We start from the raw sequence: 56,623 nt of genomic DNA on the forward strand, positions 1-56,623 counted from the left end.
CGATCGCGAAGGCGTTGATGCCCGCGACGATGGGCATCACGATCGCGGCGACGAGCGCGGAGATCAGCGCGAGCATCCCCATCAGCCCGGACCGACGGGGCGTCGTCTCCGGCACGGCGTACGCGCCCGCAGGTGCGGCGTAGCCGCCGACGGGCACCTGGTACGCCCCGGGAGGGGCCGCAGGGTATCCGGGAGCAGGAGCGGACGGGAGAGAGCCGGGCGTTGCCGCATACGCCGGGTGACCGGGGGCAGGAGGTGCGGCCTGACCTGCCGGGTACGCCGGCGGAACCGGATAGGCCGGCGGGACGGAGAACGCGGGCGGCGCGGGGAAGGCCGGAGGAGGTGGGACCGCACCTGCAGGCGCTGCCGGCACCGACGGGACCGACGTCTCGGGCGGCACCTGCGATTCGGAGGGCACGGCACCGGACGGGGGAGGCAGCTGCGGATCAGTCACGCCCCCATCCTAAGGCGAGCGTCAGACGCGCCGGAGCAGACCCACCCGGTCGTACACGTCCGAAAGCGTCGCGTCGGCGACGGCATCGGCGCGGGCGGCGTTCTCGGCCAGGATGCGATCGAGCTCGGCGGGATCGTCGAGCAGCTCGAGGGCGCGGGCGCGCACCGGCTCGAACTCGTTGACGACGACCTCGGCCAGGCCCTTCTTGAAATCGCCGTAACCGCGTCCCGCGTACTCGTCCTCGATCGCGGCGACCTGGCGTCCCGTGAGCGCCGCATAGATCGTGAGCAGGTTGGAGACGCCGGGCTTGCTCTCGCGGTCGAACCGCACGGAGCCCTCGTTGTCGGTCACCGCGCGCATGACCTTCTTCGCCGACTTCGCCGGATCGTCGAGCATCCACAGCACGCCGGCGTCGCTCTCGGCAGACTTCGACATCTTCGACGTCGGGTTCTGCAGGTCGTAGATGCGCGCGGTCTCCTTCTGGATGACGGGCATCGGCACCGTGAAGGTTTCACCGAATCGCGAGTTGAAACGCTCGGCGAGATCGCGCGTGAGCTCGACGTGCTGCTTCTGGTCATCGCCCACCGGCACCACATCGGTCTGGTAGAGCAGGATGTCTGCGGCCATGAGCACCGGGTAGGTGAACAGGCCGACACTGGTCGAGTCCGCACCGTAGCGCGAGGACTTGTCCTTGAACTGCGTCATCCGACCGGCTTCGCCGAAGCCGGTGATGGTGCTGAGAATCCACGCGAGCTCGGCGTGAGCGCGCACATGCGACTGCACGTACAGCGTCGACAGCGAGGGCTCGATGCCGGCGGCGATGTACTGCGCTGCCGTACGACGCGTCTTCTCACGCAGCTCTGCCGGATCTTGGGCGACGGTGATCGCGTGCAGATCGACGACGGAGAAATAGGCGTCGTAGGAACTCTGCAGCTCCCGCCACTGGAGCAGCGCGCCGATGTAGTTGCCGATCTGGAGGGAGTCGGCGGAGGGCTGCATTCCGGAGTAAAGGCGAGGTCTCGTCACGGGATCAATCCTATGGGGTGCGTGCTGTGCCCCTACGATGGGCGCATGGCTTCCGCTTCTCCTCTCCCACGGTCGCGAGGGGATCGGGCCCTCTACGTCGAGATCCTCATCCGCGCGCCCCTGGACGAGGTGTGGGCGCTGACCCAGGACCCGTCCTCGCACGTGCGCTGGGACGCGCGCTTCAGCGACATCGTGCCGCAGCGCACCCGGGCGGACGGCGCACAGGACTTCCGCTACGAACTCGACCTGGGGGTGCACACGATCCGCGGAACCGGCGTCTCGCTCGCCACGAAGCAGAGCCGCACGGGCGAGCGGACCTCTGCGCTCCTGTTCGACACGGACGACGCGCTCTCCCCGCTCGGTGCGGGGCGCGGGTATTGGCGCTACGTACCGACGGATGACGGCGTGCGATTCCTCACCGGCTACGACTACGTCCCGGGCTGGGGCTGGCTCGGGCGGGTGCTGGATCCGCTGATCACGCGGCGCTTCGTCTGGTGGCTCACGGCGCGGAGCTTCGATCGCCTGCGGCTCTGGGCCGAGCAGGGGATCGCGCCCGAGGAGACCAGCGGATGGCGATCGTTGCGCCGAGGTCACCGGCCTCGCGCACGAAACTGCCTCGCCCGGCCTCCGCGGCGCACCGGACACACGATCATGGAGGACGCACCGGAATCTCTGGAGGAGCTCGTATGACCACAGGCGCTGGGATCTTCGAGCGCGCGTTGGGAGCCGATTTCGCGCGACTCCACCCGCAGCTCCAGCGCCGGTTCGGGGTAGGCGTCGACGCCGGCTACGGCTGCGTCGGGCGCGGAGTGATGACCGAGGTGCGTCGCGGTCCGTGGTGGACGCTGCCGTTCCTGCTCATCGGGACGTTCCGGAACATCCTCTTCCCCGAGCGGGGACGGGACGTGCCGTTCCGGATCGACAACCACGCCTACGTCGACGACTTCGGCCGTGAGACCGTGACCTTCGTGCGGACCATGGATGTGCGCCCCGGTCGCCGTCGCCGCTTCGACGCGACCATGATCTACAGCGAGGCCCGGCGGCGAGTGGTCGACTACCTGGGCACCCACCAGCACCTCGCGGTCGACCTCGACCTCGCCGTCACCGATGACGGCGGGCTCCTGCTCACCTCGGGGGCACAGCGCTTCTACGAGGGGCGCGCCGCCTTCCGCTTCCCGATGGTCTTCAGCGGACGGGCGCGGCTTATCGAGCGCTATGACGACGAGCAGGAGTGCTACCTGATCGACCTCGAGATCCACAACGACGTCTTCGGGTTCCTGTTCGGCTATCGGGGTGCGTTCACGTGCGAGTTCGTCGACGGCCCCGCCCCGGAGACCGTGAAGCCGTACCGTGAGGAGGCCAGGGAGTGACCGCGCGTGGAGCGGCCTTCCTCGAAGCGCTGGGGGAGCAGGCGCAGCGGCTTCATCCCGAGATCCTCGCGCAGATGAGCGTCGAGGCGACCAGGGACAGCGCCGAGGGCGTGTTCGCGGTCGCCGGGAGCCGGTTCGGACGCGTCGCCGGTCTCGCCGCGCCCGTCATCGGTCCCGGCCTGCTGGTGACGCGGTTCGCGCGTGACGTGCCGTTCCGGATCGATACCGTGTCAGGCCGATCGCGCGCGGGGCGGGCGACGCTCGACACGGTCCGCGAGTTCCGCTTTCCCGGCGCGACGCAGTATGTGACGGATCGACTCTTCGCGACCGGTCACCCCGGCATCGTGCAGAACGCCTTGGGCGTGCGAGGGCGGGTGCAGATGCTCGAGCACTGCTCGGTGACCGACGAGGGTGCGTTGCGCATGAGCACTCGTGCCGTCGCACTGCGGCTGGGGCGGTATCGGATCGCGCTCCGCGGCATCCTGCGCATCGAGGTGGAGCTCGTCGACGGCTGGGACGAGGCCCGCCATCGACGCACCATCGACATGCGCGCGACGAGCCCCGTTCTCGGGACGGTCCTGGAGTACCGCGGGTGGTACCGCTATGCGGACCGTACGGCGCCGGACGTCACGGCCTCGGACGCGGGTGGCGTGTCCGACGTGGATCAGTAGCGGTAGTCGACGACGACGGGCGCATGGTCGCTCCAGCGCTGGTCGTAGGCCGCGGCACGCGCGACGTGGTAGCTCTCGACGCGTTCGGCGAGTGCGGGCGTCGCGAGGTGATAGTCGATGCGCCACCCGGAGTCGTTGTCGAACGCCTGTCCTCGCATCGACCACCAGGTGTACGGGCCGTCGATCTCGCCGTGGAACTTCCGGCCGACGTCGATCCAGCCGAGGCCGGTGCCCACGGTGCCGTCGACTCCGGAGACCTCGGCGCCCGCCTCTCCGAGGAATCGGTCGAAATAGGCGCGCTCACGGGGGAGGAAGCCGGCCTTCTTGCGGTTGCCCCGCCAGTTCTTGATGTCGAGCTCACGGTGCCCGACGTTGAGGTCGCCCGTGACGAGCGCGAGGGCGCCGTCGGAGCCGAGCTCGCCCAGGCGCGTCCCGAACGCGTCGAGGAACTTCCACTTCTCGTCCTGCTTCGGGGTGTCGGCCTCGCCGGAGTGCACGTAGGCGCTCACGACGGTGAGCGGGCGATCGCCGATCAGGAAGTCGGCTTCGATCCAGCGACCCTTGGAGTCGAAGTCGTCGGGGCCGAAATCGGTGCGGGAGGCCAGTGCGGGAGTGCGGCTGGCGATGGCGACGCCGGCCCGCCCCTTCGCTGTGGCCTCGTCGTGCACGAAAGACCAGCCGGGGAGTGCGGCCTCGAGGTGCTCGTCCTGCCCGCGGACCTCCTGGAGCGTGAGGATGTCGACGCCGGCACCGTCCAACCAGGAGCTCATCCCGTTGCGAGCCGCCGCTCGGATTCCGTTGACATTGACCGTGGCGATACGCAGATGAGGCATGGTCACAAGCCTAACGAGCGCCGCCGACATCCCGTCCCGGTCGATGCAGCTCCGTGAGCAGGCGCTGGGCCAGCGGGCCGCGCGGGTCGTCGGGTGGGGGAGGAGAGGCCTCGAGGGTCGCGAGCTCCTGCTCCGCGTCGCGCACGGCCCTCTCCGCAGCCCAGGCGCGGTACCACGGCGCACTCTCGCGGGCGGCGTGGGCTTCGCGCACCCGAATGCGCGCCGCCGTCAACAGTGCTTGATACTCGGCCACGCGGCGTTCGGCATCCGTGAGCGTCAACAGAGGCAGATCGCGATCCTGCGCGGCGACCGCGATCCAGGAGGACGCCACCAGCATCACCACCCCGTTCACGCGGAACCACAGCAGGAGCCCGATGAAGATGGCGAACGTGGCGAGCAGCGGGTTGGAGGGCGTGTAGCTCAGCAGGAATCCGGCCCCGTACTGGAGGATGGTCATCGCGCCGCCGCCGAGAAGCGCCCCCGGCCAGATCACGTGCCAGTGCAGTGACGTTCCCGTCAGGAAGCGCACCATCGCCGCCAGTGCCCCGGACATCAGAACGAACGACACCAGCACGGTGCCGATGCGGATGCTGATGTTGATCCCGTCGGAGCCGGAGTCCCACCCCAGCAGGCTGAGGAGCCAGCTCAGCACCGCCGCGCTGGCGGAGCTGAGCAGTGAGCCGACGACGAGAGAGACACCGAAGATCACGGCCGCCAGCAGGTCCCTGGCCTTCAGCAGCACGTAGCTGCGCCGGTCCGGCGGCAGGCCGAAGATGTCCCTGGTCGCTCGACGCGAGAACGTGACCCATCCGATGGCCGTCCAGATCACGGTGCCGAGCGCGATCAGACCGGTCACGCTCAGAAGCCCCGTGGTGTTCACCGCGATCTCCTGCACCTGTGCGGGCGTGAAGACACCGCCTTCAGGGAGGATCACATTGGGGATGTAGCGGTTGATCATGGCGATCAGGCCATCCACCGCCTCCTCGCTGCCACCGAGCCAGAGCCCGGCGATCGCGAAGACGAGATAGATCGCGGCGAAGATCGCGAACAGCGCCTGATAGCTGACGCCCGCAGCGAGGAGGAATCCGTTGTGCTGCAGGAAGTGGCGCCAGACCCGCACAGGGAACAGACCGAGGGTGCGCTGTGTCAGTGCGGTCGCGCGCTCGACGGCCGCATCGAGGCGACCGGACTCGGCCTCGGAGCCATCGGGTTCGGACACCTCCCCACCCTACCCAAGAGGTGGGGGCGAGGAGAGCGGTGGCGGATACGCGAACAGGCGGCCCCGGAAGGGACCGCCTGTTCGCATGCGACTGCAGAAGCGTCGTCAGGGACGTCCGCGCAGCACGGCCTGCTTGACCTCGGCGATGGCCTTGGTGACCTCGATGCCACGGGGGCACGCCTCGGAGCAGTTGAAGGTGGTGCGGCAGCGCCACACGCCTTCCTTGTCGTTGAGGATGTCGAGGCGGACCGCTGCGTTGTCATCGCGGGAGTCGAAGATGAAGCGGTGGGCGTTGACGATCGCGGCCGGGCCGAAGTACTGCCCGTCAGTCCAGAACACGGGGCAGGACGAAGTGCACGCGGCGCACAGGATGCACTTGGTGGTGTCGTCGAAGATCTCGCGGTCGGCGATGGACTGGACGCGCTCCTTGCCCTTCTCCGGCACGGAGCTGGCGACCAGGAACGGCTGCACCTCGCGGTACGACGCGAAGAACGGCTCCATGTCGACGACCAAGTCCTTCTCCAGCGGCAGGCCCTTGATCGCCTCGACGTAGATCGGCTTCGAGATGTCGAGGTCCTTGATCAGCGTCTTGCAGGCGAGGCGGTTGCGGCCGTTGATGCGCATGGCGTCGGAGCCGCAGATGCCGTGCGCGCAGGAGCGACGGAAAGTCAGGGAGCCGTCGACCTCCCACTTGATCTTGTGCAGGGCGTCGAGCACACGGTCGGTGGAGTAGAGCTCCACGTCGTAGTCGACCCAGTGCGGCTCGGCGTCGACCTCCGGGTTGAACCGGCGGATGTTGAACGTGACGACGAAGGACTGGATGCCGGTCTCCTCGGTCGTGTCGGCAGGTGCCTCTGCGATGGCGGTCGACATGCTCAGTACTTCCTCTCCATCGGCGGGTAGTTGAACTCGCCCTGCTCGTTCTTCGTGAAGACGACCGGCTTCCAGTCGAGCTTGATGTGATCGCTCGGCGTGGAGGAGTGCGGGTCACCGGTCAGGTAGGCCATGGTGTGCTTCATGTACTTCTCGTCGTCGCGCTTCGGGAAGTCATCGCGCATGTGTCCGCCGCGGCTCTCCTCGCGGTTCTGCGCGGCGTAGACGACGACCTCGGCGATGTCGAGGAGGAAGCCCAGCTCGACGGCTTCGAGCAGGTCGGTGTTGAACCGCTGGCCCTTGTCGTCGACGTGGACGTTCTTGTAGCGCTCACGCAGTTCGGCGATGACGCCGAGCACGTGCTGGAGGGAATCGTGCGTGCGGAAGACCTGCGCGCCCTTGTCCATCTCGTCCTGCAGGGTCTTGCGGAGCACGGCGATGCGCTCGGTGCCCTGGTTGTTGCGCAGGTCCTCGAGCATGCCAGACACGAATGCCGCCGGGTTCTCGGGGAGCGGCACGAACTCGGCGGTCTTGACGTACTCGACGGCGTTGCGGCCGGCGCGCTTGCCGAAGACGTTGATGTCCAGGAGCGAGTTGGTGCCGAGGCGGTTCGCGCCGTGCACCGAGACGCAGGCGCACTCGCCGGCGGCGTACAGGCCGGGGACGACGGTGGTGTTGTCCGCGAGCACCTCGCCGTCGTTGTTGGTCGGGATGCCGCCCATGGCGTAGTGCGCGGTGGGCATCACGGGCACGGGCTCGACGACCGGGTCGACGCCCAGGTACGTACGGGCGAACTCGGTGATGTCGGGGAGCTTGGTCTCGAGAACCTCAGCGCCCAGGTGCGTGCAGTCCAGCAGCACGTAGTCCTTGTGGGGACCGGCGCCACGGCCGTCGAGGACCTCCTGCACCATGCAGCGCGCGACGATGTCGCGAGGGGCGAGGTCCTTGATGGTCGGGGCGTAGCGCTCCATGAAGCGCTCACCCGAGGCGTTGCGCAGGATCGCGCCCTCTCCTCGTGCGCCCTCGGTGAGGAGGATGCCGAGACCGGCGAGCCCGGTCGGGTGGAACTGGAAGAATTCCAGGTCCTCGAGGGGGAGTCCCTTGCGCCACACGATGCCGACGCCGTCGCCGGTGAGGGTGTGCGCGTTCGAGGTCGTCTTGAAGATCTTGCCGAAACCGCCGGTCGCGAAGATCACGGCCTTGGCCTGGAAGACGTGCAGCTCGCCGGTGGCGAGGTCGTAGGCGACGACGCCCGAGACCTGGGTCTTGCCGTCGGCGTCCTTCACCGTGAGCAGATCCAGGACGTAGAACTCGTTGAAGAAGTTGATGCCGAGCTTGACGCAGTTCTGGAACAGCGTCTGCAGGATCATGTGGCCGGTGCGGTCGGCGGCGTAGCAGGCGCGGCGGACCGGGGTCTTGCCGTGCTCTGCGGTGTGCCCGCCGAAGCGGCGCTGGTCGATCTTGCCCTCGGGCGTGCGGTTGAAGGGGAGGCCCATGTTCTCGAGGTCGATGACCGCGTCGATGGCCTCCTTCGCGAGGATCTCGGCCGCGTCCTGGTCGACGAGGTAGTCGCCGCCCTTGACGGTGTCGAAGGTGTGCCACTCCCAGGAGTCCTCTTCGACGTTCGCGAGGGCCGCCGCCATACCGCCCTGCGCCGCACCGGTGTGCGAGCGCGTGGGGTACAGCTTGGAGATCACGGCGGTCTTCGCCCCGGGACCCGCCTCGATGGCGGCACGCATGCCCGCCCCACCGGCTCCCACGATGACGATGTCGAACTGGTGGTAGTGCACGCCGTCACGGACGACGGAATCCTGCGTCTCGGTAGTCACTTCTCGTATGCCTTCTTCTAGTTCCCGACGATCGCGGCGCATTCGGACCAGAGGACGCTGTCCTCGGTCACACCCAGGCACGGGTCGAACGTGAAGACCACGAGCGTGCCGAGGATGATGAGCAGGCCGGCGGCCAGCCCGAGCGCCCAGACCAGCGCCTTGCGCGCCGTGCTGTTCGTCACGTAGTCGTTCACGATCGTGCGCATGCCGTTGGCGCCGTGGATGAGTGCGAGCCACAGCATCAGCACGTCCCACCACTGCCAGAACGGCGTGGCGAACTTGCCGGCGATGAATGCGAAGTCGAGGGCGTGGATGCCTTCGCCCACCATGAGGTTGACGAAGAGGTGGCCGAAGATCAGCACGACGAGCACGACGCCCGAGACGCGCATGAAGATCCAACCCCACTTCTCGAGGTTGACTCCGCGGCGGCGGCGCACCGGGGCGGCCGCCATGGTCTGTGCAGACATCAGTGTCCCCCTCCGAACCCGGCGAACGCGAGCATCAGGTGGCGGGGCACGAAGCCGGCCATGATGATGCCCCACACCAGCAGGACGCCCCAGAATAGCTGACGCTGATACTTGGCGCCCTTCGACCAGAAGTCGACGGCGATGATGCGCAGGCCGTTCATCGCGTGGAACACGATGCCGGCGACGAGCACGACCTCACCGAGGGCCATGACCGGGTTCTTGTATGTGCCGATGACGGCGTTGTACGCCTCCGGCGACACCCTGATCAGCGCCGTGTCGAGCACGTGCACCAACAGGAAGAAGAAGATGGCGACTCCGGTGATGCGGTGAAGCACCCACGACCACATGCCTTCGCGACCCCGATAGAGGGTGCCGCGTGGGGTCTTGGACGTGGTTTCCGAAATCGACGGTGTCAAGCGGGCGCTTGTGGACACGGTCGTCCTCCCTGGATCGATGTGACTCGGTCGCGTGCACTGCTCTCGTTCAAGTGTGAGCCTGGCGAAGTCTCAGGCACGCCCGATCGCTGTCCATCTTATTCCTGTCAGATCACTGGGAGCGACGAAGGGGAGCCTAAGTCTCTCGATGTCGGCTCCTTCTCTGCGGCTAGCCTGGCAGGGTGAGCGCACCCATCAAGGATTTCTACGCAGTCATTCCCGCCGGCGGCATCGGCAGCAGGCTGTGGCCGCTCTCCCGGGCGGACGCACCGAAGTTCCTGCACGACCTGACGGGGTCCGGGCACTCGCTGCTGCGCGACACCTGGGATCGGCTCGTCCCGCTGGCCGGGGCGGACCGGATCGCCGTCGTCACCGGCCGTGCCCATCGCGCGGCCGTCGAGGCGGAGCTGCCCGGCATCCCCGACCTGAACGTCTTCCTGGAGTCCGAGCCGCGCGAGTCGGCGGCGGCGATCGGACTCGCCGCAGCGATCCTGCACCGCCGCAATCCCGACGTGATCATCGGCTCGTTCAGCGCGGACCACGTGATCCGCGGCACGCGCGTGTTCGAGTTCGCGGTGCGCGACGCCGTCGAGGTGGCGCGGGAGGGGTACATCTGCACGATCGGCATCACGCCGACAGAGCCGGCGATCGGTTTCGGCTACATCAAGATGGGGCCCGAGCTCGTGGTCGAAGGCGCGCGCGAGGCCGCCCTCGTCGAGAGCTTCGTGGAGAAGCCCGATCTCGAGACCGCGAAGTCCTACATCGCTGATCGCGGGTACCTCTGGAACGCGGGCATGTTCATCGCCAAGGCCAGCGTGCTGCTGGAGGAGCTGGCCGTGAACGAGCCCGAACTGCACGCCGGTCTGCTCGAGCTCGCCGAAGCGTGGGACGACCGCGATCGTCGAGGACCGGCTGTCGATCGGATCTGGCCGCGCCTGAAGAAGATCGCGATCGACTACGCGGTCGCCGAACCCGCCGCCCGCCGCGGACGCCTCGCCGTCGTCCCCGGCCACTTCGACTGGGACGACGTGGGCGATTTCGCCTCGCTGACCAAGCTCATCACCAACGGTCGCAAGAACGATCTCGCCGTTCTCGGCCCGAACGCGCGCGTTCTCACCGACGGCGCGAGCGGAATCCTCGTCAGCCAGACCTCGCGCGTGATCAGCCTGGTGGGGGTGCAGGACATCGTCGTGGTCGACACCCCCGACGCGCTGCTGGTCACCACCGTGCAGCACGCGCAGCGGGTCAAGGGCGTGGTCGAGTCGCTCAAGCTCACCGGTCGCGGAGACGTGCTCTGAGGCGTGCTCCGATGAGCACGCTCCCACGCTCATCGGCTGTCTTGATTTCAGCTTGGTAACCATTGGCCAGCACATGCGGGGCGGGCGTGCACAAAAGCCGAAACAGTAGGTAACTTTGATCGATCCGCGATGGCCGCGGTTTCGTTGAGGGAGGCATCAGTTGACCATCTCCACCACCAAGAAGCTGCTCGGCGTCACCGTCGCCGCTGGCGTCGTCTTCGCACTCGCCGGTTGCGGCCAGGCACCGACAGACAAGCCCGCCGGCTCCGGCGAGCCGGTCGCCTCCGACTTCCTTCCCTGCCTCGTCTCCGACGCCGGCGGATGGAACGACAAGTCGTTCAACCAGTCCGCCAAGGAGGGCATGGACAGCGCCGCCGAGGAGCTGGACATCAAGCCCCTCGAGTTCGAGTCGGCGAATGACAACGACTACGCGCCGAACCTCGAGACCGCGGTCTCCGAGGGCTGCTCGCTCATCGTCTCGGTCGGCTTCAAGCTGTCCGCCGCCACGGTCGAGTCCGCTCTCGCGAACCCCGACATCGACTACGCGATCATCGACGACTGGGCCGACAACGACTTCGACGGCACCGTCGATGCCCCGAACATCAAGCCCCTCGTCTTCGACACGGCTCAGGCCGCATACCTCGGCGGCTACGCTGCCGCTTCGTGGTCTGCCCAGAGCGGTGTGAACAAGGTCGGCACGTTCGGCGGAATGCAGATCCCGTCGGTCGCCGTGTTCATGGACGGCTACCAGCTCGGTGTCGAGAAGTACAACGAGGACAAGTCCGCAGCGGTCGAGGTCTTCGGCTGGGACGAGGCCACGCAGAAGGGCTCGTTCACGGGCGGCTTCGACGCGAACGACACCGCCAAGCAGACCGCACAGGGTGTGCTCGACCAGGGCGTCGACGTCATCCTCCCGGTCGGCGGCCCCGTCTACCAGAGCGCGGCTGCGGCGATCGCCGACAGCGGCAAGGACACCCTGATGCTCGGTGTCGACAGCGACCTCGCCGTCGCCGACCCCGAGGTGGCCGGCATCACGCTCGTCTCGATCATGAAGGCGATCGACGTCGCCGTGAAGGACGCGACTCTGGCCGCTGCCAAGGGCGAGTTCGACCCGGCTCCGTACGTGGGCACGCTCGAGAACGAGGGCGTCAAGCTCTCCGGCTTCGGTGACTTCGAGTCGAAGCTGCCGGAGGGTCTGACCGACGAGCTCAAGGCTCTGCAGGAGCAGATCATCTCCGGCGACATCAAGGTGGAGTCCCCGAACTCCCCGACCTCCAAGTAATTCCGTCGCAGTTCCCGCACGGGGCGAGTGGTGAGCAGGATGCCACTCGCCCCGTGTCGTGGACGGACGATGATTCTCCTGGACAACTCTTCTGGATAAGGTGCAGATATGAAGCTCGAACTTCGCGGCATCACCAAGCGATTCGGCACCCTCGTTGCCAACGACCACATCGATCTCGTGGTCGAACCGGGTGAGATCCACGCGCTCCTCGGTGAGAACGGCGCAGGCAAGTCCACCCTCATGAACGTGCTCTACGGCCTGTATCAGGCCGACGAGGGCGAGATCCTCCTCGATGATGAGGTGCAGCGCTTCCGCGGTCCCGGTGACGCGATGGCTGCGGGGATCGGCATGGTCCACCAGCACTTCATGCTCGTCCCGGTGTTCACCGTGGCCGAGAACGTGATGCTCGGACACGAACAGACCAAGGCCCTCGGCACGCTCGACATCGCGAAGGCGCGAGAGCACGTGCGATCGGTCGCCGCCCGCTTCGGTTTCGACATCGACCCCGACGCCCTCGTCGGAGACCTTCCCGTCGGCGTGCAGCAGCGCGTCGAGATCATCAAGGCGCTGTCGCGCGATGCGAAGGTGCTCGTGTTCGATGAGCCCACGGCCGTGCTCACGCCGCAGGAGACCGACGAGCTGATGAGCATCATGCGTCAGCTGCGCGACGAGGGCACGGCGATCGTGTTCATCACGCACAAGCTGCGCGAGGTCCGCGAGGTCGCCGACAAGATCACCATCATCCGTCTCGGCCGCGTGGTCGGCGAGGCGTCCCCGACCGCGACCAACGGCGAGCTCGCCTCGCTCATGGTCGGCCGAGCCGTCGAGCTCACCGTGCACAAGGAACCGCCGCGCCTGGGCGAGGGCGGGTTCGAAGTCAAGGGACTGCGCGTGCTGACCCCCACCGGGGCCATCGTCGTCGACGGCGTCGACTTCGCCGTCCGACCGGGAGAGGTGCTCGCGATCGCGGGTGTCCAGGGCAATGGCCAGACCGAGCTCGTGGAGGCCATCGTCGGCCTCGCAGCCCGCGTCGAAGGCAGCATCGAGCTCGACGGCAACGAGCTCGTCGGCAAGAGCGTGCGTGCGATCCTCGACGCCGGTGTCGGCTTCGTGCCGGAAGACCGCACGGAAGACGGCCTGGTGGCCGGTTTCTCCGTCGCGGAGAACCTGATCCTCGACCGTTCGGACGACCCGGCGTTCAGTCGCGCGGGAACACTGCGGCGCTCGGTGCTCGACGAGTTCGCCCGTGCACGCATCAAGGAGTACGACATCCGCACCCAGGGTCCGGAGACGGCCGCAGGAACGCTGTCCGGCGGAAACCAGCAGAAGGTCGTCATCGCCAGGGAGATGAGCCGCGATCTGCGCCTCCTCGTCGCGGCGCAGCCCACCCGTGGTGTCGACGTCGGCTCGATCGAGTTCATCCACAAGCGGATCATCGAGACGCGCGATGCGGGTGTGCCCGTGATCGTCGTCTCCACGGAGCTCGACGAGGTCGCAGCTCTCGCCGATCGGATCGCGGTCATGTACCGCGGCACGATCGTCGGCATCGTCCCCGGCGACACGCCTCGGGAGACGCTCGGACTCATGATGGCCGGAGCGGCCGAAGGGGAGGTGGCCGCGTGAGCGGAGCGACACCCGGCGCAGGAGATGTGACCAAGGGGATCCCGCCGCAGGAGCTCGCCACGAGCACCGGCACGGTCCCGCGCGACCCCTCCGACGTGCCGCCGCCCCCGCGCGGCAACGTCATCCTCAAAGAGATCCTCCGCGGCAATGCGGTCACCACGATCCTCGCGATCGTGCTGGCACTCATCGTCGGCGGCGTCCTGATCGCCTTCACGAACGAAGACGTGCTGGAAGCATCCGTCTACTTCTTCGCGCAGCCCGGTGACACGTTCGCCGCCGCGTGGAACGCCGTCTACAAGGGGTACGAGGCCCTGGTCCGCGGAGCGATCTTCAACGCCCGCGGCGCGGACTTCGCCGCGCAGATCCGACCGCTGACCAACACGCTCGGCTTCGCGGCGCCGCTCATCGCGGCCGGCCTCGGCGTGGCGCTGGCGTTCCGCGTCGGCCTGTTCAACATCGGTGCTCGCGGCCAGATGCTCATCGGTGTGGCCGTCGCCGCGCTGCTGACGTTCTCGCTCGACCTGCCGATCTGGCTGCACATCCCGGTCACGCTCATCGCCGGTATCGCGGGCGGTGCGCTCTGGGGCGCGATCGCGGGACTCATCAAGGCGCGCACGGGTGCGCACGAGGTGATCCTCACGATCATGCTGAACTACATCGCGTACTACCTGCTGCTGTGGATGATCCGCACCCCGGGTCTGCTGCAGAAGCCGGGGACGAACCAGGCGCTCGGATCGGCGACGCCGGAGAGCGCTCAGTTCCCGACGCTGCTCGGACCGCAGTTCCCGTTGCTCGACCTCGGCTTCGTGATCGTGATCGTGGCGACCCTGTTCGTCTGGTGGCTCATCGAGCGCTCGTCGCTCGGCATGCGCATGCGCGCCGTGGGGGAGAACCCGCACGCCGCGCGCGCCGCGGGCATCAGCGTGCAGCGCATCTACGTCTACGCCATGCTCTTCGCCGGCGGCCTCGCCGGTCTCGCGGGCATGAATCAGATCCAGGGCGCGGTCACCACGGGCGTCACCGAGACCATCGATGCCGGGATCGGCTTCGACGCGATCACCGTCGCCCTCCTCGGCCGCAGCCGCGCCTGGGGCACGTTCGCCGCCGGAATCCTGTTCGGCGCGCTCAAGGCAGGGTCCTTCTCCATGCAGGCGCAGGACATCCCGGTCGACATCGTGCTCGTCGTGCAGTCGCTCGTGGTGTTGTTCATCGCCGCGCCGCCGCTGCTGCGCGCGGTGTTCTTCCTCCCGAAGACCGATATCGAGAAGGCGGCCAGGCTCAGAGCCAAGGCCGCGAAGAAGGCGGTGGCGGCATGATGTCCCTCGTGCAGACTCAGGCCGCCGACGGCACTGTCCAGCTGGCGACCGTGAAAGAACGGCACCTCAAGGCGCCGATCGTCCTCGCCGGCGCCACCGTGCTCCTCGCGCTGCTGTTCCTGTTCGTGCCGCGCGACGGCACCAGCACGTTCCGCCTCTCCGACCAGTCCTCGGCGCTCGCGCTGCCGGACGTGGCGCTGCCGACGGCTTCGACCTTCTGGGTCGTGATCGGCATCCTCGTGGTGCTGACGGTGGGGGCGTTCCTTCGGGCATGGACCTACCGCGCGCCCTCGCTGTGGCTGGTGATCGCGTTCAGCGTGCTGGCCGTGTTCGCGTTCCTCGTCTGGGCCGCCGCCGGCGGACTCGTGCCCGTCACGAGCCTGCTGTTCGGTGCGGTCTCGCTCTCGGTGCCCCTGGTCTTCGGAGCTCTCGGCGGCGTCATCGGCGAGCGTGCCGGCGTCGTGAACGTCGCGATCGAGGGGCAGCTGCTCCTGGGCGCGTTCTCCGCGGCGCTCCTGTCGAGCATCACGGGCAACCCGTTCGTCGGTCTCGTCGGCGCCATGATCGGCGGCGTCCTGGTGGCGAGCGTGCTCGCCGCATTCGCGATCAAGTACCTCGTCGAGCAGGTCATTGTCGGTGTCGTGCTCAACGTGCTCGTCACCGGTCTCACCGGCTTCCTCTACGGCGCGCTGCTCGCTCCGAACGAGGCGACGCTGAACAGGCCGGTGCGCTTCCCGCGCGTCGAGATCCCGGTGCTCAGCGACATCCCGATCATCGGACCGGTGCTGTTCAACCAGACGTTCATCGGGTACCTGATGTTCATCACCGTCGGCGTCGTGGCCTGGGGTCTCTACCGCACCCGGTGGGGTCTGCGGCTGCGTGCCGTCGGTGAGCACCCGCAGGCAGCGGACACCGTGGGCATCAAGGTGAACCCGACCCGGTTCTGGAATGTGCTGCTCGCCGGCGCGATCGCGGGCATGGGCGGCGCGTACTTCACCCTCGTCTCGGTCCCGCAGTTCGGAAAGGACATGACGGCCGGGCTCGGCTTCATCGCCCTCGCCGCCGTGATCTTCGGACGCTGGGACCCGATCCGCGCGACGCTCGCGGCGCTGCTGTTCGGTTTCGCCACCAACCTGCAGAACCTGCTGTCGATCCTGAAGACGCCCATCCCTGGTGAGTTCATGCTGATGCTGCCCTACGTGGTGACGCTGCTCGCGGTCGCCGGGTTCGCCGGGCAGATCAAGGCGCCTGCCGCCGACGGCAAGCCCTACATCAAGTCGTAGCCCTGCAGGGAAGAGAGAACATCGCAATGACGGACATCGACTGGGATGAACTGCGCCAGGTCGCAACCGACGCCATGACCAAGGCGTACGCGCCGTACTCGCGCTATCGCGTGGGCGCGGCCGCCCTGGTCGGCGACGGCCGCATCGTGGCCGGCTGCAACGTCGAGAACGCCTCGTACGGCGTGACGCTGTGCGCCGAGTGCGCTCTGGTCGGCGACCTGCACATGTCTGGCGGCGGCCAGCTCGTCGCGTTCGTGTGCGTCAACAACGAGGGGCAGACCATCATGCCGTGCGGACGCTGTCGCCAGCTGCTGTTCGAGCACGCGATGCCCGGGATGCTGCTGGAGACCGTCTCCGGCATCCGCACGATCGACGAGGTGCTGCCCGACGCATTCGGGCCGCGCGACCTGGAGGAAGCACGATGACCGCTGCACAGGCTCAGGGAGCCATCGAACCGTTCGACGCGATCGATGTGATCCGTGCCAAGCGCGACGGCGGTGCCGTGCCGGAGCCCGCGCTTCGCTGGATGGTCGACGCCTACACGCGCGGCTACGTCTCCGACGCGCAGATGGCGTCGTTCGCCATGGCCATCTTCCAGCGCGGCATGGAGCGCGATGAGATCCGTGTGCTGACCGACGCGATGATCGCCTCGGGGGAGCGGATGAGCTTCGCCTCCCTCGGCAAGCGCACCGTCGACAAGCACTCCACCGGCGGCGTCGGCGACAAGATCACTCTGCCGCTCGCGCCTCTGGTCGCCTCGTTCGGCGTGGCCGTGCCGCAGCTGAGCGGTCGTGGACTCGGCCACACCGGTGGCACGCTCGACAAGCTCGAGTCGATCCCCGGATGGCGCGCCGCCCTCAGCAACGAGGAGATGTTCGCGCAGATGCAGGGCGACGTCGGTGCGGTCATCTGCGCGGCCGGTTCCGGGCTCGCCCCCGCGGACAAGAAGCTGTACGCCCTGCGCGACGTCACCGGCACCGTCGAGGCGATCCCGCTGATCGCATCGAGCATCATGTCGAAGAAGATCGCCGAGGGCACGGACGCTCTCGTGCTCGACGTGAAGTTCGGATCGGGCGCGTTCATGCAGGACATCGATCGCGCCCGCGAGCTGGCACGCACGATGGTCGCGCTCGGTACCGACTCGGGTGTCGCGACGACGGCGCTGCTGACTGACATGAATGTGCCGCTCGGGCTCGCGATCGGCAACGCCAACGAGGTCAGGGAGTCCGTCGAGATCCTCGCCGGCGGCGGACCGTCGGATGTGCGGGAGCTGACGATCGCCCTGGCACGCGAGATGCTCGCCCTCGCCGGGCAGCCGGATGCCGACGTGGAGGCCGCCCTCGACGACGGACGCGCGATGGACACCTGGAAGGCGATGATCCGCGCCCAGGACGGCGACCCGGACGCCGCGCTTCCGACGGCTCGCGAGACCCACCAGGTGCTCGCACCGGCCGATGGCATCGTCACGCGCATGGACGCCCTCCCGTTCGGCGTCGCCGCGTGGCGTCTGGGTGCGGGGCGCGCCAGGGCACAGGACCCGGTGATCTTCGAGGCGGGCATCGATCTGCACGCGAAGCCGGGTGACCGCGTCGTCGCCGGCCAGCCGCTCTTCACGCTCTCCGCCGCGGACGACGCCCGATTCGGCAGGGCGCTCGACGCTCTCGAGGGCTCCTGGGCGATCGGAGACGAGGCTCCGGTCACCGGTCCCATCGTCCGCGAGCGCATCACGGCGTGACCTTCGACCGCTAGCCTGAACTGAGCACATCCGCGACCGAGAGGATCACCATGTCGATCGATGCGAACGGCGACGTCACGCTTCAGGGCGTCTCCCTGCGGAGCCTGCCCAAGGTCTCGCTGCACGACCACCTCGACGGCGCGCTGCGGCCCGCCACGATCATCGAGCTCGCGGATGCGATCGGCCTGGAGGTGCCGGAATCCGAGCCGGCTGCTCTCGGGTCGTGGTTCGCGAAGCAGAGCGACTCCGGCTCGCTGGTCGAGTACCTCAAGACGTTCGACCTCACGACCGCGGTGATGCAGACGCAGGAGGGCCTCACCCGGGTGGCGCGCGAGTTCGTGCAAGACCTCGCGGCCGACGGCGTGATCTACGGTGAGGTGCGCTGGGCACCTGAGCAGCATCTGGCTCGCGGCCTCACCCTCGAGCAGACCGTGGAGGCCGTGCAGCAGGGCATCGAGGAAGGCGAGGACGCCGCGGACCGCGCGGGGCGCAGCATCCGTGTCGGCCAGCTGATCACCGCCATGCGACACACCGACCGTGCCCTCGAGATCGCCGAGCTCGCGGTCGATTTCCGCGGCCGCGGCGCCGTAGGCTTCGACATCGCCGGTCCCGAAGACGGCTTCCCGCCGTCGAACCACCGCAAGGCTTTCGACTTCCTCGCCGAGAACTTCTTCCCCGTCACGGTGCATGCGGGAGAGGCGGCAGGCCCCGCCTCCATCCGCTCGGCTCTGCTGGACGGACGCGCACTGCGCCTCGGACACGGTGTGCGCATCGCGGAGGACCTGGATGTCATCACGCAGGAGGGCGACGAGGTGCAGGTGCAGTTCGGCGACCTCGCGCGCTGGGTCCGCGACCGGGAGATCCCGCTCGAGCTCTCGCCGTCGTCGAACCTGCAGACCGGTGCGATCGCCGCGTGGGGCAACACCATGGTGGATCACCCCTTCGACCTGCTGTACCAGCTCGGATTCGCGGTCACCGTGAACGTCGACAACCGCACCATGAGTGCCACCTCTCTCACCCGTGAGCTCGCGCTGCTGGTGGAGGCCTTCGAGTACGATCTCGACGACCTCGAGACGTTCCAGTTCAACGCCGCGGCCGCAGCATTCCTCCCTGTCGAGGAGCGGGAGGAGCTCGTCGAGATGATCGCCGAGGGCTTCGACGCCTGATGATGGCTTCCGGGGGGAAGCGGCGCTCGCGTGCCGCGATCATCATCAGCGCCGCCGTGGCGGTCGTCGTCGTCGGAGGAGCGGCAGCCGCGTTCGTCTGGTTCACCCGCACGCCGGAGAACACGGTCCCGAAGGCGCAGTCCGAGGCGATCGAGCATCCGCTGACGCCGGCGGAGCAGATCGTGGCCGACGCGAACGACCCGCGCGCGTGTGCGGTCACGTTCACGGGCGAAGGTGCTCCTGCGGAGCCGATGCTGCAGTTCCAGGAATCTCTGTATCAGGGACTGCCGATCCCGCAGCTCGACGGCCGGGTCTTCGCCGGCTGGTACTCGAGCGCGGCGGACGCGGGAGCCTTCGCGGTCGCCGCCCGCGTGAACGGCGCCGATCCCGTGGTGTGCGTGGATCAGCAGGTCGAGCTCTTCGCCGCCTGGAAGACGCCGGAGGAGAACGCCGCGGAAGACGTGCGGGTGCCCATCCTCATGTACCACCAGTTCACGGCCAACCCCGAGGGCGAGAAGGGCTGGCTGCGCGGCAACTACGCGTACATCGGAGACTTCGACGCGCAGATGAACCACATCGCGACCACGGGCTTCTACCTGCCGACCTGGGATGAGCTCAGCGCCTTCATCGACGGACGGCTCTCGCTGCCGGCGAAGAGCGTGATCATCACCGACGACGACGCCGATCAGACGTGGTTCGACCTCGCGGTGCCGGTCGTCGACAAGTACAAGGTGCTCTCGACGTCGTTCATGATCACGGCCTATCGGCAGGATCCGGCGCCGTCGATCTACGTGCAGCGCCGCTCGCACACCCACGACATGCACCAGGCCGGCGACAACGGCAAGGGGCGGATGGTCAACTGGAGCGCCGACCAGATCGCAGCCGACCTCACGACCTCGGCCGACATCCTCGGCGTCGGTCAGGTGGTCGCGTACCCCTACGGGCACTACAACGACACGACCAAGCAGGGCGTCGCCCAGGCCGGCTACGAGATGGGGCGCACCATCGAGCCCGGATACGTGAAGATCGGCACGGACAAGCTCGCTCTTCCCGTGGTGCGCATCGACTACGGCATGGGGTTGGACGCGCTGGTCTCCCGCATCGGCTGAGGGGGACCGCACGGCAGGATGGTGTCATGCCTTCCGCCTCCGAATCCGCGTCCGTCTTCATCGTCGGCCCCGCGTCGTGGAACCGTATCGTCGTACTCGATCGGTTGCCGGAACCGGAGCCGCACATGCAGTTCGCCGAGGACACGTGGGAGACGGTCGGCGGGACCAGCGCCGGCAAGGCGCTCAGCCTGACCGCGCTGGGGCGCACGACGCGGCTCCAGGCCATCACCGGGACGGATGCGGAAGGGCGACGCATCCGCGAAGCCCTGCGTGCCTCCGGTGTGCGGACGCGGTGGAGCGACGGCATCACCGAACGGCATCTGAACCTCATGACGCGGGCGGGGGAGCGCGTGTCGCTGTACCTGTCGACGCCGCAGGAGACTCGAGGAGAGCATGACGAGGCGGTGCGCGACGAGATGACGGCGGCCGATGCCGTCGTGCTCGACCTCGCGGCGGAGCCCCTGCGGCTGCTGCCGGTCGCTCGAGCGACCGGCACCCCGATCTGGGTGGACGTGCACGACTACGACGGTATTGCGCCCTTCCACCGGCCGTTCCTCGACGCCGCTCACGCCGTGTTCTGCAATGCGGACCGCCTCGATGACCCGGTCGCGTTCCTGCGCTCACGCATCGCGGCGGGGGCCGGCCTCGCCGTGTGCACCCTGGGCGCCGACGGGGCGGTGGCGATCGACGGGAACGGCGACCTGCACCGGGTTCCGGCTGTGCCCGTGGCGGTCGTCGACACGAACGGCGCCGGTGATGCCTTCCTGGCCGGCGTGCTCGATGCGCGTCTCGACGGAGCGGACCTCACCGCCGCGCTCGAAGCAGGGGCCCGAGCTGCGGCGTCGGTTCTGCGCACACGGCACCTGCATCCGCTGCTCGACCCGATCCTCGGGACGGTGGGGGAATGACCCTCACGGGGCGAGCGGCGCGAGGAAACTCTCGGTCAGACGTGTGACCTCTGCGTGCATCTGCTCGCGAGAGATCGTGGGAGTGCCGTCCCCGTCCTGCGGGCCGTAGTCGCCGAAGGAGGCGTGCGAAGCGCCGTCGATCTCGACCATGTCGGCGTCGGCGGGCAGCTGGTCCCGTGCGTCGGCGATCTTCTCCGGGGTGGACAACCCGTCTTCGCTTCCGGACAGGCTGAGGACGGGGAGCCCGCTCTCGGACAGGTCGTTCGCACAGTAAGAGGCGAACAGCACGAGCGCATCGGCGTCGGCGGCGAGCTGGCAGGCGCGCACGCCACCCAGGGAATGACCGCCGACGCTCCAGACATCGACGTCGGGGACCGCAGCCGTGAAGGCATCGAGGCCGCGCGGATCGAAGAACGCCAGGTTCAGCCAGGGGCGGGTGATCACGACGGTGACCCCGTCCTCTGCGAGCCCCTGCAGGATCGCGGCGTATGCCCAGGGGTCGACCTTCGCTCCGGGGATGAACACCAGTCCCCGCTCCGACGCGCCGTCGGCCGGGGCGAGGACGATGCCCTCGTCCGCGTCGGTCACAGTGATCGCCGGGTTCTCCCGCACGGCCGCGAGCTGTTCCGGCTCCGCAGCCATGACCCCGATCTGCGACCACGCGAGCACGCCGCCGACGGCGAGCACCAGCACGATCGCGACACTCCACAGAACACGCTTCAGGATCCGGCGTCCACGCTTCTTCTGCATGGCTCCACGCTACTGCGCCCGGCGACCCTCCCGGGCGATCGTGGGGTGCGTGCGGAGGTACTCCTCGAAGGCCTGCCTGCTCGTGCGCAGCGGGGTGTAGCCGAACACCCTCTTGAGGTCTCTGTTGGCCAGGACCGGCCGGTACCGCAGGAAGGGGACCTTCTCCGGTCCGTGCTCCGTGAGACGCAGCATCCGCCCGATGCGCAGGGCCCCCGACAGCGCCCACGCCGGGAGGACGAGTTGCGGCTTCCCCAGGCGTTCGGCGATCTCGGGAACGGTCAGGCATCCGTCTCCGGCGACGTTGAAGATGCCCGGTGGGCCGTCGGTCGCCGCGCGCACCATCGCCGCAGCCACGTCGTCCACCCAGATGAAGACGAAGGGCGATGCGGATCCGGCTATCCGGAGTATCCGTCGCCCGTCCCAGAGCGCCGTTATCTGGTTCTGCACCGTCGGCCCGAGAATCGTGCCGATGCGGAACACCACCTGTTGGAGCTCGGGGTGAGCAGCCCGGTACTCCGCGAGCATCTCCTCGACCAGGCGCTTGTGCCGCGCGTACGGGAAGGCGTCGTTGCCGCGCAGAGGCTGATCCTCGTCGATCCACCGGGGATTGTCCGCGTGATAGCCGTAGGCGGCCCCGGAGCTGGAGACCACGATCCGACGGACACCCGCCTCCACGCACGCGGCGAGCACGTTCGCGGACCCGGTGACATCGACGCGGTACTCCTGCTCGACGTCGCGGCCGGGATTGACGATGGCTGCCAGATGCACGACCGTGTCGATCGCGTGCCGTCGCAGGAGCGGGGCGAGGCCGGCTGAGTCCGTCACATCCAGCGTCTCGTCGATGATGCCGTCGCGAGGCGCCCCGTGTCGAAGATCGCCGCAGACGACCAGCGCGACGTCGTCGCGGGCTGCGAGGGCCGCGGCGACATGCGAACCGAGGAACCCGCTTCCTCCCGTGATGAGCACGCGCGGCATCAGGCGGCCTCCGCCTTCGTGCGGCCGCTCGCGTCGCCGGACGAGGAGCCTGTTCGTCTTCTGGTGTGCCGCGCCCAGAGCCCGGCGAGCACGAGGCCGGCGATGATGTCCCAGATTCCCCACCAGCCGGCGACGACGGCCATGCCTCCGAGCCCGTCGAAGAACAGGAACACCAACCCGAGGCCCAGGCCGGCGTTGCGGATGCCGACCTCGAACGTCATGGCCTTGCGCTCGCGGGTGCCGAGCCCGCCGATCACCGCTGTGCCGTAGCCGAGGGCCAGGGCGACAGCGTCGTGCACCGCGACCACGATCAGGATGATGCCGAGGACCTGCACGAACACCGCCCAGTTGCCCACGAGCGCGGCGATGATGAACCCGAGCAGTGCGATGAGGCTGAACCACTTCACGAACGGCTGCACACGGGCGCTGAACCGCGGAGCCCCGGCGCGCAGCAGCAGGCCCAGCGCGAACGGGAGCCCCACGATGAGCAGGACCTCGAGCAGCATGCGCCAGGGATCGACGGCGACGTCGCGCAGCAGCGTGCGCGCCGTCGGGTGCAGTGATCCCCAGAAGGTGATGCTGAGCGGCATCGCGAAGATGTAGATCAGATTCCCGACCGCCGTGAGCGAGACCGAGAGGGCGACATTGCCGCCGGCGCGGTGGGTGAGCACCTGCGAGATGTTCCCGGGTGGGCAGCACGCCACCAGGAGCATGCCCAGCGCCATCGACGGCGGAACGGGAAGCACGAGGGTGAGTGCGAAGGTGGCGATCGGCAGCAGGAGCAGCTGTGCGAGGATCGCGATCACGAACGGTTTCGGATGCTTCGCCACGACACGGAAGTCGCTCGGTGAGGTGTCGAGGGCGATGCCGAACATGATCAGGCCGAGCACGACGTTGAGGATCGTGAGTGTGCCCGGCGTGAAGGACAGGACCACGTCGTCGACGTTCACGCCGACACCTCCAGCGCGCTCTTCTCGCGTCGCACAGCCCCCCGGTAGGCGTCCTTGTTGACGTAGTACGCCATCCGGTCCAGGCCCAGGTAGCGATAGCCGCCGGTCACATCGGGCCAGGGTGCTCCGGTCACCCGCTCGCGGAAACGGGCGGCGCGGGCAGGGTCCTCCTCGACGGCGGAGAGGTAGGCCGCGAGCAGCTCGGCCTGTTCGTAGCGGCCCTGCCAGCCGATGCCGGAGGCTTCGATCATGCCCATCACGTAGAGGCCGTTGAACGATGCGGGGAAGACGTTGAGGAACAGCCGGGGTGAGGCGCCGCGCCAGTGCAGGTGCTCCCTGTCCACGAACGGGTAGTCGAGGGTGTACCCGGTGGCGAGCAGCACCAGGTCGTAGTCGTCGGCGCTGCCGTCGCGGAAGTGCACCGTCGTCCCCTCGAAGCGGGCGATGTCCGGCCGGATGCGCAGGTCGCCTTGCCCGAGGTGATTCAGGATCAGGGTGTTCACGATCGGGTGCGACTCGTAGATGCGGTAGTCGGGCCGGGGGAACCCGAACCGCACGGGGTCACCCGTGAAGGCCCGTAGCACGCGGCTGTCGACCGCCTGCTTGATGCGCGCCGGCAGCGGGCGGCCCTGGTTGAGGGTGTCGCTGGGCCTGCCGAACAGGTAGCGGGGTACGAAGTAGTACCCGCGCCGCACACTCATGTCGATCGAGCTCGCATGGTGCACGGCATCCACCGCGATGTCGCAGCCGGAGTTGCCCGCCCCGATCAGCAGCACGCGCTTGTCCTTCAGCTGCTCTGGCGACTTGTAGGCACTCGTGTGCAGCAGCTCGCCGCTGAACTCCCCGGCGAACGTCGGCACGTTCGGCTCGGCGAGCGTCCCGTTCGCGAGGACGACTCCCGCGTACCAGCGGGTCTCGTTCCCCGTGGGGCCCGCACTGGTCAGGTCCCAGCCGCCGTCGCGCGGCTCGAGGCGGGTGACCCTGGTGTCGAACCGGAACAGCTCGACGAGTCCGAAGTGCTCCGCGTAGTCGTCGAAGTACTCCTTGAGCACCCGGTGACCGGGGTAGTCGACGCGAGAGCGCATCGGGAACTCGGCGAACTCGGTGGTCGTGCGCGAGGAGATGAGGTGTGCGGATTCGTACATCGTGCTGCGGGGGTTGGTGATGTCCCACAGCCCGCCGACGCCGTGCGACGCCTCGTAGCCGTCGACGGTGATCCCGCGTGTGTGCAGCGCACGTGCTGCGGCGAGGCCCGACGGCCCCGCGCCGATCACGGCATATCTGTTCATCTGGCTCCCCGCACATCGTCGTGCTCGAAAAACGCCCCCGCCCACCGATCGTATCGGCAGCGCGGGGGCGTGGATGAGCTGTGGGTCAGGCGATATCGAGGCCGTGCTGCCGGGCGGCGACGGCGTCGCGGACCGAGCGGAACAGCGGATGCTCGGGGTCGAGGCCCGTCGTCCTCGTGGTGAGAGCGTCAGGGTCCTCGGTCCGCAGCAGCTGCTGCAGCTCGACCGACTGCTCGTCGGCCGGGTCGTCGAACTCGAGCGCTGCCGAGACGGCCGCGACCAGAGCCTCAGTGGGCAGGCCGCGCTCTGCGGCCATGGCGGCAGGACCCACGAAGCGCTCGTGCCGGGAGATCTTGCGCAACGGTTGGCGACCGACCCGCTGGACGGTGTCGATGAGCGCGGGGTTGCGGAACCGATCGAGGATTGTCGCACGGTAGCCGGCGAGATCGTCCGGGTCCAAGCCGTGCTCTGCGACCAGCACCGCCGATGTCTCCTCGAGAGCCGCCGAGACGCTCGCCGCGATGGCGGGGTCGGCCAGAGCATCCGAGATGCGTTCGATGCCGGCGCGGGCTCCGAAGTACGCGGTCGCCGCATGCCCTGTGTTCACCGTGAACAGCTTGCGCTCGATGTACGGCGCCAGGTCGTCGACGAAGTGCGCTCCCGGGATGTGGGGCAGGTTCTCCCCGAACGGCCCTGACTCGATCGCCCATTCGAAGTAGGGCTCGACGGTGACATCGACCCCTGCTCCCTCCGGCTGTGCCGGCACGATGCGGTCCACGGCGGTGTTCGCGAAGACCGCTCTGGCCAGGAGTGTGTCGGCATCCGCCCCTGCGGCCGCGGCGATCTCGCGGCGGAGCAGGTCGGTAGCGCCGATCGCGTTCTCGCACGCCATCACCTGCAGCGGCCCGGCGGCGGGGGAGCGCAAGGCGAGCCCCGCGACGATCGACGGAGCCACGAAGCGCAGCACGGTCGGTCCGACCGCGGTCGTGACGATGTCGGCCGATGCGACCTCCTCGGCCACGACGGCGGGGTCCGTCCGGCTGTTCACCGCTCGGAAGCCGGTGACGACGTGATCGGTCCCTCCGGGGCCGGCCTCGTGCACGGTGTACGAGTCGACCGCGTTGATCGCATCGACCAGCGCGTCGGCGACGTCCGAGAACACGACCTCGTACCCGCCCTCGCGCAGCAGCAGACCGACGAATCCGCGCCCGATGTTGCCTGCCCCGAAGTGGACCGCCTTCATCCCTCGTTCACCTCCGAGAGGAGGGCGTAGAGCTCCTCCGAGGTCTGTGCCGCAGAGAGCCGTGCCACATCGTCCTCCTCCGAGAACAGGATCGCGATCCGGGAGAGGATCTCCAGATGCTCGTCGCCCACTCCGGCGATGCCGATCACGAACGTGGCCGGGTCGCCGGCCCAGTCCACACCACCGTCGTAGCGGACGACGGACAGCGCGGAGGCGAGGATCGTGTCCTTCGCATCGTTGGTGCCGTGCGGGATCGCCAGCCCGTTGCCCATGAAGGTCGAGACGGTCTCCTCGCGCTGTCGCATCGCATCGACGTAGGCCGGGGTGACGGCTCCGGCGGCGACGAGGATGTCGGTCGCCTCCTGGAGAGCCTCGTCCCGCGACGCCCCACCGGGGTGGATGCGGACCTGTTCGGGGGTGAGAACGCTCATTCGTTTTCCTTTCGCTGCTGTCGCACCATCTCGACGACCTCTTCGTACTTGGGCGAGTTCATGAAGTTGTCGACCGACACGTGGACCGAGTTCGGCGACTTCGCGGTGGCGCGCTCGGTGAGCTGCTGCTGCGTGATCACCACGTCGGCCGTGCCGTCGAGGTTCGCGATCGCCTGGTTGGTGACCGTGATGTCCTCGATGCCGGCCTTCTTGAGCTTGTTGCGCAGCACGCTGGCGCCCATCGCGGAAGAGCCCATGCCGGCGTCGCAGGCGAACACGATGCGCTCGATCGGCGCGGTCGCGACCGCCGTCGGGCTCGCGGCGGCAGCGGGCTCGGCGGCCGTGCTCGACGCCGAGGAGCGCAGCGCATCCATGGCCGCCGACGACTTGCCCTTGTTCGCCTCGGTCTGTGCGATCGCGGCGCCGAAGGTGTCGCTCTCTGCGGCGAGGTCGCGCTTGCGGGACGCGCGCAGGATCACGCCGGTGATGAGGAAGGTGACGGTGGCGGCGATGAGGACCGACAGGTACACGACCACCAGGTTGCCGACGCCGGCCCCGAGGGCTGCGAAGGTGACCGCGATGATGCTGCCCGGCGCTGCCGGGAAGGCCAGACCGCCGCCGAGGACCATGTTCGTGGTGACTCCGGCCGCGCCACCCGCGATGAGCGCGAGGATCGTGGTCGGCTTGCTCAGGGCGTACGGGAAGTAGATCTCGTGGATGCCACCGAAGAACTGGATGATGGCCGCGCCCGGTGCGGATCCCTTGGCGGCGCCGACGCCGAAGAACGTGAAGGCGAGCAGCAGACCGAGGCCGGGGCCGGGGTTCGCCTCGATGAGGAACAGGATCGACTTGCCGGTCTCTGCCGCCTGCTCGATGCCGAGCGGGGTGAACACGCCGTGGTTGATGGCGTTGTTGAGGAACAGCACCTTCGCCGGCTCGACGATGATCGACACGAGCGGCAGCAGCTGCAGCGCGACGAGCCAGTCGACAGCCGCGCCGAGAGCCGCGCTGATACCGAGCATGACGGGGCCGAAGGCGAAGAAGCCCACGATCGCGAGGATCATGCCGAGGATGCCGGCGGAGAAGTTGTTCACGAGCATCTCGAAGCCGGGACGGATCTTGCCGTCCCAGATGCTGTCGACCTTCTTCATGATCCACGCGGCGATCGGGCCCATGATCATGGCGCCCAGGAACATCGGGATGTTGGTTCCGACGATCACGCCGACGGTCGCGATCGTGGCCACGACACCGCCGCGCTCGCCGTAGACCATACGGCCGGCCGTGTTGGCGATGAGCAGCGGGAGCAGGTAGGTGACCATCGGGCCGACGAGGCCGACGTAGGCGAGGATGTTGCCGTCGGCTGCCTCGGCGGTTGCGGTCATGGCGCCCTGCCAGCCGATGACGGCGGAATCGCCGCCACCGCCGACGATCTCGGCCACACCGGCCCAGTGCCAGCCGAAGGGACTCTCCGCACCGAAGAATCCCTTGGGGATGAAGAGCATCGTGATGAAGCCCCAGGCGATGAAGGCCGCGATGTTGGGCATGATCATGCCCGAGAGGAATGTGCCGAAGCGCTGCACTCCTACGCGGAGGCCGCCGGGTTTGGTGGCGGCAGGTGACGTCGTCGTCATGATGTCGTCTCTTTCTTGTGGAGGGGGAGTTCCGCGGCGAGAGCTGCCACGGCGGTTCGGGCGGAGGAGGCATCATCGGCAGCCAGGGCGGCCGCAGCGAGGCTCCGCGCCTCGGACGGGGTGCGCTCGGACAGCGCGTGTCGCACATCGGCCAGCGCCGACGGGGCCATCGAGAGGCTGGTCGCGCCGAGCCCGACCAGCACGACGGCCAGCAGCGGGTCGGCTGCGGCTTCGCCGCAGATGCCCACGGGCTTGCCGAGACGCGCGCCCGCATCGCCGACCTCGCGCACGAGGCGCAGGACGGCAGGATGCCAGGGGTCCTGGAAGCCGGCGACCGAACCGAGCATGCGGTCGGCAGCCATCGTGTACTGCGTGAGGTCGTTGGTGCCGATCGAGGCGAAGTCGGCGTGAGCGAGAACGCGGTCGGCGAGCAGCGCGCTCGCCGGGATCTCGACCATGACGCCGGCTGTCTTCAGCCCGTACTCGCGGGCGAGGGTCGTGAAGTACACCGTCTCCTCGACGGTGGCCACCATCGGCGCCATCACCCACAGGTCGGCCTCGGTGGAGGCATCGGCCTCGGCGAGAGCCGTGAGCTGTTCGCGCAGGATGTCCTCGCTCGCGCGCAGCGCCCGCAGGCCGCGAAGACCGAGCGCCGGGTTCTCCTCGTGCGCGTCGTTGAGGAACGCCAGCGGCTTGTCGGCGCCGGCATCCAGCATCCGGACCACGACCTTCTTGCCGGGGAATGCCGCCAGCAGCTCGCGGTACGACTCGCGCTGCTGGGCGATCGTCGGCGCCTGTGCCGAGGAGAGGAACAGGAACTCGGTGCGGAACAGCCCGACGCCCTCGGCCCCCCGAACGACCGCATCGGCCGCGTCTGCGGGCTTCCCCAGGTTCGCGAGCAGCGCGACAGGCGTGCCGTCGGCGAGGGCGCCGGGAGTCGGTGGGGCGGAGTCGGCCGACCGGCGAGCAGCCGCACGCTCCGTGGCCCGCGCCTTCTCGTCGTCCGTCGGCTCGCGCGTGACGACGCCGCTGGCAGCGTCCACGATCACGGTCTCGCCGGTGGTGAGCATCTCGCCGTCGGCGACGCCCACGATCGCGACGATGCCCTTCTCCCTCGCGAGGATCGCGGTGTGAGAGGTGGGTCCGCCGTCGGTCGTGATGAGCGCCAGCACCTGGTCCAGGTCGAGGAGCGCGGTGTCGGCGGGGGCGAGGTCGCGCGCCACCAGCACGAACGGGTGTCCCGGGTTCGGCACGCCGGGGGCCTCGACGCCACGAAGGCGGGCGAGCACGCGCTGTGCGATGTCGTCGAGATCGGCTGCGCGCTCGCCGAGGTAGCCGCCGACGGCCTCGAGCGTGGCGCGGAAGCCGGCGAACGCATCGTGCACGGCCCATTCCGCCGTCGCTCCGGCGTCGATCCGGGTATCGACCTCGTCCTGGAGCGTCGGGTCTTCGGCGATCATCGCCTGCGCCTCGAGGACCTCCTGCGCGGATCCTCCCGCGGCCTCCCCGCGCTCGTTGAGCTCGCTCGCGACGATCGAGACGGCGTCGCGCACCCTGGCGCGTTCGGCATCCGCACCCGCGGTGCTGGGAATGTTCTCCGGGGCGGGCATCGCCTCGGCCATGCGGACGATCGGCCCCTGGGCGACGCCGAGGCCGATCCCCACCCCGCGCAGCTCGCTCATCCGGCGGCGTCCTGGTCGTGGTCGGTGGTGAGGAGCTCGGTGAGCGTGTCCAGCACGTTCTCGGCACCGTCGCCGTCGGCCGTGAGGGTGACGTAGTCGCCGTGCTCGACCGCCAGCGCGATGACCCCGAGGATGCTGGCGGCGTTGACGGCCTTGCCTGAATCCTTGGCGATCGTCACGGGGATGCCGGAATCCTTGGCCGCCTGCGCGAAGAGCTTCGCAGGGCGCGCGTGCAGTCCGTGGGAGGAGCCGATACGGACGGTGCGGGTGGCGGTCATGATGTTCCTTTCGGGGTTTCGCCGGCAGCGGCGAGGATCGATCGGGCGAAGACGAGGGTGCGCGAGCCGTCGAGGTCGGCGAAGACGTCGTCCGGCAGCACCGCGACCGGCGCGCTCGCCTGGTCGCGGATCGCGGCGAGGCGTTCGGTCAGATGCGGGCCGACGAGGACGAGGTCGTGAGCGGAGCCGGCGACGGAGGTCTCCATGCCCGCTGCCGTCTCCCAATCGAGACCGGCCGCGGCTGCCGCGCGGCGCAGCCGCTGTGCGACGAACGTGCTCGATGCGCCCGCACCGCACACCACGAGAATCCTCATCGATGCCCACCCTTCCTGAGAACAGTCTGGGAACCGCCGAGGGGTCGGCGCCAACACGTTCCTTTCCGCCCCTGCGGAACAGGCTCTTCCGCCCGAGGACGCAGGGCACCTGACATCATGGAGAACACGTCGAGACAGTGCGGTCAGCACGCGGGAAGAGGAGGATCATGTCGCGCCAGCGCCAGGACCAGCTCCTCGCGGCGCTGCTGCGTCAGGAAGGATGGGCGACGGCCGCGAGCCTCGCCGACCTGATGGGGGTGACGCCGCGCAGCATCCGCTCCTATGTCGCGGCGCTGAACGCCCGCGCTCCCGGGGCTGCGGTGATCGAGTCGGGTCCCGCCGGCTATCGCGCCGGATCCGGTGCCCGCGGCGCGCTGCGGATGCGTCAGAGCGGAGAATCCGCACCGCGCGACCGCCTGCACACGCTCGTGCGTCTCCTGCTCGACGAGCACGGAGGGATCGACGTGTTCGACACCGCCGAGGATCTGCACGTCAGCGAGGCGACGCTCGAGGCCGACCTGGTGCGCGTGCGCGGTCTGCTCGACGGGACGGATCTGGTGCTCGAGCGAGAGCGCGAGACCGTGCGGCTGCGAGGCAACGAGACGGCGCAGCGTCGTCTTCTGAGCAGACTCGCCCATGACGAGATGGATGACGCCTCCTTCCATCCGGAGACATTCCGCCGCGCGCTCTCCGGCTCCGCGGTCGCTGCGAGCGCGGTCGGACCCTTCAAGTCGTCACTGGTGCGCGAGCTCGGCGAGCTCGGCTACTACGTGAACGAGCTCGCGATCTCCGACGTGCTGCTGCACATCGCCATCGCGGCGGAGCGGGTCGCGGCGGGGCACACCCTTGAGTCGACCCCGGCGGGTACTCGCGAGGAGATCCCGCGCGTCGGAACCGTCATCGCCCGCCTCGCTTTCGAGCACTTCTCCGTGGCCCTCGGCGAGGGCGACAGCGGCCACCTCGCCTCCCTGGTCCTCACCCGCATCGTCGCGCCGGGAGAGGATGCGACGCGCGAGGTCGCGCGCAGCGGTGTGGATCCGGCCGTCGAGGCGGCCGTGCGCGCGGAGATCGCACGAGCTGCGGAAGACTTCCAGGTCGACCTCGTGGATGAGACGTTCGTCCTCCGCCTCGCGGTCCACGTGCAGAACCTGCTGCGGCGAGCCGAGGAGAGCGCCCTCACCCGCAACCCGCTCACCCGGTCGCTCAAGACCACCTACCCGATGATCTTCGAGGTGGCCGTCTCGATCGCGAGCGGCCTGCACGACCGCGTCGGCACGCCCATCCACGACGATGAGATCGCGTACATCGCGATGCACGTGGGCGGGCGCCTCGAACGCAGTCGGAAGGCGGAGTCGATCCTCACCGCCACGATCGTCTGCCCGGGGTATCACGAGCTGCACGAGCTGCTCCGCTCCAGCGTCGACCGCTCGCTGGGCTCGGCGATCGAGGTCACGACCGTCGTGACGAACGTCGACCCCGACTGGTCGTCGTTCGACACCGACCTCGTGCTCAGCACGATCGAACCTGGGTCCTCCGGCGACCGTTTCGTGCGCATCCAGCCGTTCCTGACCGACGCCGACGTCGACCGCATCCAGCAGGCGGCGGCTCGGGTGCGTCGGGGACGACGTCTCACGCGCCTTCGGGGTGAGCTCGCCCGCTACTTCCTGGCCGACGCCTACGTGTTCCCGCTGCCGGACGAGGGGGAGGAGGCGATCATCCGACGCCTCGGCGGGCTCCTCGTCCAGGCGGGGCTGATCGGCGAGGACTACGTCGAGAACACCATCGTGCGCGAGCGGATGTCCTCGACCGCCTTCACGGATGCGCTCGCGGTCCCGCACGCGCTCCAGATGACCGCGAGCCGCACCGCCATCGCCATCGGCGTCGCCGACGGCTCTGCGGCGTGGGGCGGAGGACGCGTGCAGGTCGTCGCGCTCGCGGCCTTCAGCGAGAGCGATCGTGCGGCGTTCCAGACCGTGTTCGAGCAGCTGGTCGAAGTGTTCAGCGAGCGCGAGAGCGTGCAGCGGATCGTCCGGAAGGGGACGACCTTCGAGGCGTTCCTCGACGAGCTCGTCTCTGTGATCGACGGCTGACCGCGGTCGCCGTCATCCGCGGGGCGCGAGCACCTCCGCGAGCTGATCGAGAACGGCCTCAGCCGTCGCGGAGGGCGCCGTCTCGAGCACGACCGAATCCCCCGAGGCGATCCCGAGGTCCATGACCGCCAGCACACTGGTCAGGTCGACGATCGTGCCGTCGCCCGTGCGGAGGGTCACCGGAGCGGTGTGGGACTGCGCGAGTCGTACCAGTTCGGCTACCGGTCGAGCGTGCGCACCGTTGTGCGCGCTGACGACGAGGTGTCGGACGGGCATGCTCAGGAACGCTCGTCGAGCAGGGAGCGGACTCCGGCTTCGAGCTCTGCGACCGCCTCGCGCGCACTCTCCGCCGACTCCGCGCGGGCGTCGATGTAGACCTTGAGCTTCGGTTCGGTGCCGCTGGGGCGCACGATCACTCGTGATCCGTCGACGAGACGGTACCGCAGCACGTCGCCGGACGGCTGGCCCGGCGCGGACTGCAGAAGATCCTCGGCGGAGGCGATCGAACGTCCCGCGATGTGCGTCGGAGGAAGCGTGCGCAGCGCGAGCATCACGTTGCCGATGACCGCGAGGTCCTCGACGCGCACTGACACCTGGCCGCTCGCGAAATGCCCGTAGGTCTCTCCGAGCTCATCGAGCAGATCGACGAGCGTGGCTCCCCGGTCGCGTGCCTCCGCGGCGAGGCCGAGCATGGCGACCGCGGCCGAGACGCCGTCCTTGTCGCGCACGGTCTCCGGGTTCACGAGGTAGCCCAGTGCCTCCTCGAAGCCGAAGACGATGCCGGGGGCGCGCGAGATCCACTTGAACCCGGTGAGGGTCTCGTGGAAGTCGAGTCCGTGGTGTGCCGCGACGGCACCGAGACCGGGGGAGGAGACGAGGGAGCACGCGAGCGATGCACCCGGGGTTCCTGCCGCGGCGCGGGCAGCCCGAGCGCCGAGCAGGAGACCGACCTCGTTGCCGGTGAGACGTCGCCATCCGTCCGCTGTCGAGGCATCGGGCACGGCGACGGCCAGCCGGTCCGCATCGGGGTCGTTCGCCAGGACGAAGTCGGCCTTGACCCGGCGGGCCCTCGCGAAGGCGAGATCCATCGCTCCCGGTTCCTCGGGATTCGGGAACGAGACGGTGCGGAACGTGGCATCGGGGGTGAGCTGCTCGTCGACGACGAACGGCTGGGGGTAGCCGGCATCCTTCACGATGCGCGACAGCGTCTCCCAGCCGACCCCGTGCATCGCGGTGTACACCCACCGCATACCCGTGGTGCCTGCGGGCGCCGGGGCCACGGCGACGGTCGCGGCGATGTAGGCCTCGACGACCTCTTCACCGGCGGTCTCGTAGTCCGTGGAGCGCGGGAGCGTCGCGACGGATCCCGCGTCGGCCGTGCGCTGGATGTGCGCGGCGATCTCGGCGTCTGCGGGGGCGACGATCTGCGACCCGTGGTCGGCTCCGCCGAGGTAGACCTTGTAGCCGTTGTCGTTCGGCGGGTTGTGGCTCGCGGTCACCATCACGCCGGCATCGGCTCCGAAGTGGCGCACGGCGAAAGCGAGGACGGGGGTCGGGAGGAGCCGGGGGAGCAGGATCGCGCGCAGACCCGCGCCGGCGAACAGCTCGGCGGAGTCCGTCGCGAACACGCGGGAGTTGCGGCGTCCGTCGTAGCCGACGACGACTGTCGGCGTGCGTCCATCGGACTTCTCGCGCAGGTAGGCGGCGAAGCCCGCGGCGGCCTGCGCGACGAGCACCCGGTTCATCCGGTTGCTGCCGGCACCGAGCTCGCCGCGGAGACCGGCGGTCCCGAACGCGAGCCGCGTGCGGAAACGGTCCTCCAGGTCGGCGATCGCCCCTTCGTCGCCGGCGGCGGCACGGGTGATCACACCGGCCAGCTCGTCGCGCGTCTCGTGATCCGGGTCCTGTCGCAGCCAGGCCCTGGCCTGCGCGAGCAGCTCCTCGTTCACAGGGCCTCGACCACCCTCGCCAGGAGCGCGGAGATCACGGGTTCTGCCTCACGTCCGGCTTCGATCACCTCGCCATGGCTGAGCGGGGTCTGCTGGATGCCCGCGGCGAGGTTGGTGATGAGGGAGAAGCCGAGGATCTCCATGCCGGCCTCGCGGGCGGCGATCGCCTCGAGCGCGGTCGACATGCCGACGATGTGACCGCCGATGTGCTTGGCCATCTGCACCTCCGCCGGGGTCTCGTAGTGCGGGCCGCGAAACTGCGTGTAGACGCCCTCGTCGAGCGTCGGGTCGACGGTGCGGGCGACGTCGCGCAGGCGCTTCGAATAGAGGTCCGTGAGGTCGACGAACGTGGCGCCCTCGAGCGGGGAGTCCGCGGTGAGGTTGATGTGGTCGCTGATGAGCACGGGCTGACCGGGCGTCCACGTCTCGCGGATGCCGCCGGCGCCGTTGGTCAGCACCATGATCTTGGCGCCGGTGGCGGCGGCGGTGCGCACGCTGTGCACCACGCGGCGCACGCCGTGAGCCTCGTAGTAATGGGTGCGTGCACCGATGACGAGCACGTTCTTGCCGTCGGGGGTGCGGATGCTGCGCAGGGTGCCGACGTGGCCTTCGAGCGCGGGCTTGGAGAAGCCGGTGACCTCGGTCGCGGGGATCGTCGCGACGGTCTCGCCGATGATGTCGGCGGCCTTGCCCCAGCCGCTGCCGAGGGTGAGGGCGATATCGTGCTTCTCGACACCGGTCAGACGTGCGATGTCGGCTGCGGCCTGCGCGGCGACCTCGAACGGGTTCGCGGTCGGGTCGTCGAGGGGGTTGCTGTGCGTTTCGGGCATGGATCCACTCTAGGAAGGTGCAGGCTCGGGTGCCAGGATTGCGCGAGAATGGATTCCATGTCTTCCACCACTTTCGAGCGCACTCAGCGCGTCGCCGTCCTCGGCGGCGGTCCCGGCGGCTACGAGGCGGCCCTCGCGGCTGCCCAGTTGGGGGCCGAGGTCACCCTGGTCGAGCGCGTGGGAGTCGGCGGATCCGCCGTCCTCACGGACGTCGTGCCCTCGAAGAGCCTGATCGCCACCGCCGATGCCGCCGTCGCCATCTCCGAGGCGAGCGACCTCGGTGTGAACTTCTACGCGAAGGGCGATCACTCCAGGCCCCTCAAGCCCGAGATCGCGATCAACCTCGCCGCGGTGAACAAGCGCCTGCTCGCACTGGCGGGTCAGCAGTCCGAGGACATGCGTGCCACGCTCCTCGAAGCCGGGGTGCGCATCCTGTCCGGACACGGCCGCCTGGAGGGCCCCACCGCGATCATCGTGTCGACGGGCCAGGGCGGCACCGACTTCGACCGGGTCGAGGCCGACACGATCGTCGTGGCCGTCGGCGCCTCGCCGCGCGAGCTCGACTCGGCCAAGCCCGACGGCAAGCGCATCCTGACCTGGACCCAGCTGTACGACATGAAGGCCCTTCCCGAGCACCTCATCGTGGTCGGATCCGGTGTCACGGGTGCGGAGTTCGCCTCCGCCTACATGAACCTGGGGGCGAAGGTCACGCTCATCTCGAGCCGCGAGCAGGTGCTTCCCGGCGAGGACAAGGATGCCGCAGCCGTTCTCGAGAAGGTGTTCAAGCGCGGGGGGATGCAGGTGCTCTCCAAGTCCCGCGCCGACCGGGTCGAGGTCACCGACGAGGGCGTCACGGTCACGCTGTCCGACGGACGCACCGTCGACGGCAGTCATTGCCTCATGGCGGTCGGATCGATCCCGAACACCGCCGGCATCGGTCTGGAGGAGGCCGGCGTCGAGCTCGACGAGTCGGGGCACGTCCGTGTGAACCGCGTCGCGCGCACCTCGGTCCCCAACGTCTACGCCGTCGGTGACTGCACGAACTTCTTCCCGCTGGCCTCCGTCGCCTCGATGCAGGGCCGCACGGCCGTGTTCCACGCCCTGGGCGACATCGTCATCCCGCTCGAACAGATCAAGATCACCTCGAACATCTTCACCGCGCCCGAGATCGCCACGGTCGGCTACGGCGAGAAGGACGTGGAGGACGGCGTGGCCGACGGCCTGGTCTACAAGCTCCCGCTCGCGGCGAACCCCCGCGCGAAGATGATGGGTATCAAGGACGGCTTCGTCAAGCTCATCGCGCGCAAGGGGTCGGGCACGGTGATCGGCGGCGTGATCGTCGCTCCCAAGGCCTCGGAGCTGATCTACCCGATCGCGGTCGCCGTCGAGCGCCGTCTCACGGTCGACCAGGTCTCCCGGGTCTTCGCGGCGTACCCCTCGCTGTCCAGCAGCATCACCGATGCGAGCAGGGCGATGCACCTCGTGAACATCTCCTGATCCACGGAGACATGCGAAAGGCGCCCCACCTCGGTGGGGCGCCTTTCGCGTCGATACGGTGCGTCAGCTGATCGTGAGCAGCTGGTGCCCTGCGGAGACCGTGGCGCCGGCATCCGCGTTGATGTTGCCGACCACGCCGTCCTTGTGCGCCTGCAGCGGCTGCTCCATCTTCATGGCCTCGAGCACGACGACCAGGTCGCCCTTGACGACCTGCTGTCCGTCGGCGACGGCGATCTTGACGACGGTGGCCTGCATGGGCGACTTGACCGCGTCACCGGATGCTCCGGCGTTGGCGGTAGTGGCGTGGCTGCGACGCGACGGCGGGACGGCGGCAGGGCGCCCGGCGGTGCCGGCCGCGACCGCGACGCGATCGGGCAGGCTCACCTCGAGACGCTTGCCGGAGACCTCGACGACGACCGTGTGACGCGATTCGGCAGGCGTCGGCGCCTCGAGCTCGCCGTCCCACGCGGGGATGTCGTTGACGAACTCCGTCTCGATCCAGCGCGTGAAGACGCCGAACTCGCCGTTCTCCGCGGTGAACGCGGGATCGCGCACGACCTTGCGGTGGAACGGGATGACGGTGGGGAGCCCCGCGACCTCGAACTCGTCGAGTGCGCGGCGCGAGCGCTCCAGTGCTTCCGCCCTGTCTTTGCCCGTCACGATGATCTTCGCCAGAAGCGAGTCGAACGCACCCGAGACCGCGTCGCCGGCGGTGACGCCCGAGTCGAGCCGGATGCCGGGACCCCCGAACGTCTTGAAGACGTGGATCGGACCGGGCTGGGGCAGGAACCCGCGACCGGGGTCCTCGCCGTTGATGCGGAACTCGATCGAGTGCCCCTGCGGCTTCGGGTCGTCGTAGTCGATGGTGCCGCCGGCCGCGATGCGGAACTGCTCGCGCACCAGGTCGATGCCGGTGACCTCTTCGGAGACCGGGTGCTCGACCTGCAGGCGGGTGTTCACCTCGAGGAACGACACCGTGCCGTCGGCACCGATGAGGAACTCGCACGTGCCGGCGCCGACGTAGCCGACCTCCTTGAGGATGGCCTTCGAGGCCGAGTAGAGGAGGTCGGTCTGCTCCTGCGTGAGGAAGGGGGCGGGTGCCTCCTCGACGAGCTTCTGGTGGCGGCGCTGCAGCGAGCAGTCGCGCGTCGAGATGACGACGACATTGCCCTCGGCGTCGGCCAGGCACTGCGTCTCGACGTGACGCGGCTTGTCGAGGTACTTCTCGACGAAGCACTCGCCGCGTCCGAAGGCGGCGACGGCCTCGCGGGTGGCGGACTCGAACAGCTCGGCGACCTCGTCGAGCTCGCGCGCCACCTTGAGGCCGCGTCCGCCGCCGCCGTAGGCCGCCTTGATGGCGATCGGCAGACCGAACTCCTTCGCGAAGGCGATGACCTCGTCGGCGCCTTCCACGGGACCCGGAGTGCCGGGAGCGAGAGGTGCGCCGACCTTCTCTGCCACGTGACGCGCGGTCACCTTGTCTCCGAGCGCCTCGATGGCCTCGGGCGACGGGCCGATCCAGGTCATCCCCGCACCGATGATGGCGCGAGCGAACTCGGCGTTCTCGGCGAGGAATCCGTATCCCGGGTGCACCGCGTCGGCACCGGCGCGTCGGGCGATCGAGAGGATCTTCTCGATCTGGAGGTAGGTCTCGGCACTGGTCGAGCCGCCGAGGGCGTAGGCCTCGTCGGCGAGGCGGACGTGCAGAGCGTCACGATCCTGGTCGGCGTACACGGCGACCGAGGCGATTCCGGAGTCCCGGGCGGCGCGGATGATGCGGACGGCGATCTCGCCGCGGTTGGCGATGAGCACCTTGGCGATAGCAGGCATGCTTGCCAGCCTAGCGAGAACGATCCCGATCCCTTTGACGACTCCCCACAAGAAAGTCGAGAAAACGTGGAGGGGAGTCTACGACCACAGGTCCGTCCAGCGGACGCCGAGCTCCGCGGCCAGGCGGCGGACGGTCGACAGCGACATGCCGACGACCGTCGAGGGATCGCCGTCCACGCGCGTGATGAAGGCGCCGCCGAGGCTGTCGACGGTGAACGCCCCCGCCACGTGCAGCGGCTCTTCGGAGGCGACGTACGCGGCGATCTCCGCGTCGCTCACGTCGTGCGCGAACGTCACGGCGGCTTCGGCGACGGCGGTGGCTTCGGTGGGCTCTGAGCCGGGAGTAACCCGGAACACGGAGTGACCGGAGTGCAGGATGCCCGTCGCTCCGCGCATCTCCCGCCAGCGCCTGGTCGCCTCCTCCGGGGTGTACGGCTTGCCGTACACCCGCCCACCGAGGGCGAACATCGAGTCCCCGCCGATCACCAGGCCGTCGAAGGTGCCCTCGGCGGCGAGACCGCGCGCGACGGCCGCGGCCTTCGCGCGGGCGAGCAGCAGCACCAGTTCCGCCGGCGGCAGGGGTGCGCCGCGTTCCGCCTCTGCGGCGGCGGCGACGGCGTCCTCATCCACATCCGGCGACACCGTGAGCGGTTCGATGCCGGCCTGGCGGAGCAGCATGAGTCGGGCGGGGGAGGTGGAGGCGAGGCAGACGCGCATGTCCACCACCGTATCCTCGAAGAATGACTTCCTCCCCAGCCGACGTGCTCGAACTCGACATCACCGGCATCGCACACGGGGGCACCTTCGTCGCCCGCCACGAAGGACGCGTGGTCTTCGTCTCCGATGCGATCCCCGGTGAGCGCGTGCGCGCCCGCGTGATCGCCCCGCAGGAGGGTGCTGATGCGTCGACCCGCAGCTTCTGGAGGGCGGAGACCATCGAGGTACTCGAGGCCTCGGAGCACCGCCGCCCGCACGTGTGGGCGGAGGCCGACGTCTCCCGCGATCCGGCGGACCGCCCGGGCGGCGCCGACCTGGGCCACATCGATCTGGACCACCAGCGCGAGCTCAAGCGGCGTGTTCTGACCGAAGCGCTGGACCGATTCGCTGGCAGCGGCCTCGAGGCCCCCGAGATCGAGTCCGTGGAGTCGGGCGACGGCCTCGGATGGCGCACGCGTGTCACCCTGCACGTCGACGACACGGGAGTGGCCGGGCCGTTCGCCGCTCGCAGCCACCGCGTCGTCCCCGTGACCTCGCACCCGCTCGCACGGCCGGCGATCGCCGAGGCGGCACTCGCACTGCAGGGCGAGGCCCCTGGCCGCATCGAACTCGTCGAGCCCGCCGACGGCACGGTGCGCATCATCCGTCGCGAGGAGACCGAGCGCGCACCACGGGTGCAGAGGGGCTTCCGCAAGCGTCCCACTCCCGAGGTCATCCACGAGATGGTCAACGACCGGCGTTTCCAGGTCGACTCCACGGGCTTCTGGCAGGTGCACCCGCGCGCGGCCTCGGTGCTCGATGCCGCCGTCTACGGGATCCTCGACGGGCACGTCGACGAGCAGAAGTCGCACTATGACCTGTACGGAGGAGTCGGTCTGTTCGCCGCGACACTCGCCGATCTCGGCGGCACCGACATCGTGACGGTCGAGTCCAGCGCCCGCGCCACCCAGCACGCGGCCGCGAACCTCGCTCCCCTCGAGGTGAATGCGGTGACGGCGCGCGTCGATCGGTTCCTGGCCACGCAGAAGCGCGGGCGCACGGGAGCCGTGGTCCTCGATCCTCCGCGCGCCGGTGCCGGTCGTCAGGTGGTCGAGGCGATTCACGCGCTCGCGCCGGATGCCATCGCGTATGTGGCGTGCGATCCGGTGGCCCTCGCTCGCGATCTCGGCACCTTTCGGACGCTCGGATGGAACGTGGACCGCCTTCGGGGCTTCGATCTGTTCCCGCACTCGCATCACTTCGAGGTCGTCGCGCTGCTCACCCGGTGAGCGATCCTCGGCTCGTCAGGGGACTCAGTAGGCTGAGGGGATGAGCACGGTCGCACTCATCGACGATCACGAGTCCGTTCGCCTCGGTCTCGAGGCCGCGTGCGCGCGTGATTCGCAGACCGTCGTCTTCTCGGGGAGCACCGTCGTGTCGTACCTCGAATGGCGCCGTGCCACCGCGGCGCCGCCTGCCGAGGTCGTCGTGCTGGACCTCACTCTCGGCGACGGTACGACCGTGACCGAGAACGTGGCCTCCCTCGTGAACGACGGTGCGAGCGTCGTGATCCACAGCGTCGCCGATCGGCCGGCCGCCGTGCGCGAGGCGCTCGCTGCCGGTGCCGCCGGCGTGGTGAGCAAGTCCTCCGCCCTCGACGACGTCCTCGATGCGATCCGCACCGTGGCGCAGGGCGAGGCCCTCAACAACGTCGAGTGGGCGAGCGCCGTCGACGGGGACCGCGCCTTCGCCGATGCGCAGCTCGCCACGCGGGAGCGCGAGGTTCTCCGCCTGTATGCGACCGGCCTGCCGTTGAAGGCCGTCGCCGAGAAGCTGGGCGTCGCCTACTCCACCGCCAAGGAGAACATCACCCGCATCCGCGTGAAGTACGTCGAGGTCGGGCGCCCCGCGCCGACGAAGGTCGATCTCCTGCGCCGAGCGATGGAGGACGGGATCGTCACAGCTGACGAGGCACCCGGTGGCCGCTGAGCCGCTCAGCATCCGCGACGCCTGGAGCAAGATCCCCTCTCCCGGCAGCACGGAGACGGCGTACGAGCGCTTCACCGGCAAGCGCATGGAACGGATTCTCGCGATCGTCGTCGCGATCGGTTCGGCCGTCCTCGGTGCGCAGGCCCTGATCTCCGCGATGGGTTCCCTGTCCGCAGCGGATCCTGCGCACCTGGTGACGCTCATCGTGGTGTTCGTGCCGCTCGCCGCGATGCTGCTGGCCTGTGTGGTGGGCCGAGGTGTTCGCACCTTCTCCGGAATCTTCGCCGTGACCTACGTCCTCGCGCTCGCCGCCTGGCCGACCATCGTCGACCCTTCGGACAAGGGTGCGGGAGACCAGCCCTGGATCTTCTTCCTGGTCAACGTCGGTGTCGTTGCGGCCATGCTCGCGTTCCCGCTGCGGCTCCAGTTCGCGTGGGCTGCCGGGATGCCGTTCGTCTACGGCTACGTGCGCCTCGTCCAGGGGGAGTTCTCCCGTGAGTTCTGGGTGACGACCGCGTTCGATGTGTCGTTCACGCTCATCCTCGGCGTCGTCATCGTCTCGCTCGGCTGGATGTTCCGCTCCGTCGCCGCCGGCGTGGACGAGGCCAGGGGGCAGGCGGTGGCTTCGTACTCGACGGCTGCCGCGGCGGCCGCAGCGGAAGAGGAGCGGGCGGCGATGTCCGCCTTGATGCATGACAGCGTCCTCGCCGCGCTGATCGCCGCCGAGAGGGCCGAGGGGGAGCGTGCGGAGGAACTGGCCGTCGCCATGGCGCGGGAGGCTCTCACCCGCCTTGCGAACACCGAGGCCGCCGTCGCACAGGAGGGCAGTGATGAGCCCGTCGGCACGTCGCAGATCGTCGTCGAGCTGCGTCGGGCCCTGTCCGAGCTCGGTGCCGACGCGATCGTCGAGGAGCGCGGAGGAATCGGCCTCATTCCTGGGCGTGCGGCTCGTGCGCTGGTGCTCGCCGCGCGGCAGGCCATCGGCAACGCCGTGTCGCACGCGAACGGACGCGGGCTCCACATCATCGTCGAGGGGCATGCAGACGAAGGGGTCGTCGTGACGGTCTCGGACACCGGGTCGGGTTTCGACGTCGAGGCGATCGGTGCCGACCGCCTCGGGATCCGCGCGTCGATCTTCGCGCGCATGGCGGGCGTCGCCGGCACTGCCGACATCGTCTCCGACGAGCACGGCACCACCGTCACGCTGGGATGGGTGCGCTCGTGAACCGCACCGTGCGCAGCGTCGCCACCTCTCTCGCCGTCGGTTTCGCACTGTACTTCGTCGCCCGGGGGATCTGGTGGATCGAGCAGCCGACCGCTCCGCTGCTGATGGTCCTCGCGATCGCCGTGTACCTGGTGGTCGTGAACATCGCGATCCTCGGCGACGGCGCCTCGGTGAAGATGCCGATGTGGTCGGCGGTCCTCGCGTTGCTGGCGAGTGGGGTGATCCCCGTGCTCGTCACCTTCTCGCTCGAACCGGCGGATCGGACGGCCCCTTTCGCGACCTGGTACATCGGTGCTCTCGGCCTGCTCGGTATCGTGTGCGTCGTCCGCCGACGGTCCCTGATCGGCTGGCTCGTGCTCGTGGTGCTCGTGGTGGCGGCGTCCGCGTCGCTGGGCTTCGTCGTGGCGCTCAACCTCGGGCTGGTCGGCTCGATCATGTGGGTGGCCGTCGCGCGACTGCTCGTGATGTTCTGGGACCGGGCGGTGCGCGACACCGAGCGTCTCGCAGAGATCCAGCAGGCGGTGTCCGCATGGCACGCCACCCAGCGGGTTCGCCAGCGTGAGCGGCGTCTTCGCACGCAGTTCGCCCTGGCCGTCGCGGGCCCGGTCCTCAGCAGGGTCGTGGCGGCGAGGGGCGCGCTGAACGATCAGGAACGTCTGGATGCACGTCTCGCCGAGGGGAGGCTTCGCGACGAGTTGCGCGGAGCCGACCTCCTCAACGACGCTGTGCGCAACGCGATCGAGGCGGCGCGACGGCGCGGCGTGGTCGTCACCGTGTTCGATGAGGGCGGCTTCGACGGCATCGACGAGGCGCGTCGCAAAGCGATCCGAGACGAATTGGCGGTGGTGCTCAGCAGGGCGCAGACGTCTCGACTCATCATCCGCTCGTCACCGGACCCTCACGTCGCGGTGACCGTGGTCGGCCGCGCCGGTTCGCGATCGTCCGGTGACGATGACGCAGTCGACCTCTGGCACGAGATCCCGCGCTGAATGCCGGTCGCCTGGCGCGGTTCGCGAACGTCCTCGGCCCCGGCCGGGGGAGGCGACCGGAGTCGAGGATGATGAGAGTGGGAGAGGGGCGGCGAATCCGCCTGCCCCTCTCCGTGCGGACAGTTACCCGAAAACCGTCCGCTGGTGGCCGATCAGCGTCTGTCTACCCTGGGACAGAGAGACCAGCCGAACGCGAAGCGTCTCCCTCAGTCTGATGGCTTGCGCAAACATTGTCTGTAGGTATTTTGGGGGACAAGAATCCGCCTCGATGGTGGATCATTGGACGATGGCAACGCGTCGTGGCACCAATCTCCCGCGTATGGGTGACTTCAACCAGTCCGTGATCCTCGAGGCCATCCGCCAGTCCGGCGAGGGGTTGAGCAGGATCGAGCTCGCGACGGCGACCCGACTCTCGGCGCAGACCGTCACGAACATCACCCGGAGGCTCCTCGAGGGCGGGTTCATCAGGGAAGCCGGGCGCACGATCAACGGTCCCGGCAAGCCGCGTGTCACCCTGAGGCTCGTCGCAGACAGCCGCTTTGCGGTGGGAGTGCACCTCGACCCCGCCCTCATGACATTCGTGCTGCTCGACCTGTCGGGTGCCATCGTTCGACGCCTGAGCGTACGCACGCCCGCCGACGATCCGCACCGGATCGTCGAGGCCATGGCGACGACGATCGACGCCCTGATCGTGGGATCGGGCGTGGATCGCTCTCGGATCGCAGGGGTGGGAGTCGCCGCCCCCGGCCCGCTCGACGTGGAGAAGGGCACGGTCATCGATCCCCCGAAGCTCGTCGGCTGGCACCGTGTTCCGCTGCGCGAGGTGCTGGCGGAGGCCACCGGGCTGCCCGTGGTGCTGGAGAAGGACACGACGTCTGCCGCGGTGGGGGAGCTGTGGACTCGACGAGAGTCGGCCGACGACTCGTTCGTCTTCGTCTACCTCGGCACCGGGATCGGTGCGGCCCTGGCCAGAGACGGGGAGGCGGTGCGTGGCAGCACGCGCAACATCGGCGAGATCGGGCACATCATCGTCGACCCGGACGGCCCCTCCTGCTCGTGCGGGTCCCGCGGGTGCGTCGAGGTCGTCTGCACCCCGCAGGCGATCGTCGAACGGGCGGAGCGTGCGGGTGTCTTCGGTGATGACCGCCGGGCGAGCGACGTCGCCACCGTCCATGAGAGATTCAGTCGGCTGTGCGAGCGCGCGGCCGAGGGCGATGACGCGGCTGTCGAGGTGCTGAGACAGGCGGCTGCGCACATCACCGTGCTGACGGCGGCGCTGACGAACATGCTCGACGTGGATCGGGTCGTGTTCGGCGGGCCGTTCTGGGCTCGGCTCGCCGACGTGTACCTGCGCGAGATCCCCGCCAGGCTCGATCGCGCCAGTGCGACGCGCGCGGTGCGCACGCTCCCTGTCGATGGCACGGTGGTGGGGGACGACGTCGGTGCGGTGGGTGCCGGGTGCGTGGTCCTCGACTCGGTCCTCAGCCCCCGTGCTTCGGATCTGCTGCTCGACAGCTGATCCGAGACGCCGTCCCGGTCGCCGCCGGCGACGTATCAAGGCTTGCGGACATAAGTCCAATTGATGTAATATTTAGGGCTCCCTCATCGTCGGATCATGGAACCGCGCCCTCTCTCCGCATGCTCGGCACCGTGGCATGCAAGGGGGAAGCGGTCCCGGTCCGAGTCGGGGTGAAACACGCCCCATCCTGCACAGGGCAGGGCGAGGCGGCGACGGGGAGCGCCGCCGAGCAGGGCGCTGGGGGTCCTGCGACGATCGTCTGCGTGATTCGTGAGGCGGAGGGTTCACGGATCACGCAGACGTAGTCGGATTCCGTCGGGGTGCCTGCGTTCCGCAGCTCCGCGCGGCGGTCAGCCGGAGAAGCGCCCCCAGGGGATGTCGCGACGAAGCGGGCGTCGCAGCGGTCGCTGCGTGCGCGTCCATGCCGACACGGACGGCTCGTCGGCGACGGCGGCAGCCGCCTCCGACGCATAGGCCTCGCTGATCACCGCGATGAGCGCGGCGAGCTCTTCCTCGGTGGCCGCACCGCGGGTGATGTCGAGCATCGGTGCCTCCGGGGTCTCCGGGGCCGATGTGCCGTCCTGAGCGTTCTGCGCGGTCACAGCGGGATGTTCCCGTGCTTCTTCGGGGGCAGCTCCGCACGCTTGCCGCGCAGAGCGCGCAGCGCCTTGGCGATCGAGACGCGGGTGTTCGCCGGCTCGATGATGCCGTCGAGTTCTCCGCGCTCTGCTGCCAGGAAGGGCGACGCCACGTTGTAGGTGTACTCGTTCGCGAGCCGGGTGCGTACGGCGGCGACGTCCTCACCGGCCTCCTCGGCCTTCTTGATCTCGCCGCGGTACAGGATGTTGACGGCGCCCTGACCGCCCATGACCGCGATCTCCGCCGTCGGCCATGCGAGGTTCACATCCGCGCCCAGCTGCTTCGAGCCCATCACGATGTACGCGCCGCCGTAGGCCTTGCGCAGGATCACGGTGACGAGGGGCACGGTGGCCTCCGCGTAGGCGTAGAGCAGCTTCGCTCCACGGCGGATGACGCCGGTCCATTCCTGGTCGGTGCCGGGCAGATAGCCGGGCACGTCCACGAGCGTGACGATCGGGATCGAGAAGGCGTCGCAGAAGCGCACGAACCGGCTCGCCTTCTCTCCGGCCTCGATGTTCAGGGTGCCGGCCATCTGCGAGGGCTGATTGGCGATGATGCCCACCGACCGGCCCTCGATGCGTCCGAATCCGATCACGATGTTCGGGGCGAACAGCGGCTGGACCTCGAGGAAGTCGCCCTCATCGACGACGTGCTCGATGACGGTGTGGATGTCGTAGGGCTGATTCGTCGAATCGGGGACGATCGTGTTGAGCACGCGATCGGCGTCGGTGGTCTCGAACTCGAAGGCGCTCTCGTACGACGGCAGCTCCGCCATGTTGTTGTCCGGGAGGAAGCTCAGCAGCGTGCGCGCGTAGTCGATTGCGTCGTCCTCATCCTCGGCGAGGTAGTGCGCGACACCCGAGCGCGTGTTGTGCGTGTACGCACCGCCGAGCTCTTCCATGCCCACGTCCTCGCCGGTGACGGTCTTGATCACGTCGGGGCCGGTGACGAACATCTGGCTGGTCTTGTCGACCATGATCACGAAGTCGGTGAGGGCGGGGGAGTACACCGCTCCGCCCGCAGCCGGGCCCATGATGATGGAGATCTGCGGGATGACGCCGGATGCGCGGGTGTTCAGGCGGAAGATCTCGCCGTACTTGCCGAGGGCGACGACGCCCTCCTGGATGCGCGCGCCACCGGAGTCGAGGATTCCGATGCAGGGCATCCCTCCGGCGAGGGCGAACTCCATGATCTTGATGATCTTCTCGCCGGCGACCTCGCCGAGCGAACCGCCGAAGGTCGAGAAGTCCTGCGAGTACACCGCGACCGTGCGGCCGTTGATCGTGCCCACGCCGGTGACGACCGAGTCGCCGTACGGTCGCGAACGATCCATGCCGAAGGCCGTGGTGCGGTGGCGCACATACTCGTCGAATTCGACGAAGCTCCCGGGGTCGACGAGCAGCTCGATGCGCTCGCGGGCGGTCATCTTGCCCTTCGCGTGCTGCTTCTCCTTCGCCTTCGCTTCCGCGTCGACGACGGCTTCTGTATAGCGAGCGCGCAGATCCGCGATCTTGCCGGCGGTGGTAAAGAGGTCGGGCTTGTCCGTCACGGATTCCACCCTATCGTCGGCTCGCCTCCGGCTGTTGGATGCTCGCCACAACGGGTCGACCGATCCTTTGGCGAGGTGCGCTCAGTCCTCGGGCTCACCGGACTCGAGTTCCGGGTCGGTCTTGGGGCGGCGGCCGATCGAGCGGGCCTTGCGTCCCGCCCACTCCACCCCGCGGACGGTCGTGCCGGCCGCTCCCGCCACCGCGTTGCCCGCGTAGCGGGCGCCACGCAGCATCCGCAGCTCCAGCTTCTCGGCGCCGGGCACGGGTTCCAGTTCGAGGGGAAGGTCGATCGGGGCGGCACCGAAGGCCTTGTGGGACGTCGTCAGCACGCGGCGGCCGAGGATGTTGTTCCCCGCGCCGCCGATCGCGGCGCCGATCCCGAACGGGAGGGCCTTGCCGATGACCGACGCGCCGCCCTTCGCGGCGAACTGCTTCACGAACATGCTCTTGAGCTGGTCGACGAGAGGCCCGACGGCGGCGCGCGGGAGCGACTTCGTGACGAGCTCGCCCCAGTACGACGATCTGCTCCCGCCACGTCCTGCCACCTGCCCGGCGAGCTGTCCGACCAGGTCGACGCCCTCCTTGCCGAGCATCAGCGTCATCACCAGCGCCCTGGCACGATCCGGGTTCGCGACCGCGATCCCGTGCACCTCGGCGACCGACTGCGCGAACAGAGCTGTGGATTCCACGAAGCCGACCGTCTCGACACCGGAGAGTGCGAGCGTGACACCGGTGCCGATGCCCGGGACGACAGCGGTCGCTCCGACCGCTGCTCCGCCGGTGGTCACGGCCGCCAGGTAGCGACGCTCCAGGATGCGGATGATCTCGGCCGGCGAGGCCTGCGGATTGCGCAGGCGGATGCTCCGGATGTGAGCCAGCACGAGCGGGCGCTGGATCGACAGCACGCGGTCGAGGCCGCGCACCATCATCGGATGCTCCGCCGATCCGGTGGGAGGCACCCCCTTGTCCCACGGGGCGTCGTCCGGGAGCGAATGGATCTTGTGCACCTTGGGAGCCATGCTGCGATCCTATGGAGCCAGTCCGCGAAAACGCCGAAAGCCCGGTCCCTCGGAGGGACCGGGCTTTCGTGACCGGCGATCAGACGAAGAGGTTCGCCCGCTCCAGGTCTTCGGCGAAGTCGACTTCGACCGCGTACAGGTCGGACACATCCATCGGCTCGAGCAACAGGCCGTCTTCGGCGATCGCGAGCTCGAGACCGCGCTCGAAGTAGTCCTGGTCCTCGACACGCTGCAGCTGACGCATGAACGCCTTCTTGTGTGCGGACGAGATGTAGTTGATGCCGACGGCCTCGCCGAGACCGCCCTTGACGGTCTTGGACAGCTCGTTGATGAAGCCCTCGGCCGTGACCGTGTACTTCACCTCTTCATCGCTGACCTTGGAGGTGTTCACCGTCACGAAGGACTGGTCGCGCTCGATGTACTCGAGCGCGCGGCCGAGGATCATCGGGTCGAAGACCACGTCTCCGTTCATCCACAGCACGCCGCCGCGACCGGTCGCACCGAGGGCACGCAGCAGGCTCTTCGAGGTGTTGGTCTCGTCGTAGCGCTCGTTGTGGACGTAGTTCACCTGGGGGAACGCGTCGATGATGGTCTCTGCACGGTAGCCGACCACGGTGGTGATGCGGGCGTCGGAGCCGAAAGCGGCGCGGATGTTGTCGTGCTGCTGGCCCATGATCGTGCGGCCGTCGCTCAGTTCGGTGAGCGGCTTCGGCAGCGCGCGACCGAGGCGCGAGCCCATTCCGGCGGCGAGGATGACGGTCTGAAGAGTCACGAGTGCTCCTAAAGGAAGTTGTGTTCACGGTCGATTAACCGACCAGACACTTCGTCGTGCCGTTGTCATGGTATCGATTCGACCTGGGAACCTCGGGGTGAGGAGGCCCCCGTTGTCATTTCGTGATCGACTACACACCGGATGCACAGGGTTCCGCTCGCCTCGAGATCTCGGCGGATATGCGCGATCCGAGGGCAGTTTATTGCGCGGCGGCCTTGGTGCACAGCCACCCGTTGATACCGTAGGACGGTGACTGCCTCCCCTGACGACCGCACCGCCCAGGTGGACGAAACCGAGACCGCGCAAGAGAAGACGTCGGCGAAGCGCGCGCCGGCCAAGAAGCAGACTCCTGCGGCGGTACCCGCCGCCGACGAGACCACGTCCGCGCCCGCTGAGAAGAAGCCGGCGGCGAAGAGGCCGGCCGCGAAGCGCCCGGCGACCCCGCGTACGACCGCGGCCTCCGCCGTGAGGAAGCCCGCTGCGAGGAAGCCCGCTGCGGCGAAGGCATCCGCGGCGAAGACTGTAGCCACGAAGGCTGCTGCGGAGAAGGCGGCGCCGACAGCGGAAGTGGTGGTGGAACCACTGGTGAAGGCGATGCCCGGCCAGACGGGTGAGTCGTCGTCGACCGCAGGCTCGACCCGAAACACGACAGCCGCGCGCACGGCTGCCGCGAAGAACACGGCCGCCTCGAAGACCACCGCGGCGGCGAAGACGACTGCGGCGAAGACGACCGCGGCGAAGGCGGCGGCGGCGAAGGCGGCGGCAGCGAAGACAGCGGCAGCGAAGACCACCGCCGCGAAGACGGCTGCAGCGAAGACAACCGCGGCGAAGACGGCGGCGGCGAAGACGGCGGCCTCCAAGTCCACTGCACGATCGGCCGCAGCGAAGACCACGGCGGCCAAGACCACGGCCGCGAAGGCGGCGGCAGCGAAGAAGGCCGCGGCGAAGAAGGCTGCCGATGCGGCGGCGAAGGCCTCTGCGGACACGGCCGCTGCGGACACCGCCACGGCGGCGCCGGAAGCGACTCCCGTCATCGAGTCGGTGACCGTCGAGACGGCTCCCGCAGCGGAACTCACCCCGACGGCCGATTCCACTCCCGCGGCGATCGAGCAGGTCACCGTCGTCGATACCGCGGCCGTCGAGCCCACTGTCGTCGAGACCGCCGTCGTCGAGCCTGCCGTCGTCGAGACCGCGGCCGTCGCGGAAGCGACCGACGCCTCGGAACCCGTCGAGGCCGAACCCGTCGAGGCTGAACCCATCGAGGCCGAACCCGTCGAGGCCGATCCTGTCGATGCCGATCCTGTCGATGCCGGGCCTGCGGAGGTGGCTGCCGCGGTCGAACCCGATGAGTCCGTCGAGATCGCCGCGGCGATGGCGGAGTCCGACGATGCGACTTCCGGGGTCGTGGATCCCCGCGATGCCGTCTCCGCCGGGGAGGCGATCAGCATCCGCGGTCTCGTCAAGCAGTTCGGTGACAACAGGGCCGTCGACGGCATCGACCTGACCGTGCCGGCCGGCTCCTTCTACGGGGTCGTCGGTCCCAACGGCGCGGGCAAGACCACGACCCTCTCGATCGTCGCCGGGCTTCTGCGCGCCGACGCGGGCAGCGTCGTCATCTGCGGCATCGATCAGGCGAAGCAGCCGCTGGCGGCGAAGCGGCTGATGGGCGTGCTGCCTGATCGGCTGCGCACCTTCGACCGTCTCACCGGTCGTCAGCTGCTCTACTACTACGGGTTGCTGCGCGGCCTCGCGGCGGATGTGATCGAGAAGCGCGCCGCCGACCTCGCTCGAGCCTTCGATCTCGGCGATGCCCTCAGCCGCGTCGTCTCCGACTACTCGGCCGGTATGACGAAGAAGATCATGCTCGCCGGGGCCATGATCCACTCGCCGCGCGTGCTCGTGCTCGATGAGCCGTTCGAGTCGGTGGATCCTGTCTCCTCGGCGGTCATCCTGGACATCCTCCGCGCCTACGTCTCGCACGGCGGCACCGTGATCCTGTCGAGCCACGGCATGGACCTGGTCGAGCGCGTCTGCTCACGCGTCGCGATCATCGTCGGCGGAGAGGTTCTCGCCGAAGGCACGATCGACGAGGTCCGCGCGGGTCAGACTCTCGAGGCGCGCTTCGTCGAGCTCGCCGGCTCCAGCGGAGAGGTGGAGGGGCTCGAGTGGCTGCACACGTTCTCCGACTGAGGCTCGCGCTGCTGCTGGGCTCTGTGCGCGGCGATCGTCGGATCCGGACGCTCATCTCGTTCGCCGCGGTCGTCGCCGTCACCGCAGTGGTGTGCATCGCCGTGTTCAGCCTCGCGGCAGCCCCGGTACCGGTGGCACGCGCAGTCACCGTGCTCGGCGGCGCCGCCCTTCTCATCGGCTTCCTCGTCGGCCCGATCCTCGTCGGCGCCGTCGACCAGCTCGACCCCCGACGGTTCGCGGTCTTCGGTGTCGATGAGCGGCAGATGCCGTGGGTGCTCACGCTGGCCGCCTTCATCAGCGTGCCCAGCCTGGCGCTTCTCGCGGTCTACATCAGCGTCTGCATCGTGGCGATCGGAGCAGGGACTCCCTGGCCGCTGGCGGTGCTGATGACGATCATCGGTGTCATCACGACGATGCTGGTCTCGAGGATCGGCATGGCGCTCAACGCCCTTCTTCTTCCGGAGCGCCGATCCCGAGAGCTCACGGCGCTGTTCGCGCTCGCGCTGATCGTGATCGCGTTCCCCGTCGCGGTGTTCTTCGGATCGCTCCGCTGGGACGGCCTCGTGCCGCCGTCGCTCGCGACGCTCTCGAGCGTCTTCGGCTTCAGCCCGTTCGCCGCGGCGCCCGCGTTCCTCTTCGACTCCGCAGCCGGGGCGACCGCCTCGGCGTGGGGCAGCGGCGTCATCGCGGTCCTCACGGTCGTTCTGCTCGGGGTCGCATGGGCCTGGCTCGTGCGGCGTCTGCTCACGACGACGGAGCGTCCGGTCACGCTGAGGGAGCGCACGGGCCTCGGCTGGTTCGGTCTGCTGCCGTCGAGCGCCTTCGGTGCGATCGCGGCTCGAAGCCTCGTCTATTGGCTTCGCGACCGTCGCTACATCATGAACATCATCGTGGTGCCGGTGGCCGGTGTCCTCACCGTGCTTCCGCTCATCGTCGCCGGTGTCCCGTTGGAGGTCGCAGCGCTCGTGCCGGTGCCCGTGATGGCGCTGTTCTTCGGCTGGTTGCCGCACAACGACGTCGCCTACGACTCGACGGCGCTGTGGACCCACGTGGCCAGTGGCGTCCGGGGTCTTCCCGACCGTCTCGGACGTCTGGTCCCGGTCCTTCTCGTCGCGATTCCGGTGCTCGCGATCGCGGTTCCGCTGTCGCTCCTCCTCGTCGGCAACTGGAGCCTGCTGCTGCCGATGGGCGGCATGGCCGCGAGCCTGCTCTTCTGCGCTCTGGGTATCTCGAGCATCGTCTCGGTCGTCGCCCCGTACGCAGTCTCGCGACCTGGTGACAGCCCGTTCCAGCAGCCGCAACGGCCGACGTCACGAGGCACTTACGGTCCCGCAGCGGCGTTCCTCGGAGCGATCGTGCTGAGCGCCCCCACCATCTGGCTGTTCGCGGCCACGGTGCTCGAGGGCTCCGCATACGCCCCGGCGACCTTCTGGGTCGGGCTCCTCGGCGGACTCGCGGTGCTGGCCGCGGGGGCGGTCATCGGCGGTCGCATCTTCGAGCGCAGCGGGGAGCGCCTGATGGAGTTCGTCGAGACGGCGTGACGACCGCCCACGAGGCATTCGACGCCGCTAGACTCACGGGATGAGTACTCCGCTGGACAGCCCCGATCAGGGCGGCGTGGCAACGCTTGATCGCGAACTGGAAGAGCTCCTCCGCGAGGAGAATCTCGAACCGGGCGACCATGAGCGCTTCTCGCATTACGTGAAGAAGGACAAGATCCTCGAGTCCGCGATCACCGGCAAGCCGGTGCGGGCACTGTGCGGCAAGAAGTGGACTCCGGGCCGCGACCCGGAGAAGTTTCCGATCTGCCCCACGTGCAAGGAGATCTACGAGTCGATGATGGGCTGACCTCAGTCGGCTTCGACGTACACGGTGGGAATCGCCGGGTCGGACTTGCTGAGCGCGAGAGCGCGCACCGGGAGTTCTTCGCGCACGCGCAGATGGTGCGCGCGCGCTGCTGCCGTGCCCTCGACGCCTTCGTAGCTCGCGTCGATGTCACCCGCCTCGACGAAGGTCACCTGCAGCGGGCGGCCGTCGGGATGCTCCGCCGCGGTGTCGAGCTCTTCGAAGCCGTCGGAGACGACGACCGTCTCGGCGGTGGCGACGCCGTCCACCAGGGTCCGGAAAGCGGCCTTGCGGCCACCGTGCGACGCCTTGTCCGCCGATGCCTTCGCGACGCCGATCCAGGATCCGGTGGCATCCTGTCGTGCCACGAGCTTGTAGACCATGCTCGCGGTCGGATATCCGGATCCGGTGACCACCGACGTTCCGACACCGTAGGCGTCGACCGGCGATGCGGCCAGGGCGGCGATCGCATACTCGTCGAGGTCGCTGGTCACGGTGATGCGCGTGGACGTCGCACCGAGCTCGTCGAGCTGCGCGCGTACGTCTCCGGCGACGATGGGGAGGTCGCCGGAGTCGATCCGTACGCCGCCGAGTTCCGTGCCGGCGACCCGGATGGCGGTCTCGACGCCCGTGCGGATGTCGTACGTGTCCACGAGCAGCGTCGTTCCGGTGCCCATGCTCTCGACCTGCGAGCGGAACGCCTCCTCTTCGGAGTCGTGCAGGAGTGTCCAGGAGTGGGCGGCCGTGCCCATGGTGGGGATGCCCCAGCTTCGTCCGGCCTCGAGGTTGCTCGTGGCGCCGAAGCCGGCGATGTAGGCAGCCCGGGCGGCGGCGACGGCCGAGCGCTCGGCTGCGCGTCGTGATCCCATCTCCGCCAGCGGACGCTCGCCGGCGGCGATGCTCATGCGAGAGGCGGCGGTCGCGACGGCGGAATCGTGATTGAGCACGCTCAGGGCGAGCGTCTCGAGAACGACGGCATCGGCGAACGTGCCCTCGACGGTGAGGATGGGGGAGCCGGGGAAGTACAGCTCACCCTCGCGATAGCCGCGGATCGTTCCCGAGAACCGGTAGTCCTCGAGGTGAGCGATGGACGACGCATCGACGACGTTCTGGTCTCTGAGGAACCGCAGCTCGTCGTCACCGAAGCGGAAGTCGCGCAGGAGGCTCAGCAGGCGGCCGGTGCCGGCGACGACACCGAAGCGGCGGCCCCCGGACAGACGCCGGGAGAACAGCTCGAAGACGCTGGGGCGGAATGCCGTTCCGTCCCGGAGGGAGGCGGCGAGCATCGTGAGCTCATAGCGGTCGGTGAGCAGCGCCGTCGACGTGGTCATGCGCTCAGTTTAGTGAGCGTGCTGATGCGCGCGGCGGCTCCCGCGCAGGTAGGCTGGGGAGTCATGAACGACGCGCCGATCGGGATCTTCGACTCCGGTGTCGGCGGGCTCACGGTGGCGCGGGCCATCCGCGCCCAGCTGCCCCGTGAGTCGTTCGTCTACATCGGCGACACCGCGCACTCGCCGTACGGCCCCAAGCCCATCGCCGACGTGCGCCGCTACTCTCTCGAGGTGCTCGACACCCTCGTCGAGCAGGGCGTGAAGATGCTGGTGATCGCGTGCAACACCGCCTCGGCCGCCATGCTCCGCGATGCTCGTGAACGCTACGACATCCCGGTGGTCGAGGTGATCGGTCCCGCGGTGCGCCGCGCGGTCTCCACGACCCGCAACGGGCGGGTCGGCGTGATCGGCACGGTCGGCACCATCGGCTCACGCGCCTACCAGGACATGCTCGAGGTGAACGAGAGGCTGCAGGTCTTCACCGCCGCCTGCCCGCGCTTCGTCGAGTTCGTCGAGGCCGGGATCACCGGGACTCCGGAGGTGCTCGCTGTGGCTGAGGAGTATCTCGCTCCTCTTCGCGATGCCGACGTCGACACGCTCGTCCTCGGTTGCACGCATTATCCGTTCCTGCGCGGCGCCATCAGCTACGTCATGGGAGAGGGCGTCACGCTCGTCTCCAGCGACGACGAGACCGCCGGCGACGTCTATCGCCAGCTCGTCCGCGGCGACCTGCTCGCCTCGCCGGATGCCACTGCGAGCTACGTCTACGAGGCCACCGGAGCGTCGACCGACGACTTCACCGCTCTGGCCAACCGTCTGATGGGCCGTGAGGTCCGCGACGTGCAACTCGTCCAGACCGGCGTGATCACTCTTCCCGAGAGCGCTTTCGAGTAATCCGGATCGAGTCGCTCCGACTCGATCCGCCACCCCGACCTGAGAGAAGCACATGTCTGAAATCGTCCGCGTCGACGGCCGCTCCACCGATCAGCTGCGTGAGATCACCATCGAGCGCGGCTGGAGTGCGCACGCCGAGGGATCCGCACTGATCAGCTTCGGCGGCACCAAGGTGCTGTGCACCGCTTCCTTCACCAACGGCGTTCCGCGCTGGTTGACCGGTAAGGGCAAGGGATGGGTCACGGCCGAGTACTCCATGCTCCCGCGGGCCACCAACAGCCGGAACGACCGGGAGAGCGTCAAGGGACGCATCGGCGGTCGCACCCATGAGATCTCGCGCCTGATCGGTCGCGCCCTGCGTGCCGTCGTCGATACGAAGGCGCTCGGCGAGAACACGATCGTGATCGACTGCGACGTGCTGCAGGCTGACGGCGGCACGCGCACGGCGGCCATCACCGGTGCGTACATGGCGCTCGCCGATGCCATCGAGTGGGGCCGGGAGAAGAAGTTCATCGGCAAGAACTCCACGCCGCTGCTCGATTCGGTCGCCGCCGTGTCTGTGGGGATCATCGATGGCGAGCCCATGCTCGATCTGGCATATGTCGAGGATGTGCGCGCGGAGACCGACATGAACATCGTCGTCACCGGCCGCGGACTCTTCGTCGAGGTCCAGGGAACGGCCGAGGGCGCTCCGTTCGACAAGCGGGAGCTCGACGCGCTGCTCGAGCTCGGTCTGGCCGGATGCGCCGACCTGAAGGGCGCGCAGCTCGCCGCACTGGCAGGGGAGTGATGATGCGGATCGTGCTCGCGACGCACAATCCGCACAAGGTCGCGGAGCTCCAGCAGATCGTGGCGCAGGCCCGTCCCGATCTCGAGGTCGTCGGCTACGACGGTCCCGAGCCGGTCGAAGACGGCGTGACGTTCGCCGAGAACGCGCTGATCAAGGCGCGGGCGGCCGCCGCACACACCGGGCTCGCGGCTCTCGCCGACGACTCCGGCATCTGCGTCGACGTCCTCGGCGGGTCTCCCGGGGTGTTCTCGGCTTATTGGGCCGGTCAGAAGAAGGACGCCGCGGCGAACCTCGAGCTGCTGCTCGACCAGCTGCGTGACATCGCCGACCCGCACCGGACCGCGCACTTCACCTCCACGATCGCCCTCGTGCTGCCGGACGGCCGTGAACAGGTCGTGGAGGGACGCTGGCCGGGGCGCCTGGCCCACGCGGCAGCGGGAGCGGGAGGCTTCGGGTACGACCCGATCTTCGTCCCGGACGGTCAGCCCGCAGGGGAGGAGCGGTCGGTGGGCGAGTTCACCTCCGAGGAGAAGCAGGCGC

54 protein-coding genes (2 of these 54 cut by a window edge) are annotated in these 56,623 nt (G+C 68.8%); 26 read left to right on the top strand and 28 right to left on the bottom strand.

Annotated elements, in window-relative coordinates; translation table 11 throughout:
• Together D514_RS38345 and trpS are read right to left on the bottom strand one after the other, a co-directional pair.
• On the bottom strand, positions 1 to 454 hold the 5' portion of the coding sequence (locus tag D514_RS38345; RefSeq protein WP_236610904.1) for a hypothetical protein. Its footprint begins 284 nt before the window's first position; the window shows 454 of its 738 coding nt (coding positions 1–454); it begins with the start codon at positions 452 to 454; its stop codon lies beyond the left edge, outside the window.
• 21 nt (positions 455 to 475) lie between these two features.
• Positions 476 to 1,480, bottom strand: a complete 1,005-nt coding sequence (gene trpS, locus D514_RS22135; RefSeq protein ID WP_081603831.1) for a tryptophan--tRNA ligase — start codon at positions 1,478 to 1,480, stop codon at positions 476 to 478.
• Positions 1,481 to 1,525: 45 nt separating this feature from the next.
• Here trpS and D514_RS22140 point away from each other — a divergent pair, with 45 nt between their 5' ends.
• The 3 genes from D514_RS22140 to D514_RS22150 are packed head-to-tail and all read left to right on the top strand — an operon-like array spanning position 1,526 to position 3,521.
• Positions 1,526 to 2,170 (top strand): hypothetical protein, encoded by a 645-nt coding sequence (locus D514_RS22140; protein WP_017828457.1) that lies wholly within the window; start codon positions 1,526 to 1,528, stop codon positions 2,168 to 2,170.
• Entirely contained in the window at positions 2,167 to 2,850 is a 684-nt protein-coding gene (locus D514_RS22145; RefSeq protein WP_017828458.1) for a DUF4166 domain-containing protein, read from the top strand. The genes D514_RS22140 and D514_RS22145 overlap by 4 nt, the downstream gene beginning before the upstream one ends.
• Positions 2,847 to 3,521, top strand: a complete 675-nt coding sequence (locus D514_RS22150) for a DUF4166 domain-containing protein (protein ID WP_017828459.1) — start codon at positions 2,847 to 2,849, stop codon at positions 3,519 to 3,521. The genes D514_RS22145 and D514_RS22150 overlap by 4 nt, the downstream gene beginning before the upstream one ends.
• On the opposite strand, the gene D514_RS22155 is transcribed toward D514_RS22150, so the two are convergent.
• The 6 genes from D514_RS22155 to sdhC form a co-directional block, all read right to left on the bottom strand.
• On the bottom strand, positions 3,515 to 4,354 hold the full coding sequence (locus D514_RS22155; protein WP_017828460.1) for an exodeoxyribonuclease III: 840 nt from the start codon (positions 4,352 to 4,354) through the stop codon (positions 3,515 to 3,517). The two genes, D514_RS22150 and D514_RS22155, sit on opposite strands and share 7 nt — an antisense overlap.
• A gap of 10 nt (positions 4,355 to 4,364) precedes the next feature.
• A complete protein-coding gene (locus D514_RS22160; protein WP_017828461.1) occupies positions 4,365 to 5,573 on the bottom strand; it encodes a YihY/virulence factor BrkB family protein in 1,209 nt (402 codons plus the stop codon).
• A 105-nt stretch (positions 5,574 to 5,678) separates the two neighbouring features.
• Complete coding sequence (locus D514_RS22165) at positions 5,679 to 6,446, bottom strand: succinate dehydrogenase iron-sulfur subunit (protein ID WP_017828462.1); 768 nt, start codon at positions 6,444 to 6,446, stop codon at positions 5,679 to 5,681.
• A 2-nt stretch (positions 6,447 to 6,448) separates the two neighbouring features.
• The gene (sdhA, locus tag D514_RS22170) at positions 6,449 to 8,275 is read right to left on the bottom strand and encodes a succinate dehydrogenase flavoprotein subunit (RefSeq protein WP_017828463.1); all 1,827 of its coding nucleotides are present in this window, start codon (positions 8,273 to 8,275) and stop codon (positions 6,449 to 6,451) included.
• Between the two features lie 17 nt (positions 8,276 to 8,292).
• Positions 8,293 to 8,742, bottom strand: coding sequence for a succinate dehydrogenase hydrophobic membrane anchor subunit (locus tag D514_RS22175; protein ID WP_017828464.1), 450 nt, complete (start codon positions 8,740 to 8,742; stop codon positions 8,293 to 8,295).
• Positions 8,742 to 9,176, bottom strand: a complete 435-nt coding sequence (sdhC, locus tag D514_RS22180; protein WP_074731658.1) for a succinate dehydrogenase, cytochrome b556 subunit — start codon at positions 9,174 to 9,176, stop codon at positions 8,742 to 8,744. Before sdhC ends, D514_RS22175 begins: the two co-directional genes overlap by 1 nt.
• A 182-nt stretch (positions 9,177 to 9,358) precedes the next feature.
• On the opposite strand from sdhC, the gene D514_RS22185 reads away from it, so the two are divergent.
• The 10 genes from D514_RS22185 (at position 9,359) to D514_RS22230 (ending at position 20,896) form a co-directional block, all read left to right on the top strand.
• Complete coding sequence (locus tag D514_RS22185; protein WP_017828465.1) at positions 9,359 to 10,474, top strand: mannose-1-phosphate guanylyltransferase; 1,116 nt, start codon at positions 9,359 to 9,361, stop codon at positions 10,472 to 10,474.
• Positions 10,475 to 10,634: 160 nt separating this feature from the next.
• On the top strand, positions 10,635 to 11,756 hold the full coding sequence (locus D514_RS22190; protein WP_017828466.1) for a BMP family protein: 1,122 nt from the start codon (positions 10,635 to 10,637) through the stop codon (positions 11,754 to 11,756).
• Between the two features lie 108 nt (positions 11,757 to 11,864).
• On the top strand, positions 11,865 to 13,379 hold the full coding sequence (locus D514_RS22195; RefSeq protein ID WP_017828467.1) for an ABC transporter ATP-binding protein: 1,515 nt from the start codon (positions 11,865 to 11,867) through the stop codon (positions 13,377 to 13,379).
• Complete coding sequence (locus D514_RS22200; RefSeq protein ID WP_031205417.1) at positions 13,376 to 14,695, top strand: ABC transporter permease; 1,320 nt, start codon at positions 13,376 to 13,378, stop codon at positions 14,693 to 14,695. Before D514_RS22195 ends, D514_RS22200 begins: the two co-directional genes overlap by 4 nt.
• Entirely contained in the window at positions 14,692 to 15,978 is a 1,287-nt protein-coding gene (locus D514_RS22205) for an ABC transporter permease (protein ID WP_036322605.1), read from the top strand. The genes D514_RS22200 and D514_RS22205 overlap by 4 nt, the downstream gene beginning before the upstream one ends.
• 2 nt (positions 15,979 to 15,980) lie before the next feature.
• Positions 15,981 to 16,403 (top strand): cytidine deaminase, encoded by a 423-nt coding sequence (locus D514_RS22210; protein WP_081603832.1) that lies wholly within the window; start codon positions 15,981 to 15,983, stop codon positions 16,401 to 16,403.
• Positions 16,400 to 17,713, top strand: a complete 1,314-nt coding sequence (locus tag D514_RS22215; RefSeq protein WP_017828471.1) for a thymidine phosphorylase — start codon at positions 16,400 to 16,402, stop codon at positions 17,711 to 17,713. The genes D514_RS22210 and D514_RS22215 overlap by 4 nt, the downstream gene beginning before the upstream one ends.
• Before the next feature lie 50 nt (positions 17,714 to 17,763).
• Entirely contained in the window at positions 17,764 to 18,879 is a 1,116-nt protein-coding gene (locus D514_RS22220) for an adenosine deaminase (RefSeq protein WP_017828472.1), read from the top strand.
• Positions 18,879 to 19,988: a polysaccharide deacetylase family protein gene (locus D514_RS22225; protein ID WP_017828473.1), complete on the top strand. Its 1,110-nt coding sequence runs from the start codon at positions 18,879 to 18,881 to the stop codon at positions 19,986 to 19,988. The genes D514_RS22220 and D514_RS22225 overlap by 1 nt, the downstream gene beginning before the upstream one ends.
• A 26-nt stretch (positions 19,989 to 20,014) precedes the next feature.
• Positions 20,015 to 20,896, top strand: coding sequence for a carbohydrate kinase family protein (locus tag D514_RS22230; protein ID WP_017828474.1), 882 nt, complete (start codon positions 20,015 to 20,017; stop codon positions 20,894 to 20,896).
• A gap of 3 nt (positions 20,897 to 20,899) precedes the next feature.
• On the opposite strand, the gene D514_RS22235 is transcribed toward D514_RS22230, so the two are convergent.
• From D514_RS22235 to D514_RS22280, 10 genes are all read right to left on the bottom strand, one after another.
• Positions 20,900 to 21,646: an alpha/beta hydrolase gene (locus tag D514_RS22235; RefSeq protein ID WP_017828475.1), complete on the bottom strand. Its 747-nt coding sequence runs from the start codon at positions 21,644 to 21,646 to the stop codon at positions 20,900 to 20,902.
• Between the two features lie 9 nt (positions 21,647 to 21,655).
• Entirely contained in the window at positions 21,656 to 22,621 is a 966-nt protein-coding gene (locus D514_RS22240) for an SDR family oxidoreductase (RefSeq protein WP_017828476.1), read from the bottom strand.
• Positions 22,621 to 23,571: a bile acid:sodium symporter family protein gene (locus D514_RS22245; protein ID WP_017828477.1), complete on the bottom strand. Its 951-nt coding sequence runs from the start codon at positions 23,569 to 23,571 to the stop codon at positions 22,621 to 22,623. Before D514_RS22245 ends, D514_RS22240 begins: the two co-directional genes overlap by 1 nt.
• Positions 23,568 to 24,860: an NAD(P)/FAD-dependent oxidoreductase gene (locus D514_RS22250; protein ID WP_017828478.1), complete on the bottom strand. Its 1,293-nt coding sequence runs from the start codon at positions 24,858 to 24,860 to the stop codon at positions 23,568 to 23,570. The genes D514_RS22245 and D514_RS22250 overlap by 4 nt, the downstream gene beginning before the upstream one ends.
• Before the next feature lie 85 nt (positions 24,861 to 24,945).
• Positions 24,946 to 26,103 (bottom strand): mannitol-1-phosphate 5-dehydrogenase, encoded by a 1,158-nt coding sequence (locus tag D514_RS22255; RefSeq protein WP_017828479.1) that lies wholly within the window; start codon positions 26,101 to 26,103, stop codon positions 24,946 to 24,948.
• Complete coding sequence (locus D514_RS22260) at positions 26,100 to 26,534, bottom strand: PTS sugar transporter subunit IIA (protein WP_017828480.1); 435 nt, start codon at positions 26,532 to 26,534, stop codon at positions 26,100 to 26,102. Before D514_RS22260 ends, D514_RS22255 begins: the two co-directional genes overlap by 4 nt.
• Positions 26,531 to 28,165 (bottom strand): PTS mannitol transporter subunit IICB, encoded by a 1,635-nt coding sequence (locus D514_RS22265; protein ID WP_017828481.1) that lies wholly within the window; start codon positions 28,163 to 28,165, stop codon positions 26,531 to 26,533. Before D514_RS22265 ends, D514_RS22260 begins: the two co-directional genes overlap by 4 nt.
• Positions 28,162 to 29,847 carry a phosphoenolpyruvate--protein phosphotransferase gene (gene ptsP, locus D514_RS22270; protein WP_017828482.1) on the bottom strand — a complete coding sequence of 562 codons (1,686 nt, stop codon included), beginning with the start codon at positions 29,845 to 29,847 and terminating at the stop codon, positions 28,162 to 28,164. The genes D514_RS22265 and ptsP overlap by 4 nt, the downstream gene beginning before the upstream one ends.
• A complete protein-coding gene (locus tag D514_RS22275; protein WP_017828483.1) occupies positions 29,844 to 30,125 on the bottom strand; it encodes an HPr family phosphocarrier protein in 282 nt (93 codons plus the stop codon). The genes ptsP and D514_RS22275 overlap by 4 nt, the downstream gene beginning before the upstream one ends.
• Positions 30,122 to 30,439 (bottom strand): PTS sugar transporter subunit IIB, encoded by a 318-nt coding sequence (locus D514_RS22280; protein ID WP_017828484.1) that lies wholly within the window; start codon positions 30,437 to 30,439, stop codon positions 30,122 to 30,124. Before D514_RS22280 ends, D514_RS22275 begins: the two co-directional genes overlap by 4 nt.
• A 167-nt stretch (positions 30,440 to 30,606) precedes the next feature.
• Between D514_RS22280 and D514_RS22285 the strand changes: the two genes are divergently transcribed.
• On the top strand, positions 30,607 to 32,529 hold the full coding sequence (locus tag D514_RS22285; protein WP_017828485.1) for a PRD domain-containing protein: 1,923 nt from the start codon (positions 30,607 to 30,609) through the stop codon (positions 32,527 to 32,529).
• A 12-nt stretch (positions 32,530 to 32,541) separates the two neighbouring features.
• Here D514_RS22285 and D514_RS22290 read toward each other — a convergent pair whose 3' ends face one another.
• From D514_RS22290 to D514_RS22300, 3 genes are read right to left on the bottom strand one after another with little or no spacing between them, the layout of a single operon-like run.
• The gene (locus D514_RS22290; RefSeq protein WP_017828486.1) at positions 32,542 to 32,805 is read right to left on the bottom strand and encodes an HPr family phosphocarrier protein; all 264 of its coding nucleotides are present in this window, start codon (positions 32,803 to 32,805) and stop codon (positions 32,542 to 32,544) included.
• Positions 32,806 to 32,807: 2 nt separating this feature from the next.
• Positions 32,808 to 34,478, bottom strand: coding sequence for a phospho-sugar mutase (locus D514_RS22295; protein ID WP_017828487.1), 1,671 nt, complete (start codon positions 34,476 to 34,478; stop codon positions 32,808 to 32,810).
• Positions 34,475 to 35,308 carry a purine-nucleoside phosphorylase gene (locus D514_RS22300; protein ID WP_017828488.1) on the bottom strand — a complete coding sequence of 278 codons (834 nt, stop codon included), beginning with the start codon at positions 35,306 to 35,308 and terminating at the stop codon, positions 34,475 to 34,477. Before D514_RS22300 ends, D514_RS22295 begins: the two co-directional genes overlap by 4 nt.
• Before the next feature lie 48 nt (positions 35,309 to 35,356).
• Here D514_RS22300 and D514_RS22305 point away from each other — a divergent pair, with 48 nt between their 5' ends.
• The gene (locus D514_RS22305; RefSeq protein ID WP_017828489.1) at positions 35,357 to 36,805 is read left to right on the top strand and encodes an NAD(P)H-quinone dehydrogenase; all 1,449 of its coding nucleotides are present in this window, start codon (positions 35,357 to 35,359) and stop codon (positions 36,803 to 36,805) included.
• Positions 36,806 to 36,868: 63 nt separating this feature from the next.
• On the opposite strand, the gene D514_RS0118900 is transcribed toward D514_RS22305, so the two are convergent.
• Together D514_RS0118900 and D514_RS0118905 are read right to left on the bottom strand one after the other, a co-directional pair.
• On the bottom strand, positions 36,869 to 38,635 hold the full coding sequence (locus D514_RS0118900) for a biotin carboxylase N-terminal domain-containing protein (protein WP_017828490.1): 1,767 nt from the start codon (positions 38,633 to 38,635) through the stop codon (positions 36,869 to 36,871).
• A 78-nt stretch (positions 38,636 to 38,713) separates the two neighbouring features.
• Positions 38,714 to 39,352: a nucleoside triphosphate pyrophosphatase gene (locus D514_RS0118905; protein WP_031205418.1), complete on the bottom strand. Its 639-nt coding sequence runs from the start codon at positions 39,350 to 39,352 to the stop codon at positions 38,714 to 38,716.
• Positions 39,353 to 39,375: 23 nt separating this feature from the next.
• Here D514_RS0118905 and D514_RS22310 point away from each other — a divergent pair, with 23 nt between their 5' ends.
• The 5 genes from D514_RS22310 (at position 39,376) to D514_RS22330 (ending at position 45,053) form a co-directional block, all read left to right on the top strand.
• Positions 39,376 to 40,620, top strand: coding sequence for a class I SAM-dependent RNA methyltransferase (locus D514_RS22310; protein WP_017828492.1), 1,245 nt, complete (start codon positions 39,376 to 39,378; stop codon positions 40,618 to 40,620).
• 40 nt (positions 40,621 to 40,660) lie between these two features.
• The gene (locus D514_RS22315; RefSeq protein WP_017828493.1) at positions 40,661 to 41,320 is read left to right on the top strand and encodes a response regulator; all 660 of its coding nucleotides are present in this window, start codon (positions 40,661 to 40,663) and stop codon (positions 41,318 to 41,320) included.
• A complete protein-coding gene (locus D514_RS22320; protein ID WP_017828494.1) occupies positions 41,310 to 42,545 on the top strand; it encodes an ATP-binding protein in 1,236 nt (411 codons plus the stop codon). The genes D514_RS22315 and D514_RS22320 overlap by 11 nt, the downstream gene beginning before the upstream one ends.
• Complete coding sequence (locus D514_RS22325) at positions 42,542 to 43,534, top strand: hypothetical protein (protein WP_144052919.1); 993 nt, start codon at positions 42,542 to 42,544, stop codon at positions 43,532 to 43,534. The genes D514_RS22320 and D514_RS22325 overlap by 4 nt, the downstream gene beginning before the upstream one ends.
• A gap of 286 nt (positions 43,535 to 43,820) precedes the next feature.
• On the top strand, positions 43,821 to 45,053 hold the full coding sequence (locus tag D514_RS22330) for an ROK family transcriptional regulator (RefSeq protein WP_236610896.1): 1,233 nt from the start codon (positions 43,821 to 43,823) through the stop codon (positions 45,051 to 45,053).
• Between the two features lie 350 nt (positions 45,054 to 45,403).
• On the opposite strand, the gene D514_RS22340 is transcribed toward D514_RS22330, so the two are convergent.
• From D514_RS22340 to D514_RS22355, 4 genes are all read right to left on the bottom strand, one after another.
• Complete coding sequence (locus D514_RS22340) at positions 45,404 to 45,655, bottom strand: acyl-CoA carboxylase epsilon subunit (RefSeq protein ID WP_017828499.1); 252 nt, start codon at positions 45,653 to 45,655, stop codon at positions 45,404 to 45,406.
• The gene (locus tag D514_RS22345) at positions 45,652 to 47,250 is read right to left on the bottom strand and encodes an acyl-CoA carboxylase subunit beta (protein WP_017828500.1); all 1,599 of its coding nucleotides are present in this window, start codon (positions 47,248 to 47,250) and stop codon (positions 45,652 to 45,654) included. The genes D514_RS22340 and D514_RS22345 overlap by 4 nt, the downstream gene beginning before the upstream one ends.
• A 72-nt stretch (positions 47,251 to 47,322) precedes the next feature.
• Positions 47,323 to 48,261 (bottom strand): hypothetical protein, encoded by a 939-nt coding sequence (locus tag D514_RS22350; protein WP_017828501.1) that lies wholly within the window; start codon positions 48,259 to 48,261, stop codon positions 47,323 to 47,325.
• 79 nt (positions 48,262 to 48,340) lie between these two features.
• A complete protein-coding gene (locus D514_RS22355; RefSeq protein WP_017828502.1) occupies positions 48,341 to 49,033 on the bottom strand; it encodes an NTP transferase domain-containing protein in 693 nt (230 codons plus the stop codon).
• A gap of 249 nt (positions 49,034 to 49,282) precedes the next feature.
• On the opposite strand from D514_RS22355, the gene D514_RS38825 reads away from it, so the two are divergent.
• The 3 genes from D514_RS38825 to D514_RS22370 are packed head-to-tail and all read left to right on the top strand — an operon-like array spanning position 49,283 to position 53,071.
• Positions 49,283 to 51,223 (top strand): ATP-binding cassette domain-containing protein, encoded by a 1,941-nt coding sequence (locus D514_RS38825; protein WP_236610897.1) that lies wholly within the window; start codon positions 49,283 to 49,285, stop codon positions 51,221 to 51,223.
• Positions 51,199 to 52,764 carry a hypothetical protein gene (locus D514_RS22365; protein WP_017828505.1) on the top strand — a complete coding sequence of 522 codons (1,566 nt, stop codon included), beginning with the start codon at positions 51,199 to 51,201 and terminating at the stop codon, positions 52,762 to 52,764. Before D514_RS38825 ends, D514_RS22365 begins: the two co-directional genes overlap by 25 nt.
• A 40-nt stretch (positions 52,765 to 52,804) precedes the next feature.
• Positions 52,805 to 53,071 carry a DUF3039 domain-containing protein gene (locus D514_RS22370; RefSeq protein ID WP_017828506.1) on the top strand — a complete coding sequence of 89 codons (267 nt, stop codon included), beginning with the start codon at positions 52,805 to 52,807 and terminating at the stop codon, positions 53,069 to 53,071.
• Between the two features lie 2 nt (positions 53,072 to 53,073).
• Here D514_RS22370 and D514_RS22375 read toward each other — a convergent pair whose 3' ends face one another.
• Positions 53,074 to 54,399 (bottom strand): nicotinate phosphoribosyltransferase, encoded by a 1,326-nt coding sequence (locus tag D514_RS22375; protein ID WP_017828507.1) that lies wholly within the window; start codon positions 54,397 to 54,399, stop codon positions 53,074 to 53,076.
• A gap of 63 nt (positions 54,400 to 54,462) precedes the next feature.
• Between D514_RS22375 and murI the strand changes: the two genes are divergently transcribed.
• The 3 genes in view from murI to rdgB are tightly spaced (at most 52 nt apart) and all read left to right on the top strand, a layout consistent with a single transcriptional unit that may run on beyond the window.
• Positions 54,463 to 55,293, top strand: a complete 831-nt coding sequence (murI, locus tag D514_RS22380; RefSeq protein WP_017828508.1) for a glutamate racemase — start codon at positions 54,463 to 54,465, stop codon at positions 55,291 to 55,293.
• Between the two features lie 52 nt (positions 55,294 to 55,345).
• Positions 55,346 to 56,083, top strand: a complete 738-nt coding sequence (rph, locus tag D514_RS22385; protein ID WP_017828509.1) for a ribonuclease PH — start codon at positions 55,346 to 55,348, stop codon at positions 56,081 to 56,083.
• A protein-coding gene (rdgB, locus tag D514_RS22390; RefSeq protein ID WP_017828510.1) for an RdgB/HAM1 family non-canonical purine NTP pyrophosphatase crosses the window boundary here: on the top strand, positions 56,083 to 56,623 show its 5' portion. Its footprint extends 56 nt past the window's final position; 541 of the gene's 597 nt are visible here — the first part of the coding sequence; its start codon is at positions 56,083 to 56,085; the stop codon falls past the right edge of the window. The genes rph and rdgB overlap by 1 nt, the downstream gene beginning before the upstream one ends.

The sequence above is a fragment of the Microbacterium sp. UCD-TDU genome (genome assembly GCF_000340625.1).
In the GTDB taxonomy this organism is placed as follows: domain Bacteria; phylum Actinomycetota; class Actinomycetes; order Actinomycetales; family Microbacteriaceae; genus Microbacterium; species Microbacterium maritypicum.

Bases quoted from the DNA above. Each gene is read 5' to 3' on its own strand.
- D514_RS22140 (WP_017828457.1), top strand. From the start codon at position 1,526: ATGGCTTCCGCTTCTCCTCTCCCACGGTCGCGAGGGGATCGGGCCCTC.
- D514_RS22145 (WP_017828458.1), top strand. From the start codon at position 2,167: ATGACCACAGGCGCTGGGATCTTCGAGCGCGCGTTGGGAGCCGATTTC.
- D514_RS22155 (WP_017828460.1), bottom strand. From the start codon at position 4,354: ATGCCTCATCTGCGTATCGCCACGGTCAATGTCAACGGAATCCGAGCG.
- D514_RS22165 (WP_017828462.1), bottom strand. From the start codon at position 6,446: ATGTCGACCGCCATCGCAGAGGCACCTGCCGACACGACCGAGGAGACC.
- D514_RS22175 (WP_017828464.1), bottom strand. From the start codon at position 8,742: ATGTCTGCACAGACCATGGCGGCCGCCCCGGTGCGCCGCCGCCGCGGA.
- D514_RS22195 (WP_017828467.1), top strand. From the start codon at position 11,865: ATGAAGCTCGAACTTCGCGGCATCACCAAGCGATTCGGCACCCTCGTT.
- D514_RS22205 (WP_036322605.1), top strand. From the start codon at position 14,692: ATGATGTCCCTCGTGCAGACTCAGGCCGCCGACGGCACTGTCCAGCTG.
- D514_RS22215 (WP_017828471.1), top strand. From the start codon at position 16,400: ATGACCGCTGCACAGGCTCAGGGAGCCATCGAACCGTTCGACGCGATC.
- D514_RS22220 (WP_017828472.1), top strand. From the start codon at position 17,764: ATGTCGATCGATGCGAACGGCGACGTCACGCTTCAGGGCGTCTCCCTG.
- D514_RS22225 (WP_017828473.1), top strand. From the start codon at position 18,879: ATGATGGCTTCCGGGGGGAAGCGGCGCTCGCGTGCCGCGATCATCATC.
- D514_RS22230 (WP_017828474.1), top strand. From the start codon at position 20,015: ATGCCTTCCGCCTCCGAATCCGCGTCCGTCTTCATCGTCGGCCCCGCG.
- D514_RS22235 (WP_017828475.1), bottom strand. From the start codon at position 21,646: ATGCAGAAGAAGCGTGGACGCCGGATCCTGAAGCGTGTTCTGTGGAGT.
- D514_RS22240 (WP_017828476.1), bottom strand. From the start codon at position 22,621: ATGCCGCGCGTGCTCATCACGGGAGGAAGCGGGTTCCTCGGTTCGCAT.
- D514_RS22250 (WP_017828478.1), bottom strand. From the start codon at position 24,860: ATGAACAGATATGCCGTGATCGGCGCGGGGCCGTCGGGCCTCGCCGCA.
- D514_RS22255 (WP_017828479.1), bottom strand. From the start codon at position 26,103: ATGAAGGCGGTCCACTTCGGGGCAGGCAACATCGGGCGCGGATTCGTC.
- D514_RS22260 (WP_017828480.1), bottom strand. From the start codon at position 26,534: ATGAGCGTTCTCACCCCCGAACAGGTCCGCATCCACCCCGGTGGGGCG.
- D514_RS22265 (WP_017828481.1), bottom strand. From the start codon at position 28,165: ATGACGACGACGTCACCTGCCGCCACCAAACCCGGCGGCCTCCGCGTA.
- ptsP (WP_017828482.1), bottom strand. From the start codon at position 29,847: ATGAGCGAGCTGCGCGGGGTGGGGATCGGCCTCGGCGTCGCCCAGGGG.
- D514_RS22275 (WP_017828483.1), bottom strand. From the start codon at position 30,125: ATGACCGCCACCCGCACCGTCCGTATCGGCTCCTCCCACGGACTGCAC.
- D514_RS22280 (WP_017828484.1), bottom strand. From the start codon at position 30,439: ATGAGGATTCTCGTGGTGTGCGGTGCGGGCGCATCGAGCACGTTCGTC.
- D514_RS22285 (WP_017828485.1), top strand. From the start codon at position 30,607: ATGTCGCGCCAGCGCCAGGACCAGCTCCTCGCGGCGCTGCTGCGTCAG.
- D514_RS22290 (WP_017828486.1), bottom strand. From the start codon at position 32,805: ATGCCCGTCCGACACCTCGTCGTCAGCGCGCACAACGGTGCGCACGCT.
- D514_RS22300 (WP_017828488.1), bottom strand. From the start codon at position 35,308: ATGCCCGAAACGCACAGCAACCCCCTCGACGACCCGACCGCGAACCCG.
- D514_RS22305 (WP_017828489.1), top strand. From the start codon at position 35,357: ATGGATTCCATGTCTTCCACCACTTTCGAGCGCACTCAGCGCGTCGCC.
- D514_RS0118900 (WP_017828490.1), bottom strand. From the start codon at position 38,635: ATGCCTGCTATCGCCAAGGTGCTCATCGCCAACCGCGGCGAGATCGCC.
- D514_RS0118905 (WP_031205418.1), bottom strand. From the start codon at position 39,352: ATGCGCGTCTGCCTCGCCTCCACCTCCCCCGCCCGACTCATGCTGCTC.
- D514_RS22310 (WP_017828492.1), top strand. From the start codon at position 39,376: ATGACTTCCTCCCCAGCCGACGTGCTCGAACTCGACATCACCGGCATC.
- D514_RS22315 (WP_017828493.1), top strand. From the start codon at position 40,661: ATGAGCACGGTCGCACTCATCGACGATCACGAGTCCGTTCGCCTCGGT.
- D514_RS22330 (WP_236610896.1), top strand. From the start codon at position 43,821: ATGGCAACGCGTCGTGGCACCAATCTCCCGCGTATGGGTGACTTCAAC.
- D514_RS22350 (WP_017828501.1), bottom strand. From the start codon at position 48,261: ATGGCTCCCAAGGTGCACAAGATCCATTCGCTCCCGGACGACGCCCCG.
- D514_RS22370 (WP_017828506.1), top strand. From the start codon at position 52,805: ATGAGTACTCCGCTGGACAGCCCCGATCAGGGCGGCGTGGCAACGCTT.
- D514_RS22375 (WP_017828507.1), bottom strand. From the start codon at position 54,399: ATGACCACGTCGACGGCGCTGCTCACCGACCGCTATGAGCTCACGATG.
- murI (WP_017828508.1), top strand. From the start codon at position 54,463: ATGAACGACGCGCCGATCGGGATCTTCGACTCCGGTGTCGGCGGGCTC.
- rph (WP_017828509.1), top strand. From the start codon at position 55,346: ATGTCTGAAATCGTCCGCGTCGACGGCCGCTCCACCGATCAGCTGCGT.